The sequence below is a fragment of the Streptomyces sp. NPDC002669 genome, assembly GCF_042889165.1.
Taxonomy (GTDB): domain Bacteria; phylum Actinomycetota; class Actinomycetes; order Streptomycetales; family Streptomycetaceae; genus Streptomyces.
Genome location: NZ_JBIAQQ010000018.1, coordinates 1 through 57671, shown reverse-complemented (window position 1 = coordinate 57671; position 57671 = coordinate 1). Strand labels below are relative to the sequence as shown.

Sequence of the window (57671 nt, the reverse complement as noted above, 5' to 3'; positions counted from 1 at the left end):
CCTTCTTCGGGCTCTGCCTGCTGCTCATGGGCGCCTTCGTCGCGCTCTACATGTACGTGGACATCCCGAAGGCCAACGCCCTGGCCGAGCGGCAGAGCAACGTCTACCAGTACAGCGACGGCTCCCTGCTGACCCGGACCGGTGACGGCGTCAACCGTCAGATCGTGGACCTCGCGGAGGTCCCCGAGAAGGTGCAGCACACCTTCGTCGCCGCCGAGAACAAGACGTTCTACGACGACGAGGGCATCGACCTGAAGGGCACCGCCCGCGGCATCCTCAACACGCTCAGCGGCAAGGGCAAGCAGGGCGGCTCGACCATCACCCAGCAGTACGTGAAGAACTACTACCTGACGCAGGACCCGACGATCAGCCGGAAGCTCAAGGAGCTGGTGATCTCCCTCAAGGTCGACAGCAAGAAGAGCAAGAACTACATCCTCGCCGGGTACATCAACACCGCGTACTACGGGCGCGGCGCGAGCGGCATCCAGGCCGCCGCGCAGGCCTACTACGGGGTCGACGCCAAGGACCTCGACGTCTCCCAGGGCGCCTACCTGGCCTCCGTGCTCCAGGCCCCCAGCCAGTACGACTGGCAGACCGCGAGCGAGACCGGCAAGAAGCTGGTCAAGGACCGCTGGGCCTACACGCTCGACAACATGGTCGAGATGAAGTGGCTCGACCAGGCCGAGCGCGACAAACTGAAGTTCCCGGTCCCGCAGAAGGCCAAGCCCGCCAAGGGCATGGAGGGCCAGACCGGATACCTCGTCGAGGCGGCCAACAAGGAGCTGGACAAGCAGGGCGTCACCGCGGAGATGCGGCAGGCCGGCGGCTGGACCTTCACGCTCAACATCGACAAGAAGCGGCAGAAGCAGCTGGAGGCGTCGGTCGACCGGCAGCTGGAGTCCAAGCTGGACCGCGAGGGCAACAAGGTCGACGCGACCGTCCAGGCCGGCGCCACCTCCGTGAACCCGAAGACCGGCGCCGTCGTCGCGATGTACGGCGGCGTGGACTACGTGAAGCACTACTACTCCAACGCCACGCGCCAGGACTACCAGCCCGCCTCCACCTTCAAACCGCTGGTGTTCGCCTCCGCGCTGGAGAACGGGTCCAAGACCCAGGACGGCGACCTGATCGGCGTCAACACCCGCTACGACGGCACCAGCAAGCGGCCCGTGGTGGGCAGCACCACCCCGTTCGCCCCGCAGAACGAGGACAACGTCAGCTACGGCGACGTCACCGTGCAGAAGGCGATGAACGCCTCCATCAACTCCGTCTTCGCGCAGATGGTCGTCGACGTCGGCCCGGCCGAGGTGAAGAAGACCGCGCTCGACCTCGGCGTGCCGGACAAGAACTTCCCCGAGCGCCCCGCCATCACGCTGGGCACGATGAACGCCTCGACCTGGGACATGGCGGGCGCGTACGCCACGCTCGACAACCACGGCAAGAAGGTCACCCCGTTCATCGTGAAGTCCGCCAAGCACCGCGAGCGGACGGTCGAGCCGGTCGAGGGCATCGGCGGCCAGGCCATCAGCCGCAAGTCCGCCGACACCGTCACCTCCGTCCTCCGGGGCGTCGTGAAGAACGGCTCCGGCAGCAAGGCGGCCAGCATGTCCTACGAGGCGGCGGGCAAGACGGGTACGTCGGAGAACAACAAGTCGGCCTGGTTCGCCGCCTACACCCCGGACCTGACCACGGTCGTCGCGCTCTTCGGCGAATCGCCCAAGGAGGGCGGCGGCCAGGTCAGCCTGACCGGTACCGCCAACTCCGGCCGGGCCAACGGTGGCGGCTTCCCGGCGGAGATCTGGGCGGACTACACGCTCGGCGCGCTGAACGGCACCCACGCCACGTTCGACCTGGAGGACGTCGAGCAGGGCGAGACCAGCCTGCCGCCGGCCTCGCAGAGCCCCTCGCAGTCGCCCAGCACCGACCCGTCGACCACGCAGTCGCCCTCCACGCCGGCCCAGAGCCCGAGCGACACGGCCAGCCAGTCGCCGAGCCAGTCGCCCGAGGTGCCGCCGAGCCAGTCGCCCGACGTGCCGCCGCCGAGCCAGTCCCCGGAGCCGCCGACCGGAGGAATAGTCCCCGGCAAACCGGCCGACGGCGACGAGAACGGCGCCGCCAACAACGCCTCCCGGCAGTGAGGGGCTGAAGCACAGGGGTCAGGGGCGGTGCCGGCCGGCACCGCCCCTGACCCGTTCCCGCGGGTACGCCGACCTCAGCCGCTGTTGACCTTCTTGGCGATCCGGTCGCCGAGGTCCTTGTCCACGTTGCGCCAGTACTCCAGCGCCCGCTCCAGGACCGGGGGGCTCACCCCGTCCAGCAGATGGCCGGAAACGTTCCCCACCATCCGCTCCCGCGCGGCGTCGTCCAGCACCTTGCGCACCAGCGTGCCCGCCTGGCCCCAGTCGTCGTCCTCGCTGTGCAGCTTGTACGCCTCGTGGACCATCTCGCCCGCCGTCGCCCAGCCCGCCGGGTCGCCGAAGCGCGCGGTGTCCGCGGCCGGACCGCCGTAGGAGTTCGGCGCGTAGACCGCTCCCGTACGGCTCGGCTCGTACCGCATCGGGCCGTCCTTCGCGTACGAGTTCCGGCCGAAGCGCGGGCGGTTCGGGGGCAGCTGCGCGTAGTTCGGGCCGATCCGGTACCGGTGGGTGTCCGGGTACGAGAACAGCCGGCCGAGCAGCATCTTGTCGGGCGAGGGCCCGATGCCGGGCACCAGGTTCGACGGCTCGAAGGAAGCCTGCTCGATGTGGACGAAGAAGTCCTCCGGATTCTCGTCGAGCGTCATCCGGCCGACCTCGATCTCCGGATAGTCGGCGTGCGGCCACACCTTCGTCAGGTCGAACGGGTTGAACCGGTAGTTCGGTGCGTCGTCGAACGGCATGACCTGGACGTACAGCGTCCAGCTCGGGTGGTCGCCGCGCCTGATCGCCTCGAACAGGTCGCGGCGGTGGACGTCGCCGTCCACACCGGCCATCCGGTCGGCCTCTTCCTGGGTGTAGAAGTCGATGCCCTGGTCGGTCTTGAAGCGGTACTTCACCCAGAACCGCTCGCCGCCCGCGTTGACCCACATGTAGGTGTGCGAGCTGTAGCCGTTCATGTGCCGGTACGTCTTCGGGATGCCCCGGTCGCCCATCAGCCACGTCACCATGTGCGCGGACTCGGGGGACAGGGTCCAGAAGTCCCACTGCATGTCGTGGTCGCGCACCGCGCTGTCCGGGCGGCGCTTCTGCGAACGGATGAAGTCCTGGAACTTCATCGGGTCGCGGACGAAGAAGACCGGCGTGTTGTTGCCGACCATGTCGTAGTTGCCCTGCTCGGTGTAGAACTTCAGGGCGAATCCGCGGGGGTCGCGCCAGGTGTCGGGTGAGCCCTGTTCGCCGGCGACCGTGGAGAAGCGGGCGAGCATCGCGGTCTGCTTGCCCGGCTGGAAGAGGTCGGCCTTGGTGAACTGGCTGACGTTGTTGGTCACCCTGAAGGTGCCGTAGGCCCCCGACCCCTTGGCGTGGACCACTCGCTCCGGCACCCGTTCACGGTTGAACTGGGCCATCTTCTCGATGAGGTAGTGGTCCTGGAGCAGGATCGGCCCGTCGGCCCCGACGGTGAGCGAGTGTTCGTCGCTCTCCACCGGGATTCCGGCGTTGTTCGTGGTGTAGGGGGTGTTCCGGGTCTTGGATTCCTCGGACACGAGCGTCCTCCCGTCGGTGGGGTTTCGGTCAGGTCGTCTCGTTCACGACTGAAGTCAAACCCGCCGACAGGGGGTCGGCAACATTTCGTCACGGTCCGTACGGGCTCTTCCCCGGGCCCGTACCGCGCCTACTGGGCCCGGGTCGGCATCTCGAACCAGACCACCTTGCCGGTCGAGAGCCGGGTCGCTCCCCACCGTCTGGCCAGCCGGTTCACCAGGAACAGACCGCGACCGCCCTCGTCCATGTCCCGCGCCCGGCGCTGCCGGGGCAGCTGCGGGGCGTCGTCGCCGACCTCGCAGCGCAGGATGTCGGTGCGCAGCAGCCGCAGCGAGACCGGTCGCTCCGCGTAACGGACGGCGTTGGTGACGACCTCGCTGACGAGGAGCTCCACCGAGTCGGAGAGGTCGTCCAGACCCCACCGGCCGAGCGCGCGCCGGGCCAGCCTGCGGGCCCGGCCCGGGGCGGTCTCCTCCGGCTCCAGGTGCCAGTAGGCGACGTCGCTCGGCGCGATCCCGTCGAACCGGGCGGCGAGCAGCGCGATGTCGTCGTCCCGGTCACCGGGGCCGAGCATGTCCAGGACGTCGTCGCACAGCGCCTCCAGCGGAGGCGAGTGGTCCGGTCCGGTGAGCCGGGCGGTGGCGGCGAGCCGCTCGCGCAGCATCTCGATGCCGGTCCACACGTCCCGCAGCCGGGACTCCACCAGGCCGTCGGTGTACAGCAGCAGGGTGGCGCCCGCGGGCGCGTCCAGCTCGACCGCCTCGAAGTCCACCCCGCCGACCCCGATCGGCGCGCCCGGCGGCACCCGGAGCACCTCCGCCCGGCCGCCCAGGTGGAGCAGGACGGGCGGCGGGTGCCCGGCGTTGGCGACCGTGATCCGGTGCGCGACCGGGTCGTACACCGCGTACATGCAGGTCGCCATGCGGTCGCTGCCCAGTCGCTGGGCCTGCTCGTCGAGGTGGTGCAGCACCTCCTGCGGCGGCAGGTCGAGCCCGGCCAGGGTCTGTGCGGTGGTGCGCAGCTGGCCCATGATCGCCGCGGACGTCATGGAGTGGCCCATGACGTCGCCGACGACCAGGGCGACCCTGCTGCCGGGCAGCGGGATCGCGTCGTACCAGTCGCCGCCGACCCGGGCCGTCTCGGCGGCCGGGAGGTAGCGGGAGGCGAGCCGGACACCGGTCGGCTGCGGCAGCGAGTCGGGCAGCATGGTGCGCTGGAGCTCGTCGGCGATGTACGCCTCGCGCCCGTACAGCACCGCCTTGTCGATGCCGAGCGCGGTGTGCGTCGCCAGCTGGGCCGCGACCAGCAGGTCGTTGGCCTCGAAGGGCGGGCGCTCGGTGCCGCGGAGGAAGACGGCGGCGCCGATCACCCGCCGCCGCCCGCGCAGCGGGGCGAGGATCGCGCGGTGCCCGGTGGGCACGGTGCGGTCGGCGCCGAGCAGCTCGGGCAGCGCCGCGCGGGCCGCCGCGGAGTCCCCGAAGACCGGCCGCACACCGCGCAGCACCTCGGCCAGTGCGCCGCCGGAGCGGACCTCGCACAGCTCGGCCGCGGGCGTCAGGTCGCTGTGCGGGTCGATGACGGGCAGCCGCAGCCGCTCGATCTCCGAGGCGCCGTCCGTCCCCTCCTCGTTCAGCCGCAGCCGGTCGGACCGGCGCAGCCGCAGCACGAAGGGGGAGACCGGCCGCTCGTCGCCGACCGGGAGCGGGTCGCGGAGGTAGACCAGTATGGCGTCGGAGAAGGTCGGCACACTGGCCCGGCACAGGCCCAGCACGATCTCGTCCAGGTCTATGCCCCGGGCGATCCGCCGGGTGGCGGCGCCGACGAACCGCAGCCGGTCGCCCTCGCGACGGACCGCGGCCTGGGGATCGAGTCCGGCGGGGCCGGTGTTCGCCGCCGGGCCGGGCGAAGCGGCCGGCCCCGGGATCGCGGCGGTGGCAGGGGAAGCGGCCGGTGCGGCGTCCTGCTGCCGCGGCCGGGTGCGTTCCTGCGACCGGGCGGCGAGGGGCTGCCGGCCTTCGTGGGAGGTGGGATGCTCCGTCACGCGTGGGATTCCGTCCGTCCGGGCCGGTTGTATGAGGCAATCGCCTTGTGAGGCGTTACTGTGCCCCGGCAAGAGCGGCGATAACAACGGCTGTCATCGGATGCCCCGGGACACGGGGCTGAAACCGGATGCCTGCGGGATGGGTCGATGACAACGTTTCTGGCGACGGGGCGGGCAACGGCGAGCACGTCTCCACCCCCTCGTAGTGGCTCATACGATTCATACGACTGATGCGGCTCATACAGCTCATGCAGTGCGCGGTGCTCGTGCGGTGACTTGTGATCAGGTGCTGTGCCGCACCTCCCGGTTGGGGTGGAGCGGCCCTCCGGAGGACGATCCTACGTTTGCCCCCCAGGGATGCATCAAGGGTCTCACGACGGCATACGCGTGGGGGTACGGTCCCAGTCATCCGGAAGCACCGGAACCCGCCACCGCGGATCGGGCCGCCAGTCCTCCCAGCCGTCCCGGAACGGGGCGCCCCACTCCCGGATCACATCGACCGCCGCGAGGCCCGCGGCCCGCACGTCACGGGCGGCCCCGGGGGTCATCAGACCGGCCCGCCGGGCCATGTCGAACTCGTCCTCGTCGCGCCACACCCAGCTGCGGTCCGGGTACACGGAGATGTCGAGAAAGTGATCCTCGGAATCGACGCCGCCGCCCCACCGGGTGTGCGGTTCCTCCAGGTTCACGTACCAGCTGCGGAACCGCCAGGCGGGTTCCCAGAACAGCCAGACCGACCAGGGCTCGCCCGGCCGGGCGAGCTTCAGCACGCCGTTGCCGAGCCAGCTGGTGCGGGCGGTGGTGCGCGGGGCGGTGTAGCGGGTGGCGAGCGGCTCGGCGTGCACGTCGGTGCCGTTCGCCAGCACCGGCTTCACGCACTCGGTGCCCGGCGCCACCCACACGGCGAGCAGTTCGTCGGTGTCCTGCACGACGGTGACCGGACGGCAGATGTGGAACGGGGCCGGGGCCGCCTCCCGCCCCGGCGCGGGCGGCGGGTCGTTGCGACGGTAGCGCCAGAGGATGTGGTCCCCGGGTGCCCAGTGCTCGGTCTGTCCGCTGCCCGTACCTGTCATGGACGGATTTTAGGCGGCCCGGCGCCCGGCGGCTGCGGTGCGGGTCACGGGCGGGTCATGCGCAGCACGTCCAGGGCCTCGTCGAGCTGTTCCACGGTGAGGTCGCCGCGTTCGACGTAGCCCGAGTCCAGCACCACCTCGCGGATCGTGCGGCGTTCGTCGAGGGAGCGCTTGGCGACCTTCGCGGCCTCCTCGTAGCCGATGTACTTGTTCAGCGGGGTGACGACGGACGGGGAGGACTCGGCGTACTCCCTGGCCCGCTCCGCGTGCGCGGTGATCCCGTCGACCGTGCGGTCCGCGAGCAGCCGCGAGACGTTGGCCAGCAGCCGCACCGACTCCAGCAGGTTCTTCGCGATGACCGGGAGCATCACGTTCAGCTCGAAGTTGCCCGCGGCGCCCGCGACGGCGACCGTCGTGTCGTTCCCGGTGACCTGGGCCGCGACCATCAGCACGGCCTCGGGGACGACCGGGTTCACCTTCCCCGGCATGATCGAGGAGCCGGGCTGGAGGTCGGGGAGGCTGATCTCGGCCAGGCCGGTGCGCGGCCCCGACGCCATCCAGCGCAGGTCGTTGGAGATCTTGGTGAGCGAGACGGCGATGGTGCGCAGCTGGCCCGAGGTCTCGACCAGGCCGTCCCGCGCGCCCTGCGCCTCGAAGTGGTCGCGGGCCTCGGTCAGCGGCAGTCCGGTGGCCCGGGCGACCTCGGCGATGACGGCGGCGGAGAAGCCGGGCGGCGTGTTGATGCCGGTGCCGACGGCCGTGCCGCCCAGCGGCAGCTCGGCGAGGCGGGGCAGGGAGGCGCGCAGCCGTTCGACGCCGTACCGGATCTGTGCCGCGTAGCCGCCGAACTCCTGGCCGAGGGTGACGGGCGTGGCGTCCATCAGATGGGTGCGCCCCGACTTCACCACCGTCGCGAACTCGGCGGACTTGCGTTCGAGGGAGGACGCCAGGTGATCCAGCGCCGGGATCAGGTCGCCGGTGACGGCCGCGGTCGCGGCGATGTGGATGGACGAGGGGAAGACGTCGTTGGACGACTGCGAGGCGTTGACGTGGTCGTTGGGGTGGACCTCGCGGCCCAGACGCTCGGTGGCGAGGGTGGCCACGACCTCGTTGGTGTTCATGTTGGACGAGGTGCCCGAGCCGGTCTGGAAGACGTCGACCGGGAAGTGGTCGTCCCACCGCCCCTCGGCGACCTCCCCGGCGGCCTCCTGGATCGCCAGGGCGATGTCCGCGTCGAGCACCCCCAGTTCGGCGTTCACCTTCGCGGCGGCGGCCTTGATCCTGGCCAGGGCCTCGATGTGGGCCCGCTCCAGCCGCTGTCCGGAGACCGGGAAGTTCTCCACGGCGCGCTGCGTCTGGGCCCGCCACCTGGCGTTCGCCGGGACCCTCACCTCGCCCATCGAGTCGTGCTCGACGCGGAATTCCGTGCCGTCCGCGGGGGCCGGTGCGCCGCCCTGTGAGTCGTCCATGGGTTCAACCTCCTGAAAAAGTTGAGCACTTGTCTTGTTGTTTCTATTCCCAAGAGGGCTACCGACCAGTAAATACCGGGGGTAACCACAACCCGGGAGGCGCAATGAGGCGCACGAGGCACAGGCTTCGTCGTACGGTCGCGGCCGCCGCGGCCATGGCGGCGGCGCTCGGCGGCGCGGTCGCCGCCGCAGGACCGTCAGGCGCGGCGGAACGGTCCGGTACCACCCCTATCGCATCCACCCCCCTGTCGCCCGAACTGGAGGCCATCCGCGCCGCGGAGGCCACCCGGCTGTACGGCGACCCGGCCGAGCGCCCGCTCGCCGAGCGCAAGACGGGGCTGATCTCGCTCGGCGACAGCGAGATATCCGGCGAGGGCGTCGGTACGTACGAGTCCGGCACCAACGGCCCCGACAACTGGTGCCACCGCTCGCCCGACTCCGCGATCCACCGCACCGGCATTCCGGCGGACGTCACGTACAACGTCTCCTGCTCCGGCGCGTACACCGGCAACATCGTGATCGGCGGCTCGAAGCAGTACGCCGACGAACTGGTGCAGAGCGACAACCTCGCCATCAAGGCGCGCAACACCCGCATCAAGATGATCGTGCTGGTGGCGGGTGCCAACGACGACCTCCAGTTCGGTCCGGTCATGACGGACTGCGTCACGCGCTGGGTGCTCTCCCAGGGCACCTGCGAGCCCAAGTACGACGGCGGCTGGCAGGCGCGGGTCGACGGACTCGTCCCCAAGGTCGAGAGGACGGTGCGCGACCTGCGGACCGTCATGTCGGGGGCCGGCTACGCCGACGGCGACTACAAGCTCGTCGTCATGGGCTACCCGAGCCCCATCGGCCCGGACTTCTACGACAACCCGAACTTCCCCGGGAAGCTTCCCGGCGGCTGTGCCGGCTACGACTCCGACGCCGCCTGGGGCCGCAACGTCGCGGTGCCCGCCTTCGAGCGCGGCATGCGCAGGGCCGCCGCGGACACCGGTGCCGTCTACCTGGACAACTCCCGGCTCTTCCACGGCCACGAGGTGTGCAGCGAGTCCACCTGGGCCCGCGGCCTCTACATCGACCTCGGGCACTTCCCGCCGGACTCCAACTCGCTGCGGCAGTCCTACCACCCCAACGCGGCCGGCCACGGCGCCTTCGCGTCCTGCCTGACCCAGGTCTACAACTCGAACCTGCGCGAGGCGAGCTGCGCCGACCCCGCCAGCACCGGGAAGCCGGTCCTGCGGGCCGGGGCGTGGGACGACCTCTTCGAGCCCCTGAAGAACGAGGCCACGGGCACCTGCGTGGACGCCCCCGGCTCGGTGACCCGCAACGACACGAAGGTCGGCGGCTGGGACTGCCACGGCGGCCGCAACCAGAGCTGGTGGTACGACTCCGGCACGAAGACCCTCCGCACGGCGCTGAGCCACGACCGCTGCCTCGACGTGCCGGGTGCCGACTACAGGGCGGGCGTCACGGCCATCCTGTACAACTGCTCGGGCGCGGCCAACCAGCAGTTCGTGCGCCAGTCGGGCACCCTGCGCCCGGCGGCCTCGACCGGGCTGTGCCTGACGCTGGCGGGGGCGAAGGAACCGCTGAGGCTGCAGAGCTGCGACGGCAGCGCGCAGCAGCGGTTCGCGTGACCTGCGACCGGTCCGGCCGGTGAACGCCCCGGGGGCGGAACGGCAGCCGCCGTCCCGCCCCCGGCGGTGTCCGGGCCCCGGACGGGCCCTCAGCCGGACGTCATGAACGCGCCCAGCGCGGCGCCCAGATGACCGGGGTCGGACGTCCCGCACAGCTCGCGCGCCGAGTGCATGGACAGCCCCGGCACCCCCACGTCGACCGTCGCCACGCCCAGCCGGGCCGCGGTGAGCGGGCCGATCGAGGTGCCGCACGGCATCGCGTTGTTGGAGACGAACGGCTGCCACGGCACGCCCGCCCGCTCGCACGCCGACGCGAACACCGCGACGCCGGTGCTGTCGGTGGCGTACCGCTGGTTGACGTTGACCTTGACGGCGGGGCCGCCGTTCGGCAGCGGACGGTGGTCCGGGTCGTGCCGCTCCGCGTAGTTGGGGTGCACCGCGTGGGCCATGTCGGCGGAGACGCAGAAGGCCCCGGACAGGGCACGCGACCAGTCCTCCGCACCGCCGCCGCGCGCGAGGACCGAGCGGTTGAGCACCCGTTCCAGCAGCGGGCTCTGCGCACCGGTCTCCGACCCGCTGCCGACCTCCTCGTGGTCGAAGGCGGCCAGGACGGGCACGTACGCGGGCTCGTCGGCCGCGGTCGCGGCGGCCACCAGGGCGGTGGCGCCCGCGTGCACGGACACCAGGTTGTCTAGCCGCGACGACACCACGAACTCCCGGTCCGCGCCCAGGTATCCGGGCGGCTGGACGTCGTGGAGCATCAGGTCCCAGCCGATCACCCGCTCCGGCTCGACCTCGGCCGCCGCCGCGACCCGGCGCAGCAGGGCGCCCTCCGCGCGTTCCCCGAGCGCCCACACCGGGGCCAGGTGGCGCTGCCGGTCGAGCGCGAGCCCCTCGTTGACCGTGCGGTCCAGGTGGATCGCCAGCTGGGGCACCCGCAGCAGCGGTTCGTCGATCCGCACCAGCCGGGAGTCGGCCGTGCCGCCGGGGCCGCGCAGCGCGAGCCGCCCGGAGATGCCCAGGTCGCGGTCCAGCCAGGTGTTCAGCGGGACGCCGCCGTAGATCTCCACGCCGATCTGCCGCCAGCCCGCGGTGGAGGTGTCGGGGGAGGGCTTGACCCGCAGGTTCGGGGAGTCGGTGTGGGTGCCGACGATCCGGAAGGGGGTGTGGGCCGGGGCGCCCTCGGGGACGTACCAGGCGATCAGCGCACCGCCGAGGGAGACGAAACTGCCGCCCGTCGTTCCCGTCCAGTCGTCCGTGCCGCGCAACTCGCGGAAGCCGGCCTTCTCCAGGCGTTGGGCGACGCTCGTCACCACGTGGTACGGGGAAGGACTGGCGCTGATGAAGGACAGCAGGTCATCGGCGTGGCTGAGGTGGGGAAGCGGCGTCATTCGGCGTCCGCCTTTCCGGTGATTCGACGGTGAGGGTGGAGGAAGCCGCAGCGGGCCGCCCGGCCCGTTGCGGCATATGCGGTGCGGTGCGGTGACCGGCCGGGGAGGCCGGCCGGGGTGGGTCTCCCGGCTCCCGGCACGGGGCGCCGGCCGCCGGGTCGGCGGAGTACTGCAGGAACGTTCGACAACTCACCGCAGCGGCCCGGGGGGACGCAAGTCCGGCCCGCCGCCCGCTGCGTGAAAGCGGCGGTGCCGGACCGCGGACCGGGCACGGCCGCACCCGGCCCCGGACCCGGGGCGACGGACACCGGGCCGCGGCGACGGGGACCGGGCGGGCGAGTCCCGTACGGAGGGGTTCCGGTGCGGTACGGGCGGGTTCCGGGGCCGGCCGGGCGGGCCCCGGAGCCGGGGAGCTCAAGATTGGCTTGATTTCGTCGGGTGCGAGGGTTCATCGGTTCCGCCCGTCACGCTCGGCGACGGACCGCTCCGACGCCTCCGACGCATCCGGGGTGTTCGACACGTCCGGTGCGTCCGGCGCGCTCGGTGTGTTCGGAGCCTCCGGTGCGGCGGATCGCTTGCGCAGGGCCGAGATCCTGATCAGGAACACCACGGCGACCACCACGGCCGCCCCGTGCGACCAGGCGACGACGGTCAGCGGGCGGTGGCTCTCCAGCACCGCCGAGACCAGGATCATGCCGACGCCGAAGCCGAGGTTCTCCACGGTCGCGGAGAGCCCGAAGGCGTGGCCGCGCAGATCGGGGGAGAGCGTCTGCAGATGGGAGGTGTACGAGACCTCGGTGAGCCCGTCGGCCGCTCCGGCGACCAGCGCGATCACGGCGGTCGCCGCCATCGGGAAGTCGGCGAACGCCAGGACGAACGCCCCGGACATCAGACACGTGCCGTACCCGAACCCCGCCGCGCCCACCGACCGCCCGGTGCGTCCGGCGTACCGCTGGATCACCTGCTGCGCGACCACGTTGCCCAGCGCCCACAGACACCAGAACGCGCTGACGAACACGGCGGGACGCGCCGCGTCGAGCGCGGCCGAGTGGACCGGCAGCGCGGCGTTGTGGGAGGAGGAGCCGAGGGCGTCCACGCTCCGCAGCACCACCATCAGCGCCAGACCGGGCACGGCGGCCGTCGCGAGGAACGCGCCGGGCATCCGCCACCGCCACCGCCGCCCCGCCCTCCGGCCCTTTGCTCCCGGAACCTCGCCCGCGCCCTTCCTCTTCTCCCCGTCCTTCCCCCCGCCCGCGATCGGCAGCAGCGACACCGTCACGGCGCAGACCACGAAGGTCGCCATGTCCACCACGAACGCGGCGGTGTACCCGACGAGCGAGACCACCACGCCCGCCGAGGCGAAACCGGCCACCATCGCCAGGGAACGGCCCGTGATGGAGAGGGAGTTGGCCCAGGACCTCCGGTCCTCGCCGACCATCTCGGGAATGGAGCTGCGCAGCGCCACCATGAACAGCGTCCCGCAGCCGCCGACCACCACGGAGACGGACATCAGCGCGGCCGTCCGCGCCCCCTGAGGCGCGAGGACCAGCAGCAGCATCACCGCGGCCTGCGCCACGTTCGTCCACAGCATGACGGCCTTGGCGGCGAACCGGGCGAGGAGACCGCCGGCGACCAGCCCGGCGACGAAGCCGGACGCCAGCCGCACGGTCATGAACAGACCCATCGCCAGGGCCCGGCCCGTCGTCTCGTAGACGAACAGGTTGAGCGCCACCATGTTCAGGAAGGTGCCGTACGAGGACAGCGCGTACCCGGCGACGAGGAACCGGTAACGGCGCTCCCCGCGCGCCGCGTCGGCCGGGCCGGCGGCAGGGGCACGGCCCGACCGGTCGTTCGCCTGTTCGATGTCGCGCGTCACCGGCCCATCGTCACCGAGTGACCGCGTTCACCCGAGGTCTGCCGGGTGCGCGAATGTAATCTGCATGGTTGTGAAGGACGATCATTCCGGCCCACGGGCGTGTGATTGCCGCGAATCGTCACCGGACCACGCGTGCGGGACGGCCCTCGCGGTCTACCGGCGGGCGCTCGCGGAGGGCAGCCTTCCGGTGGGCGAGGTGCCCCGTTGCCTGAGCACCCTGCACCTGATGGTGGAGGACCGCGACACCCCGGGACGCCTCATCCCCGTACCGCCGGAGACCGCTTCCTTCGACGTGCTCGGGCCCCTTGAGGAGGCGATCACCCGCAAGCGCCGGACGCTCCGTTCGACCCGCGCCGTCCTGGCCGAGTTCGAGGACCTGTACGTCGATCTGCACCGGCTCGAACAGCCCGCCCTCACCCGGCTCTCCGGCGAGGCCGTCATCGGCAAGGCGCTCGACGCGGGCGTCGCCGGCTGCCGCGAGGAGGTCCGCACCGCCCACCCCGGCGGCGGGCGCCCCATGCACGCGCTGGAGGAGGCGCTGCCCCGGGACCTGCACAACCTGCGCCGCGGCATCCGGCAGCGGACCATCTATCAGCACACCGTCCGCTCGGACCGGGTGACGCTCGCCTACATAGAACGGGTGACGACCGAGGGCGCCGAGGTCAGGACGCTCCCCGAGGTCGCCGACCGGATCATCGTCTTCGACCGGGACCTCGCCTTCATCCCGTTCTCCGACGACCCGCACAGCGCCCTGCGCATCCAGCACCCCTCCCTGGTCCGTTTCCTGGCCCGGCACTTCGACGAGGCGTGGGCCCGCTCGCTCCCGGTCCGCCCCGAACGGGTGCCGCTGCGCACCCCGGTGGTCACCTCGGACCTGCAACGGACCATCCTGCAGGCGGTCGTGGGCGGCGAGACGGACGAGGCGATCGCCCGCCGGCTCGGCATGAGCCGCCGCAGCGTCGTCGCGCACGTGCGGAAGGTCTCCGAGCAACTGGGCAGCAACAGCCGGGCCCAACTCGGCTACCTGGTCGCGACGTCGGGCCTGCTGGAGGAGTGAGCCCCGGGCGGGGCCCGGGGAACGGCGCGCGGGGGCGTACCGGGCGACCGTGCCGCCGGTACGCCCCCGCGGGCGCGATGTGCCGGTGCGTCAGGCGAGGCCGGGGCCCCGCACCGGGATGCTGGTGAACGTCGGGGCCGGGGCGGGCTCGGTGAAGAAGTCGTTGCCCTTGTCGTCGACGACGATGAACGCGGGGAAGTCCTCGACCTCGATCCGCCAGACCGCCTCCATGCCGAGCTCCTCGTACTCGACGACCTCGACCTTCTTGATGCAGTCCTGCGCCAGGCGCGCGGCCGGGCCGCCGATCGAGCCGAGGTAGAAGCCGCCGTGCGCGTCGCACGCGTCGGTGACCTGCTTGGAGCGGTTGCCCTTGGCGAGCATCACCTTGGAGCCGCCCGCCGCCTGGAACTGCTCGACGTAGCTGTCCATGCGGCCGGCCGTCGTCGGGCCGAAGGAGCCGGAGGCGTACCCCTCGGGCGTCTTCGCCGGGCCCGCGTAGTAGACCGGGTGGTCCTTCAGGTACTGCGGCATCTCCTCGCCCGCGTCCAGCCGCTCCTTGATCTTGGCGTGCGCGATGTCGCGCGCCACGACCAGCGGACCGGTCAGCGAGAGCCGGGTCTTGACCGGGTACTTGGTCAGCTCGGCCAGCACCTCGTCCATCGGCCGGTTGAGGTCGATCTTCACGACGTCGCCCGACTCGTCGAGGTGCTCGTCGGTGGTGTCCGGCAGGAAGCGGGCCGGGTCCTTCTCCAGCTGCTCCAGGAAGACGCCCTCGGCGGTGATCTTCGCGACGGCCTGGCGGTCCGCCGAGCAGGACACGGCGATCGCGACGGGCAGCGAGGCGCCGTGCCGGGGGAGGCGGACGACCCGCACGTCGTGGCAGAAGTACTTGCCGCCGAACTGGGCGCCGATGCCGATCTTCTGCGTCAGCTCGAAGACCTTCTCCTCCAGCTCCTTGTCCCGGAAGCCGTGACCGGTGGGGGAGCCCTCGGCGGGCAGCTCGTCCAGGTAGTGCGCGGAGGCGTACTTGGCGGTCTTGAGCGCGAACTCGGCCGACGTGCCGCCGACGACGATCGCCAGGTGGTACGGCGGGCAGGCGGCCGTGCCCAGCGAACGGATCTTCTCCTCCAGGAACTTCATCATGGAGGCCTCGTTCAGCACGGCCTTCGTCTCCTGGAACAGGAACGACTTGTTGGCCGAGCCGCCGCCCTTCGCCATGAAGAGGAACTTGTACGCGCCGCCGTCGGTGGCGTACAGCTCGATCTGCGCGGGCAGGTTCGAGCCGGTGTTCTTCTCCTCCCACATGGTGAGCGGAGCCATCTGCGAGTAGCGGAGGTTCAGCTTGGTGTACGCGTCGAAGATGCCGCGCGACAGGGCCTCCTCGTCACCGCCCTCGGTGAGCACGTTCTGCCCGCGCTTGCCCATCACGATCGCGGTGCCGGTGTCCTGGCACATCGGCAGCACGCCGGCCGCGGCGATGTTCGCGTTCTTCAGCAGGTCGAGCGCGACGAACTTGTCGTTGGACGACGCCTCGGGGTCGTCCACGATCCGCCGAAGCTGCGCCAGGTGGGCGGGGCGCAGGTAGTGCGAGATGTCGTGCATGGCCTCGGCGGCCAGGGTGCGCAGGGCCTCCGGGGCGACCTTGAGGAACGTACGACCGTCGGCCTCGAAGGTGGAGACACCCTCGGAGGTCACCAGGCGGTACGGCGTGGTGTCCTCGCCCAGGGGGAGCAGATCGGAGTACGCAAACTCTGGCATTACGGCCATTCCTCACTCGGCAGACGGCGGCTGACCTCCCTTGGGCAGCGCATCCACCAGGGTAGAACGCCGCACGGGTGCCGAAGCTGTGAGGTAAGGCTCAGTTCCACCCTTCCGGGGCGGGGCCGTGGTACGGCGATTGGGCGGGGGCGCGGCCGGGGCGTGCGGGGATGCGGTCGGGGTGTGCGCGCAGGTGCGGGGGGTGTGTGCGGGGCGACACGACAGGGTCCACGGGGGTAGTCGCGATCTATCGCGTTTCGGTACGCTGGGCCGGTGGACCTCGAAAAGCACCCCCAGCAGCCCGTAGCCCCCGCGGAGCCGGCCGGTATCCGCGCCTCCGACGCGGACCGGGACCGGATCGCGGACATCCTGCGGGAAGCCATGGCCGAGGGCCGGCTCACCGCCGAGGAACACGCCGAGCGGGTCGACGCGGTCTACCGCGCCAAGACCGTCGGCGAGCTCGAACCACTGGTGCGGGACCTGCCCGCCGCCTCGGCCGCCGCCCGCCCGGCCGCCGCCGGGACGCCCGCCCACGACAACCCCGCGGGCCCGGCCGAGAACATGGTGGCGATCTTCAGCGGGTCCACCCGCAAGGGCCGTTGGCGGGTCGGCAGCCGCACGAACGCCTTCGCGCTCTTCGGCAGTGTGGAGATCGATCTGACCGAGGCTCTTTTCGGCCAGAGACTCACCGTCATCAACGCCACTTCCATCTTCGGAAGCGTCGATATCAGGGTTCCCGAGAACATCTCGCTGCGCGGCAGCGGCACGGGCGTCTTCGGAAATTTCGAAGTCACCACATTGGAATCCGCGGATCCGGAAGCGCCGGTGGTCGTCGTCAACGGCTATTCGGTGTTCGGCAGCGTCGAGGCGAGGCCCAGGCGCGGAAAGTTCATCGCGGACCTTCACGACCGGCTCCGCAAGCACTTCGGCTGACGGGCGGCCTGCCAGGCGATACGTCCCCGGTGGCGGCGGGTTCGCCGTACCCGGATTCCGGCGAACCCGCCCGCGCCGAACCTTTCGGCTCCTGTCGTACTTCTCCCGGGTGCTCCGAAGTCATCCGAAGCCCTCCGGACTGTTCCTGACTTCTCCGAAACGCTCCGGGCGTTTCCGATTCGCTCCCGGCTCCCCGGATTTCCCGGAACGCATTCGAACTGCTTCGAACCCCTTCGAGAACAAGCCAAATTGCCGCTCGGACATGATTTGGCGGACCCGAACGAAGAGCCACTCAGTGCATAGGCGCGCGCACAGCGGGTAGGGGAAGTTGCATCGCCTCCCGCTCGCGAAGTCGTCAGGAGTAGACCGTGCTGCAACTGCCGCATCAGCCCCTGCAGGTCGCCGCCGTTCCTCCCCAGCGCAGCCCCGCGCGGGAGGACCAGGCCGGCCCCTGGCATTCGGAGGCGGTGTGCCGCCGGGACGAGGCCGGGCTGTTCTTCGCCCCCTCGAAGGAGCCGACTGCTGCCAGACTCGCGCGCGAGGAGTCGGCGAAGCGCCTCTGCGCGCGCTGCCCCGTGATGATCGAGTGCCAGGAGCACGCGCTCATACAGCCGGAGCCGTACGGGGTGTGGGGCGGGCTCACCGCCGCCGAGCGCCGGGTGGTGCTCGCCCGACGCAGACGGCGCGAGATGGAGCTCAAGGCATCGTCCGCGTCCTCCGCCGCGGCGGCGGGCTGACCGGGCCGGACGACGCGGGCCGAGCGGCTCGGGCCGGACAACGCGAAGAGGCGCCCCCACCGCACAGGGGGGCGCCTCTTCGCGTTTCCTCCGCCGCGGCCCGGGCGGCTCCCGGGATCCCCGAAGGGCCCGGGCTCTCGCGGTCCCGGGGCCGGCCTCGGCGCGGTGGTGGCTACTTCGCGCGGTCGAAGTCGATCGCGCTGTAGGCGCGCAGCTTCGACAGGCGGTGCGTGGAGTCGATCTTCCGGATGGTGCCGGACTTGGACCGCATGACGATCGACTCGGTGGTCGCCGTCTCCGCGCGGTACCGCACGCCGCGCATCAGCTCGCCGTCCGTGATGCCGGTCGCGACGAAGAACACGTTGTCGCCGCTGACCAGGTCGTCGGTGGACAGCACCCGGTCCAGGTCGTGCCCGGCGTCCAGGGCGCGCTGCCGCTCGGCCTCGTCCTTGGGCCAGAGCTTGCCCTGGATGACACCGCCGAGGCACTTTATGGCGCAGGCCGAGATGATGCCCTCGGGGGTGCCGCCGATGCCCATCAGCAGGTCGACGCCGGTTCCCTCGCGGGCGGCCATGATGGAACCCGCGACGTCGCCGTCGGAGATGAACTTGATCCGGGCGCCGGTCTCCCGGATCTCCTTGACGATGCCCTCGTGGCGGGGGCGGTCGAGCACGACGACGGTGACGTCCTCGGGGGCGGAGTTCTTCGCCCGCGCGACCCGCCGGATGTTCACCGAGACGGGTGCGTTGATGTCGACGAAGTCGGCGGCCTCGGGGCCGGTGACCAGCTTGTCCATGTAGAAGACGGCGGACGGGTCGAACATGGCGCCGCGGTCGGCGGCGGCCAGCACGGCGATGGCGTTCGGCATGCCCTTGGCGTTCAGGGTCGTGCCGTCGATCGGGTCCACGGCGATGTCGACCTCGGGGCCGGTGCCGTCACCGACGCGCTCGCCGTTGAACAGCATGGGCGCCTCGTCCTTCTCGCCCTCCCCGATGACGACGACGCCGTTCATCGAGACGGTGGAGACGAGGGTCCGCATGGCCTTCACGGCGGCGCCGTCGGCGCCGATCTTGTCGCCGCGGCCCACCCAGCGCCCGGCCGCCATGGCGGCGGCCTCGGTGACCCGGACCAGCTCCAGGGCGAGGTTGCGGTCGGGGGCCTCCGGGGAGACCTCCAGCTGGGACGGCAGATGATGCTCGGACATCGGAGCGCACCTTTCTGTACGACGACGACCGGAAGAGGGTGCTGTGACTCTATCGTCAGGTCGACAAAATGAGCAGACCGGGTCACTTATGAGCGGGCCGCCCCCGGGGTCGGGCCCGCCGGGCCTGATGCGACCATGGGTCCGTGGCTAGCAAGCGAGGCAAGCAGACGGTGCGGGACATGTTCCTGTCGATGGCGGTCATCTCCGCCGTCGCGGGGAGTGCTTACATCTTCATTCCGCACGACGAGAACGCCAACCCGGTCAAGGCGATCGACTACCGGGTGGAGCTTCTGACGGCGCGCCGCGCCGCGCCGTACCCCGTGGCGGCCCCGGACGGACTGGCCGGGGACTGGAAGCCCACCTCGGTCAGCTACAGCCGTGCGCAGGGCAACAGCTGGCACCTGGGCTTCCTCGACCCGGACGGCAAGTACGTCGCGGTGGAGCAGTCCACCTCCCCGGCGCAGAAGTACGTCACCGAGGTCAGTCAGGACGCCCGGGACACCGGCCGTACGCGACAGGTCGCGGGCGAGGACTGGCAGCACTGGAAGGGCGACAAGTACGACGCCCTCGTGCGCCTCGACAAGGGCTCGACCACGGTCGTCACGGGCTCCGCCTCGACGGAGCGGCTGGCGGAGATGGCCGCGGCGCTCAAGGGGTCCTGACCCGGGCGGATGCGCGCGACCGCGTGCCGTGTGGCGCGTGATGTGTGGCGGGTACGGGGAAGGCCCCGGAATCCTCGGCGGATTCCGGGGCCTTCCCCGTGTGCGCGGCGACGGTCAGACGGTCGTGACGACCTCGTCGTAGGAGAGGCGCGGCAGGCGCGGGAACCAGGCGTCCTCGCCGGGCTTGCCGATGTTGACGACCATCAGCACGTTGTGGTCGCCGTCCAGGAACTCCTTCTCGATGCCCGCGGCGTCGTAGCCGGTCATCGGGCCCGCGGCCAGGCCGGCGGCGCGGACGCCGATGATGAAGTACGCGGCCTGCAGCGCGCCGTTCAGCGCGGCGGCCGACTCGCGGACCGGGCGCTCGGAGAAGAACGCGTCCTTGGCCTGCGGGAAGTGCGGCAGCAGCGCCGGGAGCTCCTCGTGGAACTCGTTGTCGGTGGCGAGGATCGCGACCAGCGGAGCGGTCGAGGTCTTCGGCTGGTTGCCCTCGGCCATGTGCTTCACCAGGCGGGCGCGGGCCTCGTCCGAGCGGACCAGGACGACGCGCAGCGGCGACTGGTTGAAGGCGGTGGGGCCGTACTTGACCAGGTCGTAGATCGCCTGGACCTGCTCATCGCTGACCGGCTCGTCGGTGAAGGTGTTGGCGGTGCGGGCCTCGCGGAAGAGGAGGTCCTGGGCAGCGGGGTCAAGGGCGAGGGACATCGTGGTATTACCTTCCGGGCGTACACGGGATCGAGCAACGTGGAACACCGTACGGGAGAAGTAGGTTAACTTTCAACTAAAACGAGAGGGGAGTGATCCGTTGCACAGCCCGTGCGCCGGCCCGCCCGTCCCGCCCTCCTCGCTCCCGGCCCGCTCGCGCACGGTCCGACCTGCTCGTTTCCGCTCTTCCCGGTCCCGCTCCTCCTGGTTCTGCGGCTTGGGGTTCCGTTTCCCTCAGTCGGTGTCCGCCGCGGCGCCGTCGTCCTCGGGAGCGGCCGGTCCCGCCAGCGCCTCGTCCAGCCGGGCGCGCGCGCCCTCCAGCCAGCGCCGGCACACCTTCGCCAGCTCCTCGCCCCGTTCCCACAGCGCGAGGGACTCCTCCAGTGTCGTACCGCCCGCCTCCAGGCGGCGCACCACCTCGATCAGCTCGTCGCGGGCCTGCTCGTAGCCGAGCGTGTCCACGGCATCGGCCGTTGCGGTCGCTTCGTCCGTCATGCGTTCCACCCTGTCGTCATGCGTTCCACCCTGTTCTCCGGCCCGCCGGGGGCCTGTGACCTCGTCCGTCCCCGCCTCCGGGCGCGCCCGGACCCGGGCGCACCGGCGCCGGGCCGGCTCACTCGTCCACCCGTACGGCGAACTCGCCCCCCGACACCCGGGCCCGCAGCACGTCGCCCGGCTCCCCCGCTTCCTCGGGGGAGCGCACGACCTGGCCGTCGGCCCGTTGCAGCACCGCGTACCCGCGCTCCAGCGTCGCCGCGGGCGACAGCGCGACGACCCGCGCCCGGGTGTGCGCGAGCTCCGAGTCCGCCCGGTCCAGCAGATGCCCCAGCACCCGTCTGCTCCGGCCGGTCAGCGCGTCGATCTCCGCGGCGCGCTCGTCCACCATCCGATGGGGCCGCTCCATCGACGGCCGGGCCAGGGCGTGCGCCAGGCCGCGCTCCTCCCGGTCCAGCAGCCCCCGTACCGTCCGCAGCGCGCGGTCGCGCAGCTGCCGCACCCGGTCCATTTCCTCGCCCACGTCGGGCACGATCTTCTTGGCCGCGTCCGTCGGGGTGGAGGCGCGCAGGTCCGCGACCAGGTCGAGCAGCGGGGAGTCGGGCTCGTGACCGATCGCCGACACCACCGGCGTACGGCACGCGGCGACCGCCCGGATCAGCTGCTCGTCCGAGAACGGCAGCAGATCCTCCACGCTGCCGCCGCCCCGCGCCACGACGATCACGTCGACGGCGGGGAGGTCGTCCAGCTCCTTCACCGCCCGGACCACCTGGTTCACCGCGTGGACGCCCTGCACCGCCGTGTTGCGCACCTCGAAGCGGACCGCGGGCCACCGCCGCCGGGCGTTCTCCAGGACGTCGCGCTCGGCGGCCGACGCCCGCCCGCAGACCAGGCCGATCAGCTGCGGCAGGAACGGCAGCGGCTTCTTCCGGCCGGGTGCGAAGAGCCCCTCCGAGGCCAGCGACTTCTTCAGCTGTTCGAGCCGGACCAGCAGCTCGCCGATGCCGACCGGCCGGATCTCCGTGGCCCGCAGGGACAGCTGGCCGCGCGGCGCGTACCACTCGGGCTTGGCGAGGACGACGACCCGCGCGCCCTCCGTCACCACGTCGGCGATCCGGTCGAAGACCTGGCGGAAGCACGTCACCCCCACCGAGATGTCCTGCGAGGGGTCGCGCAGCGTCAGGAACACCACCCCGGCACCCGGCCGGCGCGACAGCTGGGTGATCTGCCCCTCCACCCAGACCGCCCCGAGCCGGTCGATCCAGCCGCCGATGAGCCGCGACACCTCACCGACGGGCAGCGGGGTTTCCGCGGACGTTTGGAGAGCCATGCGGCGAGCGTATCCGCCTCCACCGACAATCGGGCGGCCACCACGGGGCCGCCACGGCCCCGCTCGCGGACCGGCCGGGTGTCCTCCGGCCGCCGCGGCCCCACTCGTGGACCGGCACGCGACGCGACGGGCCCTCAGGCCGTACGGCGTCCCCACTGCGCCGCCAGCACCACCAGCCCCACCCCGAACCAGCACACCCCCACCACCTGCGCGCTCGCCGTCGCCTCCACGATGACCGCGATCAGCACCCCCGCACCCACCACCGGCACCAGCACGTGCCGCCACCAGCTCGGCGGCCCCTCCATCCGCCGTACGGCGAACCAGCCGACCACCGACGCGTGCAGCAGCACGAACGCCGTCAGGGCGCCGATGTCGACGACCGACACCAGATGATCGAGACCGTCGTCCCGCCGGGCCGCCCACACCGCGGCGACCAGCGTCACCGTCGCCGCCAGCAGGATCGCGAACCGCGGCACCCCCGACGCCGGATCGACCCGGGCGAGCATCCGGGGCAGCCGCCGTTCCCGGGCCATCGCGAAGAGCAGCCGCCCCGCGGCCGCCTGCCCGGCCAGTGCCGCGAAGGCCGCGCCGATCGCCTTGCTGACCGCCACCAGATCGTGCAGCCAGCTCCCGACCGCCGCGTCCACCGTGTCGTAGAACGCCGACCCCTGCGCGGCCGGATCGGCGGCCAGCTCCGCCGACGTCATCGGCTCCAGCAGCGCCGCCAGATACGCCTGCGCCACGAACAGCGTGCCCGCGAGCACCAGGCAGAAGAGCACCGCCCGCGCCACCTTCTCCGAACCCCCCGTCACCTCCTCCGCGAACGAGGCGATCGCGTCGAAGCCGAGATAGGACAGCACGGCCACCGAGACCGCCCCCACCACCGCCGACATGGAGAAGGCGGAATCCCCGGTGAGCGGGGTCAGCCAGCCGCGCTGCGCCCCGTCCCGCACGAGGACCACCACCGCCGACACCAGGAACACCAGCAGCACCACGATCTCCATCGCCAGCACCGCGAAACCGACCCGGGCGGCGGCCCGTACGCCCCAGAGGTTGAGCAGCGTGGTGACGACGACCGCGAGCGCCGTCCACACCCACCGCGAGACCGACGGGACGAGCGCGTTCAGCGCGATCCCGGAGAAGAGGTAGGCGACCGCCGGGATCAGCAGGTAGTCGAGCATCGCCATCCACCCGGCGATGAACCCCGGCCCCTCCCCGAGCGCCTTGCGCGCGTACGCGAAGACCGAGCCCGCCAGCGGCGCGACCCGCACCATCTGGGCGTAGCTGAACGCCGTGAACGCCATCACCACGGTCGCCGCGACGTAGACCAGCGCGACCGCGCCGTCCGACTTCGCGTCCAGCGTGCCGAACACCCCGACGGGCGCCATCGGCGCGATGAAGAGGAGCCCGTAGACCACCAGGTCCCGGAAGCCGAGCGTCCGCCGCAGCCTGCCACCCTCCTGGTGCGCCCCGGCGGGGTCCCGCGTCCCCGTGCCCCCGCCCGCGCCGTCGCCGGCACCACTGCCGCCGTCGCTGATGCCGCCGGTCTCCGACATGAGCCCTCCGTTGTCCGCGTACGCATCAGTTTTGCGACAGTGCGGATCTTTCGCGCGTCCTGCTCGGCCTTACGATGGGACGCATGACTGCTACGACACCTCGCCGCGTCCTGCTCGCCGCTCCCCGTGGCTACTGCGCGGGCGTGGACCGTGCCGTGATCGCCGTGGAGAAAGCCCTGGAGCAGTACGGCTCCCCGGTGTACGTGCGCCACGAGATCGTCCACAACAAGTACGTCGTGCAGACCCTGGAGAAGAAGGGCGCGATCTTCGTCGAGGAGACGGCGGAGGTCCCCGAGGGTTCGATCGTGATGTTCTCCGCGCACGGCGTCGCACCGACCGTGCACCAGGAGGCGGCCGAGCGGAAGCTCGCCACGATCGACGCGACCTGCCCCCTGGTCACCAAGGTCCACAAGGAAGCGGTCCGCTTCGCGCAGGAGGACTTCGACATCCTCCTCATCGGCCACGAGGGCCACGAGGAGGTCATCGGCACCTCCGGCGAGGCCCCCGACCACATCACGCTGGTCGACGGCCCCGAGGACGTCGCCGGTGTCGAGGTCCGCGACCCGTCGAAGGTCGTCTGGCTCTCCCAGACGACGCTCTCCGTCGACGAGACGATGGAGACGGTCGGCGCGCTCAAGGAGAAGTTCCCGCTCCTGATCTCGCCGCCCAGCGACGACATCTGCTACGCCACGCAGAACCGTCAGATCGCCGTGAAGCAGATGGGCGCGGACGCCGACCTCGTGATCGTCGTCGGCTCCAAGAACTCCTCCAACTCGGTCCGCCTGGTCGAGGTCGCCCTCGGCGCGGGGGCGAACGACGCCCACCTGGTCGACTTCGCCGAGGAGATCGACGAGGCGTGGCTGGAGGGCGTCTCCACGGTCGGCGTCACGTCCGGCGCGTCCGTGCCCGAGGTGCTGGTCGACGGGGTCCTGGAGTGGCTGTCCGCGCGCGGCTTCGAGGACGTGGAGATCGTGAAGGCGGCCGAGGAGTCGATCACGTTCTCGCTGCCCAAGGAGCTCCGCCGCGACCTGCGCGCCGAGGCCGCCGCACTCTCCGGGAAGTAGCCGCCGCACTCTCCGGGGATCCGGGAAGCGGGAGCCCCGGCGCGCCCCTCCTCCAGCGGACGCGTCCTCGCGTTCCGGGGAGTGCGCCGGGTCGGCTGCCCGTACCGTGGACCGCATGCAGATCTTCGGCGTGGACATCGGCGGATCCGGGATCAAGGGTGCTCCCGTGGACCTGGACCGCGGGGACCTGGCGCAGGAGCGTCACAAAGTACTGACGCCGCACCCGGCGACCCCCCAGGACGTGGCGGGGTGCGTGGCCGAGGTGGTCGGCCACTTCGGCTGGGCGGGGCCGATCGGCATCACCTTCCCCGGCGTCGTCACCGGGGGACACACACGCACCGCGGCCAATGTCGACAAGGGCTGGATCGACCTGGACGCCCGAGGACTGCTCGGCGACCGGCTGGGGCAGCCCGTCACCATCCTGAACGACGCCGACGCGGCGGGCATCGCCGAGATGACCTTCGGCGCGGGCCGCGACCGCAAGGGGACGGTGATCGTGCTGACGCTCGGTACGGGGATCGGCAGCGCCCTGTTCACCGACGGCCGGCTCGTGCCCAACACCGAGCTGGGCCATCTGGAGCTGAACGGCCGCGACGCGGAGAAGCACGCTTCGACCAAGGCGCGCGAGGACGAGGACCTGAGCTGGCACCACTGGGCGCGCAGGCTGCAGAAGTACCTGGCCCATGTGGAGATGCTGTTCTCGCCGGAACTCTTCATCATCGGCGGCGGGGTCAGCCGCAAGGCCGCCAAGTTCCTGCCGCTGATCGAGAACGTACGGGCCGAGCTGGTGCCGGCGCAGTTGCAGAACAACGCGGGCATCGTGGGCGCGGCGATGGCGGCCGGCGGCCACTGACCACACGGCGACGGCGGCGGCCCCGGGGAAGAGGGGCCGCCGCCGTCACCTCGCCGTGCGGCGAGCGGGTGCGGGGCGGGTCACCGCCGGGGGCGGCGGGGCGCCTGAGCGGACCGGGAGGGCCGGGCCGGGGCCTGCGCGGACCGCGCCGCCGCCTGGCCGGGGCGCGCGGTCTGGGCGGCGAGCAGCAGACGGCGCCGACGCTGCCGCATCAGCCGGACCTTCCGTACGGTCGCGATGACGCCGGCGACGAGCGTTCCGCCGTACAGCCACCCGGCGTGCACGGCGAGCGCCGTGACGACCGCCATGGTCCGGCCGCCGAAACCGCCCGTGCCACCGGCGATCGGGACGACGCCGACGGTGAACGCGATCGGCACGATGATCGGCGCGGTCACCAGGTCCGCGGGCCGCACCCACAGCGCCGTCAGCGCGCTGACCGGCAGGAACAGCGCCCCGAACACGACCGGCGAACCGTCGAGGAGCAGCAGGTCGAGGCAGCCCAGCACGAGCATGGAGGCGGCGGCGAAGAGCCCCGCGCCGATGCCGGTCAGCCGCGGGTTGGGCAGCCTGCGCAGCGCGAGCACGACGGGCGGCACCGGCCGGGACCGCCCCTCGGGCGCCCTGATCACCCGGTAGACGGTCGCGGTTTCCTCGATGGTGCCCTGCGGGGACAGCGGGGCCTGCTGGGCCTGCCTGCGCTGCGGGGGACGTGTCCTGTGCTGCTCCACCGGGACAACGTAGGTCGCCGGGCGGGAGGAAGCGGGTGCGGGACACGCGCTTTGGGCGACCTAGGCGATGAGTTCGATGCCACACGGCCGAACGGGAACCGATCGCCCCCGCACCCGTACCCCCCGGGCCCCTTGCCTCCCCGCCCCGGCCGGACCCGTGGTTGCCCGGTCGTGCTCGCCCGTAAACTGGAGAATCGGCCCACCGGGTCCGCAACCGCTCCACCCACCACCTCCTCACTCCTCAGGAAGTCGCCAACGTGTCGCTCACGATCGGAATCGTCGGCCTGCCGAATGTCGGCAAGTCGACCCTGTTCAACGCCCTGACCAAGAACGACGTGCTGGCGGCCAACTACCCGTTCGCCACGATCGAGCCGAACGTCGGCGTCGTGGGCGTCCCGGACTCCCGCCTGAACAAGCTGGCGGAGATCTTCGGCTCCCAGCGGCTGCTCCCCGCCACGGTGGACTTCGTCGACATCGCCGGCATCGTCCGCGGCGCCTCGGAGGGTGAGGGCCTGGGCAACAAGTTCCTGGCGAACATCCGCGAGTCCGACGCGATCTGCCAGGTCATCCGCGCGTTCAAGGACGAGAACGTCGTCCACGTCGACGGCAAGGTCTCGCCCAAGGACGACATCGAGACGATCAACACCGAGCTGATCCTCGCCGACCTCCAGTCGGTCGAGAAGGCCGTCCCGCGCCTCACCAAGGAGTCCCGCCTCCAGAAGGACAAGGTCGCGGTCCTCGCTGCGGTCGAGGAGGCCCAGAAGATCCTGGAGTCCGGCCAGACCCTCTTCGCCGCGGGCATCACCGCCGGCACCGAGAAGGGCAGGCTCCTCCACGAGCTGCACCTCCTGACCACCAAGCCCTTCCTCTACGTCTTCAACGTCGACGAGGACGAGCTGGTCGACGAGGACTTCAAGAACGAGCAGCGCGCCCTGGTCGCCCCCGCCGAGGCGATCTTCCTGAACGCCAAGATCGAGTCCGAGCTGATCGAGCTCGACGACGAGGAGGCCCTCGAACTCCTCCAGTCCATGGGCCAGGAAGAGCCCGGCCTGGCCACCCTCGGCCGCGTCGGCTTCGACACCCTGGGCCTGCAGACCTACCTCACGGCGGGCCCGAAGGAAGCCAGGGCCTGGACGATCAAGAAGGGCGCCACGGCCCCCGAGGCGGCCGGTGTGATCCACACCGACTTCCAGAAGGGCTTCATCAAGGCGGAGATCATCTCCTTCGAGGACCTGGTCGAGACCGGCTCGGTAGCCGAGGCCCGTGCCAAGGGCAAGGCCCGCATGGAGGGCAAGGAGTACGTGATGCAGGACGGCGACGTGGTGGAGTTCCGGTTCAACGTGTAACCGTGCAGTGGCCGCATGCTGGGTGGTTCCGTCAAGCATGCGGCTCAGTAGGGGTCGGGCTTCGGTGAGCCCGGCCCCTACGTCGTCCCCGTGCTGGACGGGGGCTGGGTATTCCGACGTTGCGCCAGTGGTGGTTGGGCTCGGCCCTCGCCCCCGGCGCAGCGCGGCGGGGCGCTGACCCGGTCGGGTGGGGGCGGCCCTGCTCGGCAGACAGTTCGAGCATCGGCTGGAAGCCGGAGTCCTCCCCGTCTGGAACGGGCGGGAGGTACCCGTCGGGGACGGTGCGGGTGGCGGCGGCGAGTAGGTGGTACAGGACTTCCCGGTCGGTGGCCGGGGGGAGCCGAAGTGCGGCGAGTGGGCGGTGGCGGACGGTGGGGGTGGTCCGGGTGGTCGTCGAGGTAGTCGGAGTTGAGGGCAGGAGGACGGAAGCCGGCCAGGGCGTCGTGCCAGGACGGGAGGACGATGGCGAGGGTCAGGGCCTCGGCGGGCACTTCGTCGATGACACCGGGCCGGGCCTGCTTGCCGTCCCTCCCGTACGGACTCATCTCCGACTCGTGGTCGAAACCGGGTATGAGCACGCCGGCCGGGGTGAAGAGGATGGAGAAGCCGTCGCCCGAGCCGTTCTCCATCAAGGCGGCCTCTGTGCCGGGGCCCCAGGCGGCGTCGAAGGTGGAGCAGCAGAACCGCGGATCGTCGCCGATCGGGGGGCAGGACGGCCAGTGGGTGCGGAGTCGAGCGGGGCCGAGGAGGCAGGCGGCGGTTTCGGGCACAGTGCTCATGACGCCATGGGAGCAGCCGGTACTGACAATCTGGCGCGGCCGCTCGGGCGATGATGCCGCTACCCCGGCGGATTCTGACCGATCACAGCTGCTCCTGGCGCAGGATCAGGTGTCGTAAACGGTGGAGCGATGCCCGACGTGCACGACCCACACCACCAGCTCACCGTTGTCGATCGTGTAGACGACGCGATAGTCACCCACACGCAGGCGGCGGCGTTCGGGCTGGGACACGAGTGCGGTGGTGTTGAAGCCGAGTGGGTCGCTTTCCAGCTCGGTCAGCTTGGCCAGGATGCGGAGCGCCGTGTCGCGGGGGATCTTGCGCAGCTCTGCCTGAGCTTCGGGCCGGAAGACGGTGCGGTACTCACTCACTGCGTGCCAGCGTCTCCCTCATGATGTCCTCGATCGGGATGCCGGGTGCCGGATTGGCCATGCGCTCGTCGATGATCCGGTTGATCTCGCGCTCTTCCCATTCCTGGTACTTGCGCAGCACCTCGATGGACACCACGGCAGCGACTTCCTTGCCCCGGCGTGTGATCACAGTGGGCACGTCGTCGCGGTCTGCGCGCTCCACGACCTCCGCCAGGTGAGCGCGCACGTCGCGGATGGACTCTATGGGCAGCGGCTGCGTCATGCGCTCAAGTGTACCGAGTGTCCCATGTGTACACAACGGGTGCGGTGGGTCCGTGGCGCTCTATCGCTCGTGCTGGATGTGCTGGATGAATTCGTACCGTGCTGGATCGGTGCTGGATGGCCACTTTCGGAACCGTGTTTTCGCAGGTGGGAGCTCTATGCTGAGCGTTCCGCTTCAACGTCTGATACGTCCGGTGAAAGGCTGTTCGACCCGCAGTGGAGCGGGTCGGGCGGCCTTTGCGTTCCGAGGGGGGCGCGGTGTGCCGGGGCGGTGAGCCGGTATGGCCGAGTCACGGCCTCCCCGGCCGTACGCGGTCCTGAAGGAGACTGTCGCGGTCCTGCTGGCCGGCAGGGGGATTGGTGATCCGCTCGCTCCTCCCGCATGGGCCGGCCCGGTTCCTTCGGCGATGGGGCGGGGCCGCCCGGCCGAGACGTTCGTCGCTCGTCGGGGCAAGGGCGGGAACCCGAAAGGGGTCATCGTCTTCACCGTGCACGCGAGGGAGTCGGCCAGGTGTCGGGACCGCCCCGAGCTGTTCACGGTTCGCCTACTTCAAGCCGACCCTCGTCGCCTCTTCGGGGGCTGCGCTCAGCACGGAGGCCAGAAGTCCGGGGAAGCGCGTTTCGAGGTCGTCCGCACGGAGCTTGACGTAGCAGCGCGTGCCCTCGTCGCGGGTGCGGGTGATGCCGGCGCTGCGCAGCGTCTTCATGTGATGGCTCAGCGTCGACTTCGCCACCGGTGCGTCGAGCTCGCCCCACTGGCGCTCGTGCCCGTCGGCGAGCAGGCAGACGATCCCGAGGCGCAGCGGGTCGGACATGGCGGACAGCACGCGCGTGAGGGAGAGGTCCGTCGTGTCCGGGTGCTTGTCGTCCGCGTGATCCGCCGGTGCCATGCGATCACTCTACCTTGTTCGTGACCTGTCGAACGATCTACCAGATTGTTCGATGTTCGTGAAACATCGAATGGGCTGGTCGTGTCCCGCATCGTCCGAAGGAAACCCATGCCCCGCAGATCTCTGTGGCTCGCCGCGCTCTTCATCGCGGCCCTCGCTCTCGGCACCGACGAGTTCGTCATCGCCGGTGTGCTGAACGCGGTGGCCGCCGACCTCGGTGTCACGCCCGGCACCGCGGGTCAGCTCGTGACCGCATTCGCCCTGACCTTCGCCATCGGCGCTCCGGTGCCGGCGGTCTGGCTCGACCGTTACCCGCGACGGCTCGTGATGTGCGGCGGGCTGACGGTCTTCGTGCCGGCGAACATCGGATGCGCGTTCGCCCCCGATCTCGCGTCGCTGCTCATCCTGCGGATCGTCGCGGGGCTGTCGGCGGCGGCGGTGTCGACCACCGCGTTCGTGGCTGCCGCCGAAAGCGCGCCCGACGGCAAGCAGGGCGCATACCTGTCCCTGGTGACCGCCGGCCTCACCGTTGCGCTGTTCACGGGCGTCCCTGTGGGTACCTGGGTCGCCGGCGCGTGGGGCTGGCGCTCGACGTTCGTACTGATTGCGGCCGTCGCCGCCCTGGCGGAGATCGTCGCCCTGGCGACCATGCCGCGCCTGCCCGGCTCCGAGCCGATGGCGCTGAGCGCCCGGCTGGCCCCGCTGCGACGCCCGGCGGTGCTGCGCATGGTGGTGGCGATCTTCCTGTGCGGAACCGGCGGCCTGATCTTCTATACCTACCTCGGCCCCATCTCGGTGTACGCCCTCGGCACGGACGCGCATCTGCCCGTGGTGCTGCTGCTGGTGGTCGGCCTCGTCGGGGTCATGGCCGCCCTGTTGGGCGGCCGTCTGACCGACAGCTACGGCCCCCGCCGCGCACGCCTGGCGATTCTGGGCGGCCATGCTCTTGCACTGGCCCTTGTGGCGATCGTGGTCGTGGTGGGCTCCTCGCCATGGGTGTTCCTGGCCGGGGCGGCCGGGTGGTCGGTGTTCGCCTGGGCGCTCAACCCGCCCATGCAGGCCGGCACGATCGCTGCGGCACCGGAGGCGGCGATGACCGCCGTCTCCCTGAACATCTCCGGTCTCTATCTCGGCACCGCTGCCGCCGGGGCTGCCGGCGGGCTGCTTCTCGACCGCCTCGGTGCGACCGCGATTCCGATCGTCGGTGCGGTCGCCCTGGCGGGAGCCTGGTTGATCGCCGCCCCCTCGGTCGGGACCCGTGCGGAGGCTGGTGAGGGCTGACGGCCTGCGGCTCTCCGAGCCAGGTCGAGCAGTTGCGACTCCGTCCCGTGATTGCCGGGGAGCCGGGTGCTTTCGCCGGCCCTCCTCCTCACCGCTCCGGTGCCTCGGAGGCCGAATCCGCCGCCGGTCGTCGCGTGTTCTTCGGGGACGGGAACCCGAAGGCTCCGTGAGGGTGGGAGCACTGCGGACATGCCGCGGGCGTCTCGCAGGTCAGGGCATGGAGAAGCAGGCGTCGGGACGCCTCGATCTCGCTCGCGGCGCGCTCCAGGGCTTTCAGCCGGTCGCGCAGTACGGGCTCCCGCTCGTGCTGCGGTCCGTGGAGCATTTTCGCGACCTCTTCAAGGCTCAGCCCCGCGGTCCTGCCGCATTTGATCAGCTCGATCTGGGCGTCATGGGCCGGCCCGTACCGGCGGTGCCCCGACGGGGAGCGCTCGGGCAGGAGCGCGCCGACGTCTTCCCAGTGCCGAAGCACGTGGGCGGCCAGGCCGTGGTGCGCGGCGACTTCTCCGATCGTGCGGGGCATCGGTTCTCCTCGTCCTTGACTTCAGGTCGACCTGAAGTTCCACCCTGGGCAAACTACTCCGACGAGAGGACCAGCCATGACCGTGGACGCGCTCCACCAGGTACTGAGCGATTTCAACGAGGCCGACGCGTTCTTCGACCACCTCGCCGACGACGTGGTCCTGGAGTTCCCCTACGGTCCGACACTGGGGCTGCCGGCCCGTGTCGAGGGAAAGCCGGCGGTGCGGGCACACCTCTCCGCCGTGCGGGCAGGCGGACTGAGGATCGGCGCCCCGGCCGTCGAGCGGATCACCGAGGGGCGTTACCTGGCCGAGTACACGGGGACGTATCGGGCCGCCGACGGGACGGTCGCGGACGTTCCCCTGATCGCCGTCATCGACATCGACGGCATCGCGATCACCCGCATCCGCGAGTACTGGGACACCCTGCTTCTGGCGAAACTGAACGCCGACGCGTAACCACCGCCGCACCGCGCAATGGCCACGACACCTCGCGGCGGAGGATCCCGTGACCACAACGGTCCCGGCATCCTCCGCCGCCCCGTCGGGGATCAGCAGGCTCGGCCCGCTTCCGCCCGGTCCTTCCGCCCCGCCCGCGCGGTCGCTGCTCCTTCGCCCATCGTGCCCACGATCACCGCGAGGGCGACGGCGACCACCTGTGCGCCGGCGGCCCACATCGGCAGATCGCCGGCGGGGGTCCCTCCGCCCAGCAGCGCGGTGCCCAGCGCGGAGCCCACGGCCGAGCCCAGGTACATGGCCGCCATCTGGAACGCGACGATCGTGGTCGTCGCCCCGGGACGCGAGCGGGTCAGGGCGTCCTGCAGCGTGGGCACACCGGCCCACCCCGTCGCGCCCCAGACGAGGACCGCGGCCAGCCATGCCACCGGCTGCGGCAGGAACGCGACCACGGCGAACGAGGCCAGCAGCGCCGTCGCGAGGACCGGCAGCAGCCGCCTGGACCCGACGGCGTCGATCTGCTTGCCGATGAGCATCGAGCCCGCCACTCCTCCGATGCCCCACACCCAGATCAGCGCGAAGCCCCACGCCCGAAGTCCCCTGTCGGCGGCCGTCGGAAGCATGTAGGTGTACAGACCGAGGCTGGTCACGCCGAAGACGAACGCGAGCAGGATGCCGAACAGCACCTGCGGCGACCTGATCGCCGACGCCCCGGAGCCCGGCTCGTCCGGGATCGCCGGGATCTCGCCGCCGCGGAGTGCCAGCGCGGCCATCGACACGACCCCGACGAGGACGACCAGCCCCATGGTCCAGCGCCACCCGATCTGCTCGCCGATCAGCATGCCGACGGGGACACCGGCCACGGTCCCGGTGGACAGCCCGAAGGTCACCATGGCCATGGCCCGGCCGCGCTGCTCCTCGGGGGCCAGGCTCGCCGCGGCGGTGGTGGCCACCGCGGTGAGGACGCCGGCCCCCGCCCCGGAGAGCACTCGGGAGCCCAGGAACACCGGCAGGTTCGGCGACAGCGCGGTGATCAGGTTCGCCCCGTTGAACAGCCCCAGCGCGAGGAGCAGCCCGCGCTGGGCAGATCCCTTCGCGGCCGGTTTCGACAGCGTCGTGCCGGCGACCGCGTAGGCCGCGGTGAACGCGGTCACGCCGAGGCCGATGGCCCCGACCGTGGTCGCCAGGGAGTCGGCCATCTGCGGGAGCACTCCGGCCAGCACGTACGCGTCGATCCCCAGGGACACCGCGGCGACGACGAGCGGCCATACCTTGCGGATCACCGTTCAACTCCCATGCTTCGTTCTCCCTTTCGGCTGTCGTGTCGAGCCGCCGCGCCTCTGTGGAGGCCGTCTCGCGATGGGCCCGCACGGATGTGACCGGCCTCGACCGGCCGTCTCGCGACCCCCGTGATCCGACCGTATTTGCGCCTTATGGGGGTTACAATGTTTCCCTTTATGGTGTTACTGGAAGTGATGGTCCGGCAGGGGACGATGGTGTGGGCTCGATGAGCGCAAGACGGATGGAACGCACGAGGCCGGAACTTGCCGCGTTCCTCCGCAGCCGCAGGGAGCGGGTGACTCCGGAGGAGCACGGCCTGAAGGTCTCCGGCCGACGGCGCACGCCCGGACTGCGGCGCGAAGAGGTCGCGGCCATGTCGGGCGTCGGGATCACCTGGTACACCTGGCTCGAACAGGGCCGGGACATCGGCGTCTCGGCCGAGTTCCTGGACGACCTCTGCGGAGTCCTCAAGCTCGATGCCGCGGAGCGCCGGCATCTGTACATGCTCACGCAGAAGCGGCTCCCCAAGGAGCCGGCGCGCACCGCGTGCACGGTGCCTCCCGTCGCGCACGACCTGCTCGGGAGGCTTCCCGAGAGTCCCTCGTTCGTCCTGAACCTCAAATGGGACGTACTGGCCTGGAACGCCTCCGCGGACAAGCTCTTCGGGTTCTCGGCCCAGCCCGACGAGCAGCGCAACATGCTCTGGATGACGTTCGCCGACGAGCGTCTGCGGGCGAGGCTGTCACCGTGGGAGGAGCAGGCCCGGCAGATCCTCACGAGCTTCAGGCGCGACTTCGCGCACGCACCTCAGGACGCGGAGATCGTGGCGCTGACCGAGAACCTGTCCCGCATGGACCCGACGTTCCGGCAATGGTGGAAGCGCCCCGACATCGACGGCAAGTGCACCGGCCGGCGGACGTTCGACATCGAGGGCCTCGGCGAGGTCGAGCTCTCGCACATCACGATGACGCTGGAGAGCGACAAGCATCTGCGGTTCGTCTACTACACGCCGCTCGGCGACTCCGCCGACGCCTTCGGCGGCTGGGTGAAGGGCTGACCTCGGACCGGACGCGAGGAGAATCCCCGGGATCGTGCCGACCGGAGGGGGTTCCTTTCTTCGCCGGGCGGGGAGGGCCCCGGGTCGGGGCGGCCGGGGGCGTGAAGGCCGGACGCTTCCTCGCCGTCTCACCATGCAGTTGACGGTCCGGAGCACTTCGGGCAGGGCGGTTGCGAGCCCGGCATGATTCAAACGGGAGGCCCTAGAGTCGGGTCCAGCCGTTGGCGAAGTCGCACTGGAGGTCGGTCCAGCGGCGAAGCTCGGCGGGGGTGTAGCTGGGGTAGCCGAGGCGTCCCACGCCCATGACCCACTCGTCCCAGGGGCCGTCGGGCTCCGTGAAGCGGTCGGTGTGGTGGGTACCGAGGAGGGCGTCGAGGCGGAGGAGGGCGCCCAGGGCGGCGGCCTGGTCGTAGTGGAGGTCGGTGCGGGGGAGGTAGCGGTCGAGGTAGGCAGTGAGGATCTCGGCGTCGGCGTGTGTGCCGAAGCGGGCCAGGGCGAAACAGTAGGCGCCGCCGGAGTAGCAGACCTCGCTGGCCAGGAACAGGTCGCCGATGCGTGCCCGGAACCGTTCACGGCGGTCGACGCCGATCAGCCAGGCGGCGGTGAGGCGGGAGCGCCACTCGTAGCCGAGGAGGGCTTCCAGTTCCTCGTCGGTGATCGTGGCGGCGTCATTCAGCAGGTGTCGGGTGAAGCGGGTGGTGTGCCACCACCGGGGGCCCAGGAACCGTCCGCCGTTCAGTACGAGGTAGCGCGGGAGGCCCCCGTACGTCCTCGTCACGTAGCGCTCGACCACGTGGCCGTAGCCGGTCTCATCAGGACGCCGGGACGGCATCGGTCACCTCTCCGGGTGCAGGTCGGTACGGTCGATCCAGGTGGGGACGGTGAAGATGTTGTCGCCGGCGGGGGCTTCGGAGGCTTCCAGCAGGGACCAGGTGCGGGACTCTTCGACCAGGTGCTCCCAGGGCGCGGTCCAGTCGAGTTCCCAGTTCAGGCCGGGGCCGGAGACACCGTATGTGCCGCCGGTGTCCAACCGCCAGAACTGGAAGTAGAGGATCACCTGGGCGTGGTCGGCCAAGTCGTTGATGATCTCGGCGAAGTGGGCCGAGGGCCAGCCCGGGGCGTTGTCCGCAGCGGTGGCTCGTAGGCGCGCGGTGAGCGGGGGGACGACGGGGGTGCGTGCACCGAGTGCGGTCAGGGCCCAGCGGATGCCCTCCGGCTCGCTCCAGTCCGGTGGCGTCGCCCGTTCCAGGTAGGCGTGGTAGGCGCGGCGTACGTGCTCGACCGCGCCGTCGATCTCCAGACTCGCCAGGGCCATTGCCGCCCATTCCCGGACGGTGGAGTCGTCGCTGCGCAGGAGGGTGATCAGAGTAGGGCCGCAGCGTGGGTCCGCCACCTCTTCGAAGACTTCGATGGCGGTCAGCTGACCGAACCCGCCAAGGGAGGGCAGTCCGTCGATGAGGGCGGGGGTGGCGTCGGAGCCGATCCCGATCAGTTCTGCGCGGGCCTCGTACGACGGGCCAGCAGAGTCGTCGAGTTGCTGGATGAGTCTTCCGATGTGGGTGGTCATGGGTGAGCCCGGCGCCAGAAAGCGGGGAGCCACCAGCAGAGCACCGAGTGGTCCTCGGGCCACGGAGCGTGGTTATCGGCTGCCCAGTCCTCGAAGGCGTCCAGTGTCGGGTCGATGGGGCGCCAGGTGGGGTCGAGCAGCTCGTTCTCGGCCAAAGGGCGGACGAACCGACGGCCGTGCTCGTCGCAGACGCCGAAGTCCTGGTAGTTGCGTCGGGCCTCGATCAGGGAGACCTTGTTCGTGCCGCCTGCCGTGGTCGGCCGACGGAACTGCACCCTGTTGTCCTCCCAGAAGCAGACGGGGCAGATCTCGTACGAGCCGGGCATGGCGTCAAGCACGGGGTGCCCGCAGCAGGGCAGGAGTAGCGGTCGCTCACCCAGGCAGTCTTCTCGCCGGTCCCGCAGGTGTGCCATGGATTTCTCGGCCGCGGGGTATCCGGGCAGACCGCAGCGAGTCCGCGGGATACATGTAAACAGCCGTCGGGAGTCAACGCATGCCGACGAGAAAATGCCAGGTCAGAGCCTTGGGCGAGGCTTCGCCGCAGGTTCGGGATCAGGTATTCCGCTTCAGCGTTTAGGTACAGATCCACCACGTCGGATTTACTGAAAGTGCAGGCCGGAGACCCGGCTCGTCAGTCGGGCCTCCGGCTCTTGCCCGTGCTGGAACGGTTCTGGGGTTTCTGGCGGGTTATCACTCATCCAGCCACACTTCGGGTATCCACTAGTGGTACGTTATTCGGTACTGCTTGGTGGAGGGAGTCAATCCATGTCGATAACTGCGAGCGAAGCCCGCAAAGCTCTCTTTCCGCTGATCAAGAAGGTTAATGACGATCACGAGGCGATCGAGATCGTGTCCAAGCATGGCAACGCCGTACTCGTCTCGGCAGAGGACTACGCGGCGCTACGCGAGGGCTCGTACCTGCTGCGCTCGCCTGCGAACGCACGTCGCCTGCTCAAGGCGTACGAGAACGCCCTTGGCGGCATCAACCTCTCGGAACGCGAGCTGATCGATCCCGATGCGGCGGATCCTGCTGAGGGTGCTGCGTGAGGCTTGTCTTCGAGGATCAAGGCTGGGAAGACTACACGTCTTGGCTCAAGAACGACCGCAAGATACTTGCTCGGATCAACAAGCTCATCGAGGACGCCAAGCGTGATCCCTTCACGGGCATCGGCAAGCCCGAGCCGCTCAAGTACCACTTGCCCGGTGCGTGGTCGAGGCGGATCGATGACGAGCATCGCCTTGTCTACCTGGTCACGGACAAGGAGATCGTGATCCTTGCAGCCCGCTATCACTACTGACCGTGGGTTGTCCGTACCGCTTGTCGCTCTCATGGCGGAATGATGCCGAGAGGGCGATCGAAGCGGAAGCCCCCGCAGGGAAAGGCCCGGACCCGAGGGGCAGTACTCCAGGTAATCCAATACCGGCCCTACGCGTAACACGACGCATGCACTACTGGGTTTCCTCGCGTCAGGCGCTAACCCACCGCACCATACCTTCGAAGGCGTCCAGCGTGCGGCTATGTCCGGGACCGAACCAGGCGCTGCAATCCTGACCCAGCCGGTCGTACAGCTCGGCGGCTCCGCGCACGTCGCCGCTGTGCCCAGTGAGATCGGCAAGTTCCATGCGTGCAGTGATGACCAGAGCATGGTCTTGGCCGTGCTTCCAGATAAGCCGTCGTACTGCGAGTTCGGCAGCGCTTAGTCGATCGGCGAAGCCGTTGTCGGACGCGGATGCGCCCGGCCCCGGCAAGAGGCCGTCAGTACGGCGCTCCGGCCCGGACACATCGAGGTCCCGCTCGATCTCCTTGATCGCGTGAACGACCGCGCGGGCGTTGTGGGGCCGATGCTCGGGATCCTTGGCGAGTAGGGTCATGATCAGTTTTTCGAGTGCCGGCGGCACTCCTGACCCTTGGGCCCGCGGCGGCGTGGGTGCCTTGTTCTGGTGGGCTTGGGCGAGAGCGACGGGATCGGCGCGGGTGTCGCCGAAGGGCGGCCATCCAGTAACCATTTCGTACATCACGCAGCCGAGTGAGTACAGGTCGCTGCGTTCGTCGCCGGGCTCGGCGCGGCACCGCTCGGGTGACATGTACAGCGGTGTGCCGGCCGTGCTGCGCGTCTCGGTGGCGTCGATGAAACGAGACAGACCGAAGTCGACGATGCGTACGTCGCTGTCGGCCTCCCGAACGAGTACATTGCTGGGTTTGATGTCACGGTGGACGACGCTCCGGTCGTGAGCGGCTGCGAGGCCCTGGGCAATCTGACTGCTCCAACGACATGTACGTGCCAGTGGCAGGGGAGTGATGCCCACGTGGGCGTTCAGCGGCTCACCGTCCACGTATTCCATGACGAGGAATGGCGTCTCGTCGCCCATGTCACAGTCGTAAATGCTGGCGACATACGGGCTGTCGACCTTGGCAGCGATCAAGCTCTCGCGCGCGAACCGCTCGCGTACTTGCGTGACACGCTCTGGATCCTGTCGCGGGCCCGCCAGCCTGTTCAAGGCAAGGAACTTCAGAGCTACTTCGCGGCCGAGTGTCCCGTCGCGGGCGCGCCACACATCTCCGAATCCGCCACTACCGATGTGGTCGGCCAGTTCGAAGCGGTCCCCCGGACCGACGAATCGGCGGCCGTTGCGGGGGCCGGTCATCACTCGTTCTCCTTCTTGTTGCCGCCGTCGTCCCGAGTGCCTCCTTCGAGCGCACCCGCTTCGCTGCGCCATGCTTGGTTCGCCCAGGTTGCCAGCTGGGGGGCGACATCGAGGTTCTTGTGCCAGGCCGTGAAGAACGTGACGCGCTGGGTCAACGCCCGGTTCAGGACGGCGGCAGCGGTCCTGGCGCTGTCCCGGCCTTCGCGACTGAGTTCCTGCTTGCGTGCCGGGACTCGCCGCCACTCGGTGATCGCCAGAATGACGGCAGCGGTTGTGAGGATGGCGGCGATGACCCGCAGTACCCCTTGGGGAAGGAGGAACGCCATGATCGTGCTCACTACGGTCGTCACGACAGCGGCGAGGAACCGGAACCGGTTGAGCTGGACGGATTCGACCTTCTGGTGGGTGCGCTCCTCTATCAGTTCCCGCACTTCGTCGACCATCTGCTGTTCTGGTACGGCTGCGGTTGGGTCCACGGGAAGCGGGCGATTCCACTCACCCAAGCTGACGTCGATCTGCCGTGGGAGCAGTGACCGGGAGCGTTGCACATAGGCCTCGGACGAGCTGAGCACGTGAGGCCATACCGCACGGAGCGCCAACAAGCGCGCCTCTTCTCCCAGATGCACGGCTTCCGGCATGAAGACGGCGTTCACCAGTAGTGTCCGAAGATTCACCGGCCTTGCGGCGTTGCGCTGTGCCGTGTGCTCCCGGAGTGCCGTCTTCTCGTCGCCGCTGTGCTCGACGACGAGTTCGAGGTATCGGATGCGCGACGCGAGCCGCGCCTCGTCGGCGTCATGTCGGTCGATGAGCGCGTCGAGAGCGCTTTCGGCATGTCCTGCCGGACTGTCGTCGAGGTCGCCGGGGAAGGCCTGGCGCAGGTGGGCGAGTGTGGCCTTTGGGACAGTCGCCCATTTCCAGCCGCTGTGCAGGGCATCCCAGTGGTCAGCGCATAAGCTGCTCAATTCCTGGTATTGCTGCGTTGATGGAGCGTTTCCCAAGTCTCCCATGTGACGGGCGACTTGCGTTTCAAGCGTGGTCGCCTGGGCCAGATCGAGGCGGCTGAGCCACTGACGCATCGCCTGCCGGGTATATGCATGTGCTTGTGCCCCCAGCTCGTTGCAGGCCACGGCGTCGAGTACGACGTGGAAGCCCTCGTCCAGGGCATAGGGGTCGAGTGACTTCAGGTAGCGGTCCATCCAGCGGGCGGCTTCGTCCAGTTCGCCCAGGCGGGTACAGGTCAAGGTGAAGAAGAGGTTGGCACGGGCTTGGTCGATTGAGTAGGCTTGAGCTCGGGCCCGACGCATCTGTGGTTCCTTGCCGAGATGGCGGGCGGCGAGAGCTACCACCGCCGGACCGAGCCAGAAGCGGCGGTCCATGAGCATGCGTTCCTGGGCACATGCAGCCACTAGGTCCTTGTCCACCATGCCCTTCTCCAGGGCGTCCTTCGTCAGCGCGTGGACGAGTCCGTGAGCCAGGGCGCGTGTCTGTCGGCGTTGTTCGAACCGTGCGTGCCAATCAGTCGTCAGTCGGGCCAACTCCGCCTCGGCACGCGCCCGGACCTGATCTCTGGTGTACTGATCCGTGAACTCGACCAGCCTCTGCTCAAGCTGACGTACGGAACCTTCGACCCGGTCGATGGTGTGCGAGACGTCACCGAGCTCGGAGGCCATGCTCCGCAGCTCGCCTCGCAGCGCCACGACATTGCCCTGGACTGCTTCGACTTGTGTTCCCAAGGCGTCGACATCTCCGTCCAGTCGCCTTAACGCTCCCGCGACTTCATTGAGAGGCGCCTCCGTGTCCTCGTACTCTCCCACTTCGCCCCCGGAATTGGATGACGCCTCAGTCGACGAGGCTCCTCACTCGACATCGCGCAAGACCCGCGTATGCCTTGCTCATTATGCGTATGTCGGCACCGCTGGGCTTCTGAATGGTTAATCTGAGCAGGCTGTCGGCGCAGGTCCGTACTGCACGGGCTGCCGTGGCACCGACCGAGGAGCCACCGAAACAGGAGGGGGCGCGGACATCGTGGATCAGGTGCACCAGCCCGTACGCGATCTCTTCTTCGGGCGTGATGACGCCGAACATGACTTCGCCGATGGCCTGCTGAGGCAAGGTTTCCAGCGGACGCTCGCTTATAAAGCGGCACTCCACGGGCGCAAGTCGCTGGTCATCGGCAGGAAGGGGTCGGGTAAGAGTGCCATCTGTGCTCAACTCGCCCACGGGGGGATGTATCCCGGCCCGACGGCCGAGATCATGCCGGACAGTGCTGCAGGCGACGAGATCCGCCGGTTCGATCTTCAGGGCATCACGTCGGACACTGCCAAGTCGCTGATCTGGCGCTATCTGTTCGCTGTGCAGGTCGCCCGTTACGTCGTCGACCATGCGCGTGCCCAGCACGGTCGGGCGTTACGGCAACCTGCGCCGGTCCGAGCGCTGCGTGAATTTCTGCGGAGCAACGGCGAGGAGCAGGAGGCACGCCTCACGGACAGGCTCAGACGTGGCACGAGTCGCCTGCAGTCGGCGACACTGTCCCTGAAGATGTTCGGGATCGAGGCCAGTGTGGAGACTGGCGATGGCACAGCCGGGCTCGGCTCCGAGGGCGCCCGCGCGATGCGCCAGCTCGACGCGCTCGAGGCCGGCATCCGAGCAGCTCAAAGGGTGCTGGACTGTGCCACTGACGAGCACCCGCCTCTGCTGATTCTTGTCGATCAGCTGGAACTGGTGTGGGAGGCGGACCCTGACAGCCATGCCCTGGTCACTGGGCTGCTTCTGGCTTCCAAGCACCTCGCCAGGACTTATGGCACGTCGGCTCGCTGCGTGCTGTTCATCCGTTCCGACATCTACGACACCCTCAACTTCGCGGACGGTGACAAGTTCCGCAGTGAGGAAATGCAGATCACCTGGACCTCGGAGGCCCTGCGTGACTTGGCGCTCGCCCGAGCCTCAGTTTCCTTGAAGCGACAGCTCACCCATGAGCAGTTGTGGGGCGATGTCTTCTCCAGCTCCGTCTGCGGCGAGCCGACGGCTGACTACCTTGAACGTCACTGCCTGCCTCGCCCGCGCGACGCCATCCAATTCCTCACCCTCTGCCGTGACGTCGCATGGGAACGGGGGCACGGCACGGTGCGCGAGTCCGATGTCCTGGCTGCGACCAAGCGTTTCTCACAGTGGAAGCTGGAGGATCTTGCCAGGGAATACAACGTCGGATTCCCGTTTCTGCGCCAAGTCTTCGCCTTGTTCGAGAACAGTGACCCCCGCGTCTCCCGGGAGGAGTTCGGCGAGCGCTTCTCGGCCATCCGCACAGACTTGCACGAGGCGCACTCCGCCTACACCGAACACCTCACCGCACAAGCCATGGTGGCGGCCCTCTTCGCTGTCGGTTTCCTCGGTGTACGGCGGGGCGACAGCGTTGCGTATGCGGGTTCGACATCGCTGCCCGTCCAACTCTACGAGGACGATCTGTACGTCCATCCCTGTTTCCGCCAAGCACTGAACTGCAGGGAGGGCGCCACGGCAAGATCGGCGGCGGACCTGGTCCTGCAGACTCCTCTGCCGAGCGGCACACACACCAGCTTCCTGCGTAGCATCGCCGTGACGGATGCTGGGTTCGCCGTTGATCGCGATGTACGCCTCCTCGATGAGGCAGATCGCGTGATGCAACGTCTACTGCGCCATCTTGGGCGATCGGGACTGCCGGTCGGTGTACGCGAGGAAACAAGGCTCGCTCTGTCGGTGCTGCGCGGGCAGGAACATGCCCTCGCAGGGGAGGGCGCAGGTGTCGAGGCCTGGATACGCTCCGGCATCACCCTTCTGAGGACACTCGCCGACCGTCTCACCCAAGAGGGATATGGCAGCGAGGCTGTCACTCTGCGCTTGGCCGACGAGGCGCGCAGGCTTGAGGGGGTGCTGGGCGGGGCGACCAGCGGTGGAGGCTCTGACTCCTCCGGATGATGCCGCACGCCGGAAGGCGGTCCGGGGCGTCAGGGTCTGGCTCACCGAGGTTTGGACGAGCGAAGTTGACTTGAGACGAGGCGGCGACGGCTGCCCAAGCCTTGTGGTGGCCCCAAGGGGCGTGTGAGTCCGCTGGTGCTGGGTTGGATCTCTCGTGCTGGGATGCCCCCGTCCCAACCGCGTTTCCACAGGTGGGAGTTCTGTGCAAAACATTCCACTTCAACGTCTGATCGGACGTACGCAACGGCCTGACCTGCGAGAAGGCAGGCCAGGCCGTTGTGCTGCCCGCACCGGTTCACAGAACCTGGAGCGGCACGTGCCGTAGACCGCGGAACGGTGTTCGACGTGTACGACTCGCACTACCGGTTCCCCGTTGTCGATGGTGTGGACTACGCGACAGCTGCCGACTTGTAGGCGGCGGCGCTCAGACCGGGATGCGAGTGCGGTGGTGTTGAAACCGAAAGGGCAGCCCTCCAGCTCTGTCAGTTGGCCGGGAAACGAAGCGTCACGTCGCGTGGGATCCTGCGAAGTTTGGCCTGGTAATCGGGCCGGAACACTGTGCAGTAGTCACTCACTGTGTGCAGACGTCTCCCTCATCCTGTCCTCGATCGGGGCGTCGGTGGCCGGGCTCGCCATGCGTTCGTCGATGACGCGGTTGATCTCGTGCTCTTCCCACTCCTAGTACTTGCACAGCACCTCGCCTCGCCCCACCCGTGTTCCTTCGGGTGGTCAGTTCTCCGGGTCGGTGAGGTAGGTGTCGATCACTCGCATCGCCTTCTCCGTCCCGCCCCTGCGGTACAGCCAGTGGCTCACGACATCCATCGTGAACAGGGTCGCCTCCGGGAAGGAACGTGCCATGCGGCGTGCGCCGGGCAGTGGGGTCGCCAGGTCGTGGGTGGCGTTCACCACGAGGACGGGCGGGAGGGGGCCCTTCGCCCGGGCGGGGCGGGACTTGGGCGGCATGCTCCAGCCCTGGCAGCCGAGGACGGTGTCCAGGGCCTGGGAGTTGTGGCGGACGTGCGGGGCGGCCTCGGCGACCCGGCGGAGAATGGCCCGGTACTGGGCGTGGTCGCGGATCCGGAAGTCGTAGTCCCGGCACAGCACGAGCCGCGAGGTGATGCCGGTGCCGGTGGGTATCCAGCGGACCTCGCCCCTGCCGGTGTACAGGGCGGCCAGCTGTTTCGCCGTCTCCTCCCGGCTCCCCTTGCCGAGGGCGAAGGTCAGGAAGTCGGACAACTGGTCGGCGTCCACCTCGGTGCCCGTCGGGCCGTCCGGGCCCGGGTCGCGGAGCGTGCCCGCGTCGGCGCGGGCGAACAACTCGTCGGTGACGGCGACCAGGTCCTTGCCCCTGAGCGCGCAGGCCGGGTCCTTCCCGCACCAGGCCGCGAGCCGCTTCAGGGTGTTGTCGGTGGTGACGCTGCCCTCGGTCAGGTAGCGCTCGGCGTCCGGCCGGGCCGGGTCCATCGCACTGTCCAGGGCCAGCGCGCGGAGCCTGCCGGGGAACAGGCGCGCGTAACGCTCACCGAGGAAGGTGCCGTAGGAATGGCCGATGAAGCTGATCCGGCTCTCGCCGAGGGCGGCACGGATCGCGTCCATGTCCCGGGCCACGCTCTCGCCGTCCATGTGGGCGGCGAGCGGCCCCGTACGCTCCAGGCAGCTGTCGGCCAGCCGGCCGTTCAGGGTGCGCAGCCGCTCGAACTCGGCCGCGTCGCGCGGGCGGGCCGGGATCGACTCGATGATCGTCTCGTCGCACTCGGCGTTCCGGCTGCGGCCGACGCCGCGCGGGTCGAAGCCGATCATGTCGAAGCGCCGGAGCATGTCCGGGGTGTAGCCGCCGACGGGGTCGTCCGCGTACAGGGCGTCGTCGGACCCGGGTGCTCCGGGGCCGCCCGGGTTCGACATCAGGACGCCGATCCGCCGCGAAGGGTCGGTGGCCCGGTGGCGGGCGACGAAGATGCCGATCTTCGGGCCCTTCGGCCTCGACCAGTCCAGCGGCACCCGCACCGTCGCGCACTGCGCCCGCGGGCCGGGGTCGGGGTAGGGCGGTTCGGCCGCGGGGCAGGTGCCCCAACTGATCGGCGCCACACGGAAGGTGGCGTCGGAGGGCTGCCGGGCGGCGGTGGTCGAGGTGCTCGGGTCGGCCTGGACGCTCGGGACGGTCGCGGCGAAGGAGGAGGCGGACAGGGTGAGGAGGAGCAGCGCGGTGAGGGTCCGCCGCCTCGGGGGAGCCGAAGGGGAAAAGGAGCGGGGCGGGGGCGGGGAGAGGGGGGTGTGCGGGCTCGTGGTCATGCACGTGACTGTCCCGGCCCCGTATGACGGTGCCTCCATGAGGACATGGTGGGAACGTAACAAGGGGTCGTTGCCGGCCGGGTGTCACCGGCCCGCCCGTCCCTCCGGCTCCGGTCCGCCCGTGGCCCCCGCCCACCGGTCCGCCCGGCCGTTCTCCCTCCGGTGCCCGCCCGTTCTCCGTCTCCGGTCCCGTCCTCCGGTCCGCCCGGTCGGCGGGATCCGGTCACACCGCCCCCAGCGCGCCGTGGCGGAAGACGCGGAAATGGCGGAAGTCGACGGGGGTGTCCCGCAGGATCGCCTGGCGCACGTCCTGGAGCTGGCGGCTCAGGTCCAGGCCCAGCCGCGCGGCCATCCGGGTGCCGGCCGCGGCCAGTACCTGCAGTGCTTCCGCGCGGCGGCCACAGGCGTGGAGCGTGGCCGCGCGGAAGGCCAGGAGCATCTCGTGCTCCGGGTGCTCCGTGGTGAGCCGCGCGAGTTCCGCGGAGAGCGACCAGTAGTTGCCCAGTTTGAACTCCGCAGCCACGCGCAGCAGTTGTGCGGAGATCAGCAGTTCCTCGTACGCGGCGCCGATGCCCCGGAGCGTCCGCTCGGACGCGACGTCCTCCAGCAGGGCGCCCCGCCACTCGGCCAGGGCGCAGGAGGCGAGGTGCGACACCTCCTGCGGTTCGGTGGCTCGTTGGGCCCGGCCGACCAGATCGGTGAAGCGGTGCAGGTCCACCAGCTGCGGATCGCCGGTCAGGGTGTACGTCGAGCCGCTCCGCACCAGCTGCACCGACTCCTCGCAGCCGCCCCGGCGAAGGCTCGCCCGCAGCCGGCAGACGTCCACGTACAGATCGGCCCGGCACTGCGGCCGTGCCTCCTCGTCCGACAGCAGGTCGGCGAGGCGGTCCATCGGGAGGGGCCGGCCCATCTCCAGCAGCAGTAAGCCCAGCAGCAGGCGTTCGCGGCGCCGACCGATGGTCCGGGCACGCCCGTCGACGGTCCATTCAACTTTGCCCAGCACTCGAAAATGCGACCCCGTGGCAAACATGGCGGCATCATGCTCAGCTCGTCATGCTCCTGGCAAGATCTTGGCATCCTTCCGACAAGCCCCGCGCCGCACACTGATCCCCCGTGCAGCAACCGCGCCAGGGGGTCGAACTTGCCTTACGTCATTACCGGTCTGGTGCTCGTCGGAGCCGTCGCCCTGCTCAACCTCGTCCTTCTCGTGATCATCATGCGCCGCTGGCAGGAGGTCGAAGCCGTGCGCCGGCGCCAGGACTTCGCGTCCCAGGGGCCACAACCCGGGGACGTACTGCCGGAGTTCACCGCCACCGCGGTCGGCGGACGGACCGTGACCCGGGACGACTTCCGCTCCGGGGAGCTGTTGCTGGGCGTCTTCTCCCACGACTGCCCCTCCTGCGTCGACAGCCTCCCCGACTTCACCGAGCGGGCCGACCGGGTCCGGGCCGCGGGCGGCCGGGTCCTGGCCCTGGTGATCGGCGCCGAGGCCGAGGGCAGCGGGCTGACCGCCCAGCTCGCCGGGCCGGCCGACGAGGTGGTCCCCGGCCCCGAGGCGGCACCGCTGTTCCGCGCCCTGCGCGTCCCCGGCTTCCCCACGCTCCTCAGTTACCGGGACGGTGTGGTCACCGCCCCCTCCGCCGCCGACCGCGAACCGGCACCGGCGGCCTCCTGAACCCCGGTGCGGGCGTGGTCCGCGTACCGCGGCCGCACCGCGGAGCATGCACATCCCGTCCATGAAGGAAGAAGAGGAGAACCATGCGCACACTCAAGGCCGGTGCGGGCCGGCTGATCGAGCGGATCCTGCCCAAGGCCGAGGCCGAGGCCGGCTGCCTGCCGGACTGCTACACCGAGTGGAGCGCCAGCGCCCAGCGCTGCCGCCGCTGCTGCTACTCGGGCAACCCGTGCAAGGTCACCTGCGGTAGCTGGGACTACTGCTGAACCACCACGGGGCGGGCCGCGTGCGGCCCGCCCCGTGTCCGCCGGTACCGGACCCATTCCCCGGAGTCATCCTTGTCCGACCTGCTGCTCGTCTGCCGCCTGACCCTGATCTGCGTGCTGGCCGTGGCCGGTCTCGCCAAGCTGCGCGACCGCCGCCGATTCGCCACGGCACTGGACGGCTTCTCCTACCTGCCGGCCGCGGCCCGGCCCGCGCTCGCCGTCCTGGTGCCGGTGGCCGAGATCGTCACCGCCGGGCTGCTCGCCCTGCCCCGGACGCTCGTTTTGGGCCTGGTCGCCGCCACCGCGCTGTGCGCCGCGTTCAGCGCCGTCGCCGTCACCACCATGCGGCGCGGCAGCTCCGCCGGCTGCCCCTGCTTCGGCAGCAGGACCACGGTGCCCATGGGCCCCTGGCACGTCGCCCGCAACGCCGTCCTCACCGTTCTCGCCGTCCTCGGCGCCACCGTCGCGCTCACCCACGGCACCGCCGCCCCGCTGGACGCCCCCGCGCTCGCGCTGGCCGGTGCCGTCGCCGTCCACCTCACCGTGTTCGCCGTCGTCACCGACGACCTCGCGGCCTTCTTCGCCCCCCGACCGGCCGTCGCCGCCGAAAGGACGATCACGCAGTGAACCACGCCGTCGCCGGCCTCGCCCTCATCGCCGCGGTCACGCTCGTCAACGTCCTGCTGACCCTCGCGGTCACCAAGCGCTGGCGCGCCCTGATGACCACCCCCGCCCGGCCCGCCCCGGCCCCGGACCAGGGCCCTCCCGCCCTCGCCGTGCGCGAGGGCGACCGCGTCCCCGACTTCACCCTGCACACGCCGGGGGGCGGAATCGACGCGTCCGCCCTGGCCGGCCGGCCCGCCCTCATCTGCTTCCTCCGCCCCGACTGCGGGCCCACCAGGGAGAGCCTCCCCGGCGTCCTGCGGTGGGCCGAGGAGCACGCCCCGTCGGGCGCACGCCTCGTCGCCGTCGTCAACGGACGGCCCGAGGACGACGCCGGCCCCCTGCTCGAAGTGGTCGGCCCGGTCACCGGCCTCACCGCCGTCGAGCCGCCGGACGGCCCGGTCGCGGCAGCCTTCGGCGTACGCCACCACCCGAGCTTCGTCCTCCTCGACGCCGACGGGACCGTCGTCGAGACGGGCATCGGCCTGGGGTCCCTGACCGCGCTCGACCTCCTCACCGCATGAGCGAACAGCCCGTCTCCCGCCCGGCCGACTTCCTGCGGGGCCTGGCCGCCGTACTCGCCCTCACCCTGCGGGCCTGCCCGGGGGCCCTCGCCGTGCGCGTCGGCACCGCCGTCCTCGCGGGCACCGCCCCGATCGCCGCGTCCTGGCTGCTCAAGTACGTCGTGGACAGCCTCGCCGCGGGCGATCTCCAAGCCTCGGACCTCACCCGGGCGGCGGGCGGCATCGGCCTGCTCACCGTTCTCCTCGCCGCCTCCTCGGCCCTCTCCTCCTACACCGACGGCCGCATCCGCCGCGCCACCTCCACCCGGGCCCAGAGCGAGCTGCTCACGGCCGTCAACCGGCTCAGCGGACTGTCCAGGCTCGAACAGCCCGCCTTCCACGACCGGGTCCAGCTCGCCATCCAGGGCGCCCAGGGCGCCGAGCGACTCGTCGGCGCGGCACTCCAGGGCGTCCAGGGGGTCCTCACCCTGGCGGGCTTCCTGGGCAGCCTCCTGGTCATCAGTCCCACCCTGGCCGCGATCCTCGTCCTCGCGGCCGTCCCGGCCCTCTTCGCCCACCTGGCCAACAGCCGGCACCGCGCGGACATGTTCTGGCGCACCAGCAGCCTCGCCCGCCGCCAGATCTTCTACCGGGGGCTGCTCACCGACAGCCAGGCGGCGAAGGAGATCCGCCTCTACGGCCTCGGCGACTACTTCGCGCAGCGCCTGCGCACCGACCTCGACAGCATCAACGAGCAGGAGGAACGGCTCGACCGGAGGCTCGCCGCCCAGGAGACGGGCCTCGCCGTCCTCGGCGCGGCCGTCTCCACCGGCGCACTGGTCTGGGCCGTGCACCAGGCCGCCGGCCACGCCCTCACCGCCGGTGACGTGTCCCTCCTGATCGCCGCCATCGCGGGCATGCAGACGGCACTGATCGGCCTGGTGGGAAGCATCGCCCAGAGCCACCAGACGGGCCTGATGTTCGGCCACTACCTGCACGTCACCCAGGTCCGGGACGACCTCCCGGCCCCGGCCGCCCCGATCGCCCCGCCGCCCCTGAGCCGCGGCCTCGAACTGCGGGACGTCTGGTTCCGCTACACCGACGACGGGCCCTGGATCCTGCGCGGGGTCACCCTGACCGTCCCGCACGGCACCAGCCTGGCCGTTGTCGGTCTCAACGGCGCGGGCAAGAGCACCCTCGTCAAACTGCTGTGCCGGCTCTACGACCCGCAGCGGGGCAGCATCCACTGGGACGGCGTCGACCTCAGGGACTTCCCCGCGGACCAGCTGCGCCGACGGATCAGCGTGGTCTTCCAGGACCCGATGGAGTACGACCTGACCGCCGGGGAGAACATCGGTCTCGGCGACCTCGGCTCCCTCGACGACCACGGACGCATCCACGCCGCCGCCGACGACGCGGACATCCACACCACCATCGCCCGCCTGCCCCGGGGGTACGACACCATGCTCAGCCGGATGTTCTTCCCCGACGACACCGAGGAGACCAACTCCGGCGTCCAGCTGTCGGGCGGCCAGTGGCAGCGCCTGGCGCTCGCGCGGGCCCTGATGCGCTCCGAACGGGACCTCATGATCCTCGACGAACCCAGTACGGGCCTCGACGCCGTCGCCGAACGCCACGTCCACGACCGGCTCACCGCACTGCGCGAGGGCGCGACGAGCATCCTCGTCTCCCACCGCCTCAACACCGTCCGCGCCGCGGACACCATCGTCGTCATCGCCGACGGAACCGTGCGCGAGGCAGGCACCCACGAACAGCTCATGACCGCCCGCGGCCCCTACGCCGAGCTCTTCACCACCCAGGCCGAGGGCTACGAGGAGAGCGCCCGGACACAGGACGAGGGCTACGAGGAGAGCGTCCGGTGAGCGCGGCGATCCCGGCCCTCGTCGTCCTCGGGACGCTCCTCGTTCTCGTCGGGGCCCTGTCGCTGGCACGCCGCCGGCTGGTGGCCGTGACCGTCCGCGGGTACAGCATGTGGCCCGTCCTCGCGCCCGGCGACCGGCTCCTGGTGCTCCGCGGCGGACGCCGGGTCACCACGGGCCGGGTGGCCGTCGTCGTCGCCCCCCACCCCGAGCACGGCTGGCAGGGCCCCGCGGACAGCACGCCCGACTCGTGGTACGTCAAACGCGTCGTCGCCGTCGCCGGGGAGCCCGTGCCGGGCTGGGCCGCCCTGTGCCCCGGCACGCACGTGCCGCCGGGCATGCTCGTCCTCCTGGGCGAACGGCCGGGCTCGTGGGACTCCAAGCAGTACGGCTACTGCCCCGAGGACAAGGTCGTCGGGACCGTCCTGCTCCGCCTGCGGGCCGCGGCCACCGACGAGTCCTCCGCGCTGTCCTCCTGAACCGGACGCCGGACGCCGGACGCCGACACGCCTGTGCCGTCGGCCTCCCGAACCGGGCTCCGACGCGCCTTCCCCGCCGCCCCTCCGAGCCGGGCGGACCTTCGGAACGCCTCCTAGCCCGCCTGCACTAACCCGGCGCGCGCGGCGGCCCCCGCGCCGCGAGGCTGTGGGCGTAAGCGCCTGCCGGCGGCCCTTGCCCGAGGGCCCCGGCAGGCCCTCGGCGCTCCCGCCGCCCTCCCGGCGAAGACGAAGAAGGTTCCCCTGTGCGTGTGCATCGAATAGCGCTGTGGGTCACGGGCCCCATGGCCATTCCCCTCATAGCGGCGCCGGCCGGGGTGACGGCGGCCGGCGCCATCGGTGAGACGACCCCGGAGGCGGCCCGTTCCGTGCGGACGGCCGTCGTCACCGGACCGGTCGTCGGCTCCTCGCCCACCTTCCCGGCCCTCGGGGCGACATCGGTGTCCCTCGCCCACGGCGCGCCCCGTCCCGCGATCGTCCCGCGCGGCCGGTGGGGGGCCGACGAGACCAGGCGCGACGCCCACGCCCGTTACGCGGGAGGGGTCTCGGCGGTCTTCGTCCACCACACCGACACCCCCAACGGCTACGACTGCGCGGACGTCCCCCGTACCCTGCGCAATCTGTACACGGGCCAGACCAGGGACCGCAGTTGGGGAGACCTCGGCTACAACTTCCTCGTCGACCGGTGCGGCACCGTCTACGAGGGCCGGGCGGGCGGCGCCGGGCGGGCCGTCATCGGTTCCCACACCGTCGGGTTCAACCAGGGCACCACCGGCATCGCGGCGATCGGCACCTTCGGGGCGGGAACGCCGGTGCCGGCGGCCATGGAACGGGCGATCGCGGCCCTCGCCGCCTGGAAGCTCGGCCTCGGCGGCATCGACCCGGTGGGCAAGGTGCGGCTCACCTCGACGAACGACAAGAGCCGCTACCCCAAGGGGACTTCGGCGGTCTTCGACGCCATATCCGGCCACCGGGACGGCTTCGCCACCAACTGCCCGGGAGAGGCGCTGCTCGCGCGGCTCCCCGCGATCCGCAAGACCGCCGCCGAACTCCAGGGCCGGTCCCGGCGCACCTCCTCCGGGGCGCATCTCCCGGTGAGCCTGGGAAGCCTTTACCACAGCGCGGATTGACGGCCGGTCAGCCGATGTGGCCCGGGCCTTCCCCGAGGCCCCGGGAGTCCTCCCGCCCGTACTTCCGGTCACGGCTGTCGGATCGCCAACTCGCTCACGCCCGGGGGCTTTTGGGCGTCATCGGACGCGACCGTCAGCCGCACCAGCCGGGCCACCGGACCGGTGCCCGCGCGGTACGGCCGCCAGCGGGCGCCGTCCGTCGAGACCTCCAGGCGGTACGAGGAGGGGCGCACGTCCGCCCACCGCGGCGCGATCGAGGTCACCGGGGCCGCCCGCCCCAGGTCCACCGTCAGGGCGCCCGTCGCGCCGTCCGGGGACCAGGCCGTGGCCGGGCTGCCGTCCACCGCGGCCACCGCGTACAGGCCGGGCGTCTCCGACGTGGCCGTCGCCGGGCGGCAGCGGGCCGCGTCGGAGGTCGGGGCGAGGTCGGGGCGCCGGGTGGGGAGGGTGAGCACCCGGTCGAGGGTGCGCGGACCGGCGGGGGAGTGGACGGTGAAGGGTGCGCCGGAGGTCAGCCGCACCGTCGTCGTCCGGGGCCCGATCACGATGTCGTACGTACTGCCCCGGTGGCGCAGGCCCTTCAGGGTGACGCCCCGGTCCAGCTGCGGCGGCAGCATCGGATCGAGGCGCACCCCGTCCTCCCGCAGCCGCAGCCCCGTCAGGCCGTGCGTGAAGACCTGGAGGAAGCCGCCCTTCCCGGTCAGGAAGTCGTCGGCGGGGAAGCCCGAGAGCGGGTCCTGGGCGCCCGCCTTCGCCCCCCGGGCCTCGCTGAACAGGGCGTACGGGCCGCGGGTGAACGGGCGGACGGCGCGCTGGAGATAGGTGTACGTCGCGCAGCCCGGCTCCCCGATCGCGGCCGCGTCGATCGCGTGCACCGAGTCGGTCATCGCCGGGCCGTCGGGGTCGGTGAGCGCCGCGTAGTGGTCGAGCGTGGCCGCGGCGGCGCCCGGCTCCATCGGCCACTCCAGCGGGTAGACCAGCAGCACGGTGTCCGCCTGCTTGATCGTGGAGTCGTTGTAGCCGGCGTACTGGAGGAAGATCTTCCGCTCGGGGTCGTACGGAATGCGCAGTCCGTCCGCGACCCGCCGCCATCTGTCCGGGGCGGGGTGTCCGAGCAGCTGCGCGGCCCGGGTGGCGTGGCGCAGGGCGGTGGCCGCGACGGCGTTGGTGAAGACGCCGTCGGTGACGCCGTTGCTGTACTCGTCGGGCCCCGCGACGTTCTTCACCGAGTAGCTGCCGTCGCCGTTCGCGGTGGCCCGGGAGGCCCAGAAGTCGGCGATCCCGCTGAGCAGCGGCCAGCCCCGCCCGGCCAGCCAGGCCCGGTCCCCGGTCGCCAGGTAGTACTGCCAGACGGCGAGCGAGACGTCGCCCTGGAGGTGGTTCTGGGTGAGGCAGTGCGGCGGGTCCCAGCTCTGGCACTCGGAACGCAGATCGCCCCGGCTCGCGCTCGTCCACGGGTAGAACAGCCCATCGAAGCCCAGCTCCCGGGCGTTGGCACGGGCGGCCCCGCGGGTGCGGTAGCGGTACTCGACGACCGTGCGGGCCAGCTCGGGACGGGTCACGAGCAGCCCCGGGTACATCCAGGTCTCGGCGTCCCAGAACACCATGCCCGCGTAGTTGTCGCTGGTCGGGCCGGTCGGTGCGATGCTGTCGCGGGCACCGGCGCGGGTGGCGGCGGCCAGCCCGTACTGCGCGGACCGCAGCCACTTCTGCAGCTCGGGGTCGCCCGGCACCAGGACGTCGGCCGCCCAGACCCGCCGCCAGGCGGCGGCGTTCGCGGCGAGGACCCCGGACCAGCCGCGCCGGGCGGCGCGCCGGGACGCGTCGCGGGCGGACTTGCGCGGGGCGGACGAGGTGAGCGCGGTGTCGACGCCGACGTACTTCTCGAAGGCGTACGTGCGCCCCGCGCGCACCCGGTGCGTGCTCCGCGCCGCGACCGGGGTGCGGGCGCCGGTGCGCAGGGTCTGGACGATCGCGCCCGCCGTCCCGGTGCCCAGGGTGCGGAACGTGCCGTCGCCGGCCGGGGCGATCCGGCGGGCACCCCGCGGGTCGAGGCGGCCGGTGACGGTCGCGGTGCCGTTCCAGCGCGGTGTCATGCGCAGCCGTACCGCGCCCGTGTGCGGGTCGGAGCGGTCGGCGAGCACCTCGTACACCAGGTCCGTCGCGCGCCCGTCGGCCGTGGTCCAGCGCAGCGACGTGCGCACCAGGCCGCAGCGCAGGAAGAGCGTCTGGCGGTAGCGCGAGATCCGGCCGGGGGGAGTGCCGGTGCCGTAGGTCTCGTCGCCGACGCGCACGTCGAGGGTCGTCCAGCTCGGCAGCGCGGCGATCACCTCGCGGCCCCCGGCCAGGTCCGCCTCGCGCCCGAACAGGCCGGGGACGAAGGCGCCGTCGTAGCGCGGGGTGAACAGCGGCCAGCCGGTCCGCTCGCCGAAGGCGGCGTAGCCGGCGCCCGCGGCGGGGACCCGGTGGCCCAGGTAGCCGTTGCCGACGTAGGGGTCGTAACCGGCCGTCTCCCCGAACCGGGTGGAGGTCGGCGCCCAGGCGGGGTCGGTGTCCCGCCCGCAGGCCGCGGCCGGCCGCGACGGGGCGTGGGCCACCCCGGCCTGCGGTGCGACCGGGGCCCCAACGAGCAGGGTGCCCGCGACCAGGGCGGCGAGGGACGTGAGGAGACGGCTGTGCGAAGGGCTCACCGTACGACGGTAGGGAACGGAGCCCGCGCGGCGGTGCGCGGCGCGCGGGCCGTCCGGGGTGACCGGCGGGACGGAGCGGGGCGGGACGGTGCGGAGAGGGGCGTGCGACGGGGCCCGCGATGCCCCGGAGCACACCCGGCCCGCCCGCGCACCCCGCCCGCGCATCCGCCCGTCACGGAACGCCGGGGTTCACCGGGGTTCACCGGCTCAGTTCGCGAGGCCCGTCTTGAGGCCCGCGCCGCACAGCGGCACGACGACGCTCCGGTCCGTCCAGTCGCCGACCGCGGCCCAGCAGGCGACGCCCGTCGTCTCCACGTAGAAGCCGCGCGCGGCCAGGTCCAGCTGCGCCGCGCGGATCTGCTCCTCGGACACGGTGAGGAAGGTGCCGCCCGATTCGCGCACCGCGGCCAGGACGGCGCGGGCGCGCGGCGGCCGGGAGATGGCGATGCCCTCGGCGAGGGTGGGGGAGAGGGAACCGGCCGGCTCGTCGAGCAGCTCCGTCGCGCCCGCGCGGAACGCGGCGGCCAGCGGGGACACGGCCTCGGCCTGCACGGCGATCAGCGCCGGACGCTCCTCGATCAGCCCCAGGGCGTGGAGTTCGGCGGTGGCCAGGGCCGCGCCGAGCAGCAGGGTGCCGTTGCCGACCGGTACGGCGATGGCGTCCGGGAGCCGGCCGCCGAGGTCCTCCCACAGTTCGTACACGTAGGTCTTCGTGCCGTGCAGGAAGTACGGGTTGAAGACGTGCGAGGCGTAGAAGGTGCCGGGGGCGTCGGCGGCGGCACGGGCCGCCAGGGCGGTGGCCTCGCGGTCGCCGGGGACGATTTCCAGCCGGGCGCCGTGGGCCCGGATCTGCTCGGTCTTCTTCGGGGACGTGCCCTCGGGGACGTACACCGTGCAGGGGAGCGAGGCGCGGGCGCAGTACGCGGCGACGGAGGTGCCGGCGTTGCCGCTGCTGTCCGCGACCACGCGCTCGGGCGAGAGGCGGCGGGCCAGTTCGGCGAGCATCACCGCGCCGCGGTCCTTGAAGGACAGTGTCGGCATCAGGAAGTCGAGCTTGGCCGAAACGGTCCCGGTGAGCGGGACGAGCGGGGTGCGGCCCTCGCCGAGCGTGGTGGCGGGCGAGCCGAGCGGCAGCACCTCCTCGTAACGCCACAGTGAATTGACGCGTGTCCTCAGGGAGTTGGGGGAGAGGGCTGCGGAAGGTTCGAAGTCGAGGTCCCAGGGGCCGCGGCAGGCGGGACAACACCAGGTGAGAGCGGTGGTGTCGGCCCGGGTGCCGTCCTGCGGGCAGATGTAGGTGGGCATGCGCGACAGCATGTCAGGCGTGTGACGGCGGCATGGCGAAGGCGTGGCGCACTTGTTGGACCCTTGTGCGATTCCCAAGAATCGGTCAATCTTTCGCTGTCGGTCAGGACCGTGGGCAAGCACGGAACTTTCAACAGCCGATTGTCATGCCCATGTTTAAACGGTGCCTGTTCCGTTTTGAGTAGTCACGTGTAACCCCCCACCCATGCACCGTGATCGAGGAGGACCCCCCACATGTCAGTGACGCGTCACACCCCCCACGCACGTCGAAGACTGGCCGCGGCGAGCGTCATAGCCGGTGCGGCTCTCGCACTCTCCACCGCTGCGGTCTTCCCCGCCTCCGCCTCGGATCAGCCGGCGGAGGGGTTGATCCAGAACGCGGGCGCCCCGGGCACCATCAGCGGCAGCTACATCGTCACGCTCGACGAGTCGGCTCCCGACGCGGGCTCCTCGGCGGGCCGTGCGGTGGCCAAGGAGTACGGCGCCAAGATCAAGCGGACCTTCCGTTCGGCCGTCAACGGCTATTCGGTGGAGCTCTCGGAGAAGCAGGCGAAGCGCCTCGCCGCCGACCCGGCGGTCAAGACCGTGGTGCAGAACCGGGTCTTCAAGGTGACCGGCACCCAGCCCTCGCCGCCCTCCTGGGGCCTGGACCGGATCGACCAGAAGTCGCTTCCGCTGAACCAGAGTTACACCTACCCCGACAAGGGTGGCGAGGGTGTCACCGCGTACATCATCGACACCGGTGTGCGGATCTCCCACAGTGACTTCGGCGGCCGGGCCTCGAACGGCTACGACGCGATCGACAACGACAACACCGCGCAGGACGGCCACGGCCACGGCACCCACGTGGCGGGCACCGTCGCCGGCAGCTCGTACGGTGTCGCCAAGAAGGCGAAGATCGTCGCCGTTCGGGTCCTCGACAACAACGGCTCCGGTACGACCGAGCAGGTCGTCGCGGGCATCGACTGGGTGACGGCGAACGCCGTCAAGCCGGCCGTGGCCAACATGAGCCTGGGCGGCGGCGCGGACTCCGTGCTCGACGAGGCCGTCCGCAAGTCCATCGCGTCCGGCGTGACCTACGCCGTGGCCGCGGGCAACGAGTCGACCGACGCCTCCACGAAGTCCCCGGCGCGGGTCGCCGAGGCCATCACGGTCGGCTCCACCACCAACACCGACGCCCGTTCCAGCTTCTCCAACTACGGCAGCACGCTGGACATCTTCGCGCCGGGTTCCTCGATCACCTCGACCTGGAACACCAGCGACAGCGCCACCAACACCATCTCCGGCACCTCGATGGCGAGCCCCCACGTCGCCGGTGCCGCGGCCCTCTACCTGGCGGACCACCCGAGCGAGAGCCCGGCGCAGGTCTCCGCCGGACTGGTCGCCGCGGCCAGCAGCGGTGTGGTGACCAGCCCGGGAACGGGTTCGCCGAACCGCCTGCTGAACGTCGGCAGCGGCTCGACCACCCCGCCCGGTGGTGACAAGTTCGAGAACAAGACGAGCTACACCATCAGCGACAACGCCACCGCCACCTCGCCGATCACCGTCTCCGGTGTCACCGGCAAGGCGCCCGCCTCGCTGAGCGTGGCCGTCGACATCTCGCACACCTACATCGGCGACCTGACGATCGACCTGGTCGCGCCCGACGGTTCGGTCTACAACCTGAAGGCCGGCGGCGAGGGCGGCAGCGCCGACGACGTGAAGAAGACGTACACGGTGGACGCCTCGTCCGAGACGGCCAACGGCACCTGGAAGCTGCGGGTCAAGGACAGCTGGTACGGCGACACCGGCAAGATCAACGCCTGGTCCCTGCAGTTCTGATGACTGACCGTCGGTGATCCACCGACCGGGGGGGGGGGGGGGGGGGGGGGGGGGGGGGGGGGCGGGCGGGGGGGGGCGGGCCGGCGGGCCGGGGGGCGGCGGGGCGGGGCGGGGGGGCGGGGGGGGGGGGCGGGGGGGGGGGGCGGGGGCGGGGGGGGCGGGGGGGGGGGGGGGGGGGGGGGGGGGGGGGGGCGGCGGGCCCCCGCCCGCCCCCGCCCCCCACCCGGCCCGCCCGCGCACCCCGCCCGCGCATCCGCCCGTCACGGAACGCCGGGGTTCACCGGGGTTCACCGGCTCAGTT

Annotated in this window: 50 protein-coding genes (1 of these 50 running past the window's edge); 23 read left to right on the top strand and 27 right to left on the bottom strand. The window is 70.9% G+C overall.

Annotated elements, in window-relative coordinates; genetic code table 11:
• A protein-coding gene (locus ACFYW1_RS24905; protein ID WP_388997233.1) for a transglycosylase domain-containing protein crosses the window boundary here: on the top strand, positions 1-2138 show its 3' portion. 103 nt of this gene lie to the left of the window's left edge; only the last 2138 of its 2241 coding nucleotides appear in the window; the start codon falls outside the window, past its left edge; it ends in the stop codon at positions 2136-2138.
• A 74-nt stretch (positions 2139-2212) separates the two neighbouring features.
• Here ACFYW1_RS24905 and ACFYW1_RS24900 read toward each other — a convergent pair whose 3' ends face one another.
• From ACFYW1_RS24900 to ACFYW1_RS24885, 4 genes are all read right to left on the bottom strand, one after another.
• Positions 2213-3682, bottom strand: coding sequence for a catalase (locus ACFYW1_RS24900; protein ID WP_388997230.1), 1470 nt, complete (start codon positions 3680-3682; stop codon positions 2213-2215).
• A gap of 128 nt (positions 3683-3810) precedes the next feature.
• Positions 3811-5721 (bottom strand): SpoIIE family protein phosphatase, encoded by a 1911-nt coding sequence (locus ACFYW1_RS24895; protein ID WP_388997227.1) that lies wholly within the window; start codon positions 5719-5721, stop codon positions 3811-3813.
• A 371-nt stretch (positions 5722-6092) separates the two neighbouring features.
• A complete protein-coding gene (locus tag ACFYW1_RS24890; protein ID WP_388997224.1) occupies positions 6093-6794 on the bottom strand; it encodes a DUF402 domain-containing protein in 702 nt (233 codons plus the stop codon).
• A gap of 44 nt (positions 6795-6838) precedes the next feature.
• Positions 6839-8263: a class II fumarate hydratase gene (locus ACFYW1_RS24885; RefSeq protein ID WP_388997221.1), complete on the bottom strand. Its 1425-nt coding sequence runs from the start codon at positions 8261-8263 to the stop codon at positions 6839-6841.
• 104 nt (positions 8264-8367) lie between these two features.
• On the opposite strand from ACFYW1_RS24885, the gene ACFYW1_RS24880 reads away from it, so the two are divergent.
• Positions 8368-9897: a ricin-type beta-trefoil lectin domain protein gene (locus tag ACFYW1_RS24880; RefSeq protein ID WP_388997218.1), complete on the top strand. Its 1530-nt coding sequence runs from the start codon at positions 8368-8370 to the stop codon at positions 9895-9897.
• 89 nt (positions 9898-9986) lie between these two features.
• Here ACFYW1_RS24880 and ACFYW1_RS24875 read toward each other — a convergent pair whose 3' ends face one another.
• A complete protein-coding gene (locus ACFYW1_RS24875) occupies positions 9987-11288 on the bottom strand; it encodes a M18 family aminopeptidase (protein ID WP_388997215.1) in 1302 nt (433 codons plus the stop codon).
• A 448-nt stretch (positions 11289-11736) separates the two neighbouring features.
• Complete coding sequence (locus ACFYW1_RS24870) at positions 11737-13164, bottom strand: MFS transporter (protein ID WP_388997212.1); 1428 nt, start codon at positions 13162-13164, stop codon at positions 11737-11739.
• 70 nt (positions 13165-13234) lie between these two features.
• Between ACFYW1_RS24870 and ACFYW1_RS24865 the strand changes: the two genes are divergently transcribed.
• The gene (locus tag ACFYW1_RS24865) at positions 13235-14221 is read left to right on the top strand and encodes a LuxR C-terminal-related transcriptional regulator (protein ID WP_388997562.1); all 987 of its coding nucleotides are present in this window, start codon (positions 13235-13237) and stop codon (positions 14219-14221) included.
• Between the two features lie 90 nt (positions 14222-14311).
• Here ACFYW1_RS24865 and ACFYW1_RS24860 read toward each other — a convergent pair whose 3' ends face one another.
• A complete protein-coding gene (locus ACFYW1_RS24860; RefSeq protein ID WP_388997209.1) occupies positions 14312-15979 on the bottom strand; it encodes a fumarate hydratase in 1668 nt (555 codons plus the stop codon).
• 273 nt (positions 15980-16252) lie between these two features.
• Here ACFYW1_RS24860 and ACFYW1_RS24855 point away from each other — a divergent pair, with 273 nt between their 5' ends.
• Both ACFYW1_RS24855 and ACFYW1_RS24850 read left to right on the top strand, forming a co-directional pair.
• Positions 16253-16912 (top strand): DUF1707 domain-containing protein, encoded by a 660-nt coding sequence (locus ACFYW1_RS24855; RefSeq protein WP_388997206.1) that lies wholly within the window; start codon positions 16253-16255, stop codon positions 16910-16912.
• A 368-nt stretch (positions 16913-17280) separates the two neighbouring features.
• Positions 17281-17649, top strand: coding sequence for a WhiB family transcriptional regulator (locus tag ACFYW1_RS24850; RefSeq protein ID WP_388997203.1), 369 nt, complete (start codon positions 17281-17283; stop codon positions 17647-17649).
• 172 nt (positions 17650-17821) lie between these two features.
• Here ACFYW1_RS24850 and glpX read toward each other — a convergent pair whose 3' ends face one another.
• Positions 17822-18853 (bottom strand): class II fructose-bisphosphatase, encoded by a 1032-nt coding sequence (glpX, locus tag ACFYW1_RS24845; protein WP_148838977.1) that lies wholly within the window; start codon positions 18851-18853, stop codon positions 17822-17824.
• Positions 18854-18996: 143 nt separating this feature from the next.
• On the opposite strand from glpX, the gene ACFYW1_RS24840 reads away from it, so the two are divergent.
• Complete coding sequence (locus ACFYW1_RS24840; RefSeq protein WP_388997199.1) at positions 18997-19515, top strand: DUF4245 domain-containing protein; 519 nt, start codon at positions 18997-18999, stop codon at positions 19513-19515.
• A gap of 114 nt (positions 19516-19629) precedes the next feature.
• On the opposite strand, the gene ACFYW1_RS24835 is transcribed toward ACFYW1_RS24840, so the two are convergent.
• From ACFYW1_RS24835 to ACFYW1_RS24820, 4 genes are all read right to left on the bottom strand, one after another.
• Positions 19630-20220, bottom strand: a complete 591-nt coding sequence (locus tag ACFYW1_RS24835) for a malonic semialdehyde reductase (RefSeq protein WP_388997196.1) — start codon at positions 20218-20220, stop codon at positions 19630-19632.
• Positions 20221-20454: 234 nt separating this feature from the next.
• On the bottom strand, positions 20455-20715 hold the full coding sequence (locus ACFYW1_RS24830; RefSeq protein WP_388997193.1) for an exodeoxyribonuclease VII small subunit: 261 nt from the start codon (positions 20713-20715) through the stop codon (positions 20455-20457).
• A gap of 118 nt (positions 20716-20833) precedes the next feature.
• Positions 20834-22045, bottom strand: coding sequence for an exodeoxyribonuclease VII large subunit (xseA, locus tag ACFYW1_RS24825; RefSeq protein WP_388997190.1), 1212 nt, complete (start codon positions 22043-22045; stop codon positions 20834-20836).
• 134 nt (positions 22046-22179) lie between these two features.
• Positions 22180-23601: an APC family permease gene (locus ACFYW1_RS24820; protein WP_388997187.1), complete on the bottom strand. Its 1422-nt coding sequence runs from the start codon at positions 23599-23601 to the stop codon at positions 22180-22182.
• A gap of 74 nt (positions 23602-23675) precedes the next feature.
• Here ACFYW1_RS24820 and ACFYW1_RS24815 point away from each other — a divergent pair, with 74 nt between their 5' ends.
• Positions 23676-24665 (top strand): 4-hydroxy-3-methylbut-2-enyl diphosphate reductase, encoded by a 990-nt coding sequence (locus tag ACFYW1_RS24815; RefSeq protein WP_388997184.1) that lies wholly within the window; start codon positions 23676-23678, stop codon positions 24663-24665.
• A gap of 115 nt (positions 24666-24780) precedes the next feature.
• Positions 24781-25518 carry a polyphosphate--glucose phosphotransferase gene (gene ppgK / locus ACFYW1_RS24810; RefSeq protein WP_388997181.1) on the top strand — a complete coding sequence of 246 codons (738 nt, stop codon included), beginning with the start codon at positions 24781-24783 and terminating at the stop codon, positions 25516-25518.
• 80 nt (positions 25519-25598) lie between these two features.
• Here the strand turns inward: ppgK and ACFYW1_RS24805 are convergent, their stop codons facing one another.
• Entirely contained in the window at positions 25599-26144 is a 546-nt protein-coding gene (locus tag ACFYW1_RS24805; RefSeq protein ID WP_388997559.1) for a DUF6542 domain-containing protein, read from the bottom strand.
• Positions 26145-26503: 359 nt separating this feature from the next.
• Between ACFYW1_RS24805 and ychF the strand changes: the two genes are divergently transcribed.
• Positions 26504-27592, top strand: coding sequence for a redox-regulated ATPase YchF (gene ychF, locus ACFYW1_RS24800; RefSeq protein WP_385607865.1), 1089 nt, complete (start codon positions 26504-26506; stop codon positions 27590-27592).
• 884 nt (positions 27593-28476) lie between these two features.
• On the opposite strand, the gene ACFYW1_RS24795 is transcribed toward ychF, so the two are convergent.
• The 3 genes from ACFYW1_RS24795 to ACFYW1_RS24785 all read right to left on the bottom strand — a co-directional run bounded on the left by ACFYW1_RS24795 (position 28477) and on the right by ACFYW1_RS24785 (position 29891).
• Entirely contained in the window at positions 28477-28740 is a 264-nt protein-coding gene (locus ACFYW1_RS24795; protein ID WP_356292697.1) for a type II toxin-antitoxin system RelE/ParE family toxin, read from the bottom strand.
• A complete protein-coding gene (locus ACFYW1_RS24790; protein ID WP_007266282.1) occupies positions 28733-29002 on the bottom strand; it encodes a type II toxin-antitoxin system Phd/YefM family antitoxin in 270 nt (89 codons plus the stop codon). Before ACFYW1_RS24790 ends, ACFYW1_RS24795 begins: the two co-directional genes overlap by 8 nt.
• Positions 29003-29546: 544 nt before the next feature.
• Positions 29547-29891 carry an ArsR/SmtB family transcription factor gene (locus ACFYW1_RS24785; protein ID WP_388997175.1) on the bottom strand — a complete coding sequence of 115 codons (345 nt, stop codon included), beginning with the start codon at positions 29889-29891 and terminating at the stop codon, positions 29547-29549.
• An 81-nt stretch (positions 29892-29972) separates the two neighbouring features.
• On the opposite strand from ACFYW1_RS24785, the gene ACFYW1_RS24780 reads away from it, so the two are divergent.
• On the top strand, positions 29973-31172 hold the full coding sequence (locus ACFYW1_RS24780) for an MFS transporter (protein WP_388997172.1): 1200 nt from the start codon (positions 29973-29975) through the stop codon (positions 31170-31172).
• Positions 31173-31260: 88 nt separating this feature from the next.
• Here the strand turns inward: ACFYW1_RS24780 and ACFYW1_RS24775 are convergent, their stop codons facing one another.
• On the bottom strand, positions 31261-31695 hold the full coding sequence (locus ACFYW1_RS24775; protein ID WP_388997169.1) for a MerR family transcriptional regulator: 435 nt from the start codon (positions 31693-31695) through the stop codon (positions 31261-31263).
• A gap of 76 nt (positions 31696-31771) precedes the next feature.
• Here ACFYW1_RS24775 and ACFYW1_RS24770 point away from each other — a divergent pair, with 76 nt between their 5' ends.
• Positions 31772-32152: a nuclear transport factor 2 family protein gene (locus ACFYW1_RS24770; RefSeq protein WP_388997166.1), complete on the top strand. Its 381-nt coding sequence runs from the start codon at positions 31772-31774 to the stop codon at positions 32150-32152.
• Positions 32153-32244: 92 nt separating this feature from the next.
• Here ACFYW1_RS24770 and ACFYW1_RS24765 read toward each other — a convergent pair whose 3' ends face one another.
• Positions 32245-33432, bottom strand: a complete 1188-nt coding sequence (locus tag ACFYW1_RS24765; RefSeq protein WP_388997163.1) for an MFS transporter — start codon at positions 33430-33432, stop codon at positions 32245-32247.
• Between the two features lie 239 nt (positions 33433-33671).
• On the opposite strand from ACFYW1_RS24765, the gene ACFYW1_RS24760 reads away from it, so the two are divergent.
• Positions 33672-34487 (top strand): helix-turn-helix transcriptional regulator, encoded by an 816-nt coding sequence (locus ACFYW1_RS24760; RefSeq protein WP_388997160.1) that lies wholly within the window; start codon positions 33672-33674, stop codon positions 34485-34487.
• A gap of 202 nt (positions 34488-34689) precedes the next feature.
• Here ACFYW1_RS24760 and ACFYW1_RS24755 read toward each other — a convergent pair whose 3' ends face one another.
• The 3 genes from ACFYW1_RS24755 to ACFYW1_RS24745 are packed head-to-tail and all read right to left on the bottom strand — an operon-like array spanning position 34690 to position 36392.
• Positions 34690-35319: a DUF6000 family protein gene (locus tag ACFYW1_RS24755; protein WP_388997157.1), complete on the bottom strand. Its 630-nt coding sequence runs from the start codon at positions 35317-35319 to the stop codon at positions 34690-34692.
• 3 nt (positions 35320-35322) lie between these two features.
• Positions 35323-36054 (bottom strand): HEAT repeat domain-containing protein, encoded by a 732-nt coding sequence (locus tag ACFYW1_RS24750; RefSeq protein ID WP_388997154.1) that lies wholly within the window; start codon positions 36052-36054, stop codon positions 35323-35325.
• Entirely contained in the window at positions 36051-36392 is a 342-nt protein-coding gene (locus ACFYW1_RS24745) for a CPCC family cysteine-rich protein (RefSeq protein WP_388997151.1), read from the bottom strand. The genes ACFYW1_RS24750 and ACFYW1_RS24745 overlap by 4 nt, the downstream gene beginning before the upstream one ends.
• A 427-nt stretch (positions 36393-36819) precedes the next feature.
• On the opposite strand from ACFYW1_RS24745, the gene ACFYW1_RS24740 reads away from it, so the two are divergent.
• Together ACFYW1_RS24740 and ACFYW1_RS24735 are read left to right on the top strand one after the other, a co-directional pair.
• Complete coding sequence (locus ACFYW1_RS24740) at positions 36820-37101, top strand: type II toxin-antitoxin system Phd/YefM family antitoxin (protein WP_388997148.1); 282 nt, start codon at positions 36820-36822, stop codon at positions 37099-37101.
• Positions 37098-37352 (top strand): Txe/YoeB family addiction module toxin, encoded by a 255-nt coding sequence (locus ACFYW1_RS24735; RefSeq protein WP_388997145.1) that lies wholly within the window; start codon positions 37098-37100, stop codon positions 37350-37352. The genes ACFYW1_RS24740 and ACFYW1_RS24735 overlap by 4 nt, the downstream gene beginning before the upstream one ends.
• A 169-nt stretch (positions 37353-37521) precedes the next feature.
• On the opposite strand, the gene ACFYW1_RS24730 is transcribed toward ACFYW1_RS24735, so the two are convergent.
• A complete protein-coding gene (locus ACFYW1_RS24730) occupies positions 37522-38700 on the bottom strand; it encodes a serine/threonine-protein kinase (protein WP_388997142.1) in 1179 nt (392 codons plus the stop codon).
• Positions 38700-40370: a hypothetical protein gene (locus ACFYW1_RS24725; protein WP_388997139.1), complete on the bottom strand. Its 1671-nt coding sequence runs from the start codon at positions 40368-40370 to the stop codon at positions 38700-38702. The genes ACFYW1_RS24730 and ACFYW1_RS24725 overlap by 1 nt, the downstream gene beginning before the upstream one ends.
• 355 nt (positions 40371-40725) lie before the next feature.
• Between ACFYW1_RS24725 and ACFYW1_RS24720 the strand changes: the two genes are divergently transcribed.
• Entirely contained in the window at positions 40726-42651 is a 1926-nt protein-coding gene (locus tag ACFYW1_RS24720) for a P-loop ATPase, Sll1717 family (protein WP_388997136.1), read from the top strand.
• A 729-nt stretch (positions 42652-43380) separates the two neighbouring features.
• Here ACFYW1_RS24720 and ACFYW1_RS24715 read toward each other — a convergent pair.
• Both ACFYW1_RS24715 and ACFYW1_RS24710 read right to left on the bottom strand, forming a co-directional pair.
• Positions 43381-44940, bottom strand: coding sequence for an alpha/beta fold hydrolase (locus ACFYW1_RS24715; protein ID WP_388997133.1), 1560 nt, complete (start codon positions 44938-44940; stop codon positions 43381-43383).
• 223 nt (positions 44941-45163) lie between these two features.
• Positions 45164-45943: a BTAD domain-containing putative transcriptional regulator gene (locus tag ACFYW1_RS24710; protein WP_388997130.1), complete on the bottom strand. Its 780-nt coding sequence runs from the start codon at positions 45941-45943 to the stop codon at positions 45164-45166.
• A gap of 138 nt (positions 45944-46081) precedes the next feature.
• On the opposite strand from ACFYW1_RS24710, the gene ACFYW1_RS24705 reads away from it, so the two are divergent.
• The 7 genes from ACFYW1_RS24705 to ACFYW1_RS24675 all read left to right on the top strand — a co-directional run bounded on the left by ACFYW1_RS24705 (position 46082) and on the right by ACFYW1_RS24675 (position 51554).
• The gene (locus ACFYW1_RS24705) at positions 46082-46615 is read left to right on the top strand and encodes a peroxiredoxin family protein (protein ID WP_388997127.1); all 534 of its coding nucleotides are present in this window, start codon (positions 46082-46084) and stop codon (positions 46613-46615) included.
• 83 nt (positions 46616-46698) lie between these two features.
• Positions 46699-46881, top strand: coding sequence for a hypothetical protein (locus tag ACFYW1_RS24700; protein ID WP_388997124.1), 183 nt, complete (start codon positions 46699-46701; stop codon positions 46879-46881).
• 72 nt (positions 46882-46953) lie between these two features.
• Positions 46954-47508: a MauE/DoxX family redox-associated membrane protein gene (locus ACFYW1_RS24695; RefSeq protein ID WP_388997121.1), complete on the top strand. Its 555-nt coding sequence runs from the start codon at positions 46954-46956 to the stop codon at positions 47506-47508.
• Positions 47505-48068: a TlpA family protein disulfide reductase gene (locus ACFYW1_RS24690; protein ID WP_388997118.1), complete on the top strand. Its 564-nt coding sequence runs from the start codon at positions 47505-47507 to the stop codon at positions 48066-48068. The genes ACFYW1_RS24695 and ACFYW1_RS24690 overlap by 4 nt, the downstream gene beginning before the upstream one ends.
• The gene (locus ACFYW1_RS24685; RefSeq protein ID WP_388997115.1) at positions 48065-49930 is read left to right on the top strand and encodes an ABC transporter ATP-binding protein; all 1866 of its coding nucleotides are present in this window, start codon (positions 48065-48067) and stop codon (positions 49928-49930) included. The genes ACFYW1_RS24690 and ACFYW1_RS24685 overlap by 4 nt, the downstream gene beginning before the upstream one ends.
• A complete protein-coding gene (locus ACFYW1_RS24680) occupies positions 49927-50406 on the top strand; it encodes a S26 family signal peptidase (protein WP_388997112.1) in 480 nt (159 codons plus the stop codon). The genes ACFYW1_RS24685 and ACFYW1_RS24680 overlap by 4 nt, the downstream gene beginning before the upstream one ends.
• A gap of 302 nt (positions 50407-50708) precedes the next feature.
• Complete coding sequence (locus tag ACFYW1_RS24675; RefSeq protein ID WP_388997109.1) at positions 50709-51554, top strand: peptidoglycan recognition protein; 846 nt, start codon at positions 50709-50711, stop codon at positions 51552-51554.
• A 68-nt stretch (positions 51555-51622) separates the two neighbouring features.
• Here ACFYW1_RS24675 and ACFYW1_RS24670 read toward each other — a convergent pair whose 3' ends face one another.
• The gene (locus ACFYW1_RS24670; RefSeq protein WP_388997106.1) at positions 51623-54244 is read right to left on the bottom strand and encodes a discoidin domain-containing protein; all 2622 of its coding nucleotides are present in this window, start codon (positions 54242-54244) and stop codon (positions 51623-51625) included.
• Between the two features lie 207 nt (positions 54245-54451).
• Complete coding sequence (locus ACFYW1_RS24665) at positions 54452-55549, bottom strand: threonine synthase (RefSeq protein ID WP_388997103.1); 1098 nt, start codon at positions 55547-55549, stop codon at positions 54452-54454.
• Positions 55550-55783: 234 nt separating this feature from the next.
• Between ACFYW1_RS24665 and ACFYW1_RS24660 the strand changes: the two genes are divergently transcribed.
• Positions 55784-57370 (top strand): S8 family peptidase, encoded by a 1587-nt coding sequence (locus tag ACFYW1_RS24660; protein ID WP_388997100.1) that lies wholly within the window; start codon positions 55784-55786, stop codon positions 57368-57370.
• Positions 57371-57671 lie beyond the last annotated feature (301 nt).

Bases quoted from the DNA above. Each gene is read 5' to 3' on its own strand.
- ACFYW1_RS24775 (WP_388997169.1), bottom strand. From the start codon at position 31,695: ATGCCCCGCACGATCGGAGAAGTCGCCGCGCACCACGGCCTGGCCGCC.
- ACFYW1_RS24835 (WP_388997196.1), bottom strand. From the start codon at position 20,220: ATGTCCCTCGCCCTTGACCCCGCTGCCCAGGACCTCCTCTTCCGCGAG.
- ACFYW1_RS24740 (WP_388997148.1), top strand. From the start codon at position 36,820: ATGTCGATAACTGCGAGCGAAGCCCGCAAAGCTCTCTTTCCGCTGATC.
- glpX (WP_148838977.1), bottom strand. From the start codon at position 18,853: ATGTCCGAGCATCATCTGCCGTCCCAGCTGGAGGTCTCCCCGGAGGCC.
- ACFYW1_RS24785 (WP_388997175.1), bottom strand. From the start codon at position 29,891: ATGGCACCGGCGGATCACGCGGACGACAAGCACCCGGACACGACGGAC.
- ACFYW1_RS24685 (WP_388997115.1), top strand. From the start codon at position 48,065: ATGAGCGAACAGCCCGTCTCCCGCCCGGCCGACTTCCTGCGGGGCCTG.
- ACFYW1_RS24725 (WP_388997139.1), bottom strand. From the start codon at position 40,370: ATGGCCTCCGAGCTCGGTGACGTCTCGCACACCATCGACCGGGTCGAA.
- ACFYW1_RS24790 (WP_007266282.1), bottom strand. From the start codon at position 29,002: ATGACGCAGCCGCTGCCCATAGAGTCCATCCGCGACGTGCGCGCTCAC.
- ACFYW1_RS24820 (WP_388997187.1), bottom strand. From the start codon at position 23,601: ATGTCGGAGACCGGCGGCATCAGCGACGGCGGCAGTGGTGCCGGCGAC.
- ACFYW1_RS24885 (WP_388997221.1), bottom strand. From the start codon at position 8,263: ATGGACGACTCACAGGGCGGCGCACCGGCCCCCGCGGACGGCACGGAA.
- ppgK (WP_388997181.1), top strand. From the start codon at position 24,781: ATGCAGATCTTCGGCGTGGACATCGGCGGATCCGGGATCAAGGGTGCT.
- ACFYW1_RS24750 (WP_388997154.1), bottom strand. From the start codon at position 36,054: ATGACCACCCACATCGGAAGACTCATCCAGCAACTCGACGACTCTGCT.
- ACFYW1_RS24830 (WP_388997193.1), bottom strand. From the start codon at position 20,715: ATGACGGACGAAGCGACCGCAACGGCCGATGCCGTGGACACGCTCGGC.
- xseA (WP_388997190.1), bottom strand. From the start codon at position 22,045: ATGGCTCTCCAAACGTCCGCGGAAACCCCGCTGCCCGTCGGTGAGGTG.
- ACFYW1_RS24890 (WP_388997224.1), bottom strand. From the start codon at position 6,794: ATGACAGGTACGGGCAGCGGACAGACCGAGCACTGGGCACCCGGGGAC.
- ACFYW1_RS24815 (WP_388997184.1), top strand. From the start codon at position 23,676: ATGGGACGCATGACTGCTACGACACCTCGCCGCGTCCTGCTCGCCGCT.
- ACFYW1_RS24675 (WP_388997109.1), top strand. From the start codon at position 50,709: ATGGCCATTCCCCTCATAGCGGCGCCGGCCGGGGTGACGGCGGCCGGC.
- ACFYW1_RS24760 (WP_388997160.1), top strand. From the start codon at position 33,672: ATGGAACGCACGAGGCCGGAACTTGCCGCGTTCCTCCGCAGCCGCAGG.
- ACFYW1_RS24665 (WP_388997103.1), bottom strand. From the start codon at position 55,549: ATGCCCACCTACATCTGCCCGCAGGACGGCACCCGGGCCGACACCACC.
- ACFYW1_RS24880 (WP_388997218.1), top strand. From the start codon at position 8,368: ATGAGGCGCACGAGGCACAGGCTTCGTCGTACGGTCGCGGCCGCCGCG.
- ACFYW1_RS24755 (WP_388997157.1), bottom strand. From the start codon at position 35,319: ATGCCGTCCCGGCGTCCTGATGAGACCGGCTACGGCCACGTGGTCGAG.
- ACFYW1_RS24770 (WP_388997166.1), top strand. From the start codon at position 31,772: ATGACCGTGGACGCGCTCCACCAGGTACTGAGCGATTTCAACGAGGCC.
- ACFYW1_RS24730 (WP_388997142.1), bottom strand. From the start codon at position 38,700: ATGACCGGCCCCCGCAACGGCCGCCGATTCGTCGGTCCGGGGGACCGC.
- ACFYW1_RS24715 (WP_388997133.1), bottom strand. From the start codon at position 44,940: ATGACCACGAGCCCGCACACCCCCCTCTCCCCGCCCCCGCCCCGCTCC.
- ACFYW1_RS24660 (WP_388997100.1), top strand. From the start codon at position 55,784: ATGTCAGTGACGCGTCACACCCCCCACGCACGTCGAAGACTGGCCGCG.
- ACFYW1_RS24860 (WP_388997209.1), bottom strand. From the start codon at position 15,979: ATGCCAGAGTTTGCGTACTCCGATCTGCTCCCCCTGGGCGAGGACACC.
- ACFYW1_RS24700 (WP_388997124.1), top strand. From the start codon at position 46,699: ATGCGCACACTCAAGGCCGGTGCGGGCCGGCTGATCGAGCGGATCCTG.
- ACFYW1_RS24875 (WP_388997215.1), bottom strand. From the start codon at position 11,288: ATGACGCCGCTTCCCCACCTCAGCCACGCCGATGACCTGCTGTCCTTC.